Raw genomic sequence first — 53,428 nt, forward strand, 5'->3', positions numbered from 1 at the left:
ACGACGACCCGGCGGTCTCCATCCGCGGCGCCAAGAACGCGCCACGGCCGGGCGGCGACGACACCGCCGGCCCGCCGTAGGGGGTGGGAATGGTGTAGCGGCCCCGGGGGGTCGGATCGGTCCGTTGGCCCAGGTTCGCCCCCGGCGGCGGGCCGGCGCTGCCGATCGAACCGCCCCACTGACCTAACATCTGAGCCGATCCCTAGGAGATGACCGTGATCGTGACCACCGAGAAGAACCCGAAGGCCAAGGCGCACGCCGAACTGGAGCCGGACGCCGAAACACCGGAAGCAACCGAAGACGCCGACGAGGTGCGCGGCGAAGAATCCGGCGAGGCAGCCGATGAAGACGAGGGCGGCGACGTCGGTGCGCTGCTAAAAGGCAAGCGTCCCAAGAACGAGGGCCCTAGGCGCCCGTGGAAGCGCTATCTGCGCCGCTGCGTGTTGCCGGTGTTGCTCGTTGCCTCGCTTGGCGTTTCGGGTTTCCTCGGCTGGCGGCTGTGGCAAGAGCATCAGGTCAAACTGGCCGGCGAGCAGGCCCAGCAGGCGGCCATCGCCTACGCGCAAGTGCTGACGAGCATTGATTCGAACAAGGTCGACGAGAACTTCAGGCAGGTTCTCGATGGCGCGACGGGCGAGTTCAAGGACATGTACACCCAGTCCAGCGTCAAGCTCCGCCAGCTGCTGATCGACAACAAGGCGACCGCGCACGGCGTGGTGGTGGACTCGGCGATTCAGTCCGAGTCGGCGAACAAGGTTGTCGTGCTGGTCTTCATCGACCAGACCGTCACCAACACCGCCGCACCCGACCCGCGCATCGACCGCAGCAGGATCAAGATGACCATGGAAAAGGTCGACGACCGCTGGCGGGCGAGCAAGGTTCAGCTGCTGTGATCCGACGGATCTTGGCGGCAGTCGTATTGGCCGCGGCCACAACGATTCCCACCGCGGCTACGGCGCACGCGTCGGCGCCGTCATTCTGCGGTGAGCTCGGCGGTGACTGGGACGGCCAGTACTGCCACACCTCTGTCACGTCGGAGCGCAAGGCCGTCCGGGACATCAAGGTCGCGGTGCCCGACGACCTGGTCGACAATCCGACCACGGGCCCGGTGATCCGCGACTACCTGCGCACCCTGGTCAACAATTGGAAGACGGCCAACGGCGCCATGGCCGCCGACAGCTACGGCGAGGAGAACTTCGAGGTATTCCGGCACGGCAATCTGCTCAGCGCCGTGTTCCACGAGGACTACCACGCTGACGGGCCAAAGCCCAACAACGCCTACCGGACCTTCACGTTCGACATGGCAAGTGGCCGACGCATGCAGCTGGCGGATCTGACGACATCAAATCCGCTGACGGCCATTCCCCCACTGGCCCAACCGTTTATCCAAACCGCGCTCGATCAGGCGCCGCCGCCACACGACCCGGGAACCTACCCGTTCACCGTCGACCGCTGGACTCCCGACAAGGTCTACTCCGGGGCCTACAAGGCGTGGGCGGTCACTCCGGACGAGTTGATCCTGTACATGCCGGACTACCCGGTGGCGCACGACGAGCCCCTCAACTTCACGCCCGGCGTGATGCAGTGGTTCATGGACGGCGGCACGGTGCAAGCACACATCCCGTTGTCCGCGTTGAGTTCGGTGCTGCGCATCTAGCATCTGCGCCTGTGCGGCTGGCTCAGTTGGCCTTTCGACGACGCAGGTCGATCGATATCACGTCGGCAACGTGCTCGCTGTGCGCCACCTGACCGTCCCCGGTGGACGCGCGGCTGCTGCGGGCCGTGAAGCGGACGCTTGCCGCCAGATCGCCGTAATCCCAGGCTAAATCGCTGACTTCGCGCTTCGTGCGGTCGAGCGCAGTACCCAGCGCTCCGACGATGCGCCGCACGTGCAGGACCGTAGCGTTCACGGCTTCCACCGCGATATCGACGATGCGGTTCAGCTCTCGCTCCAGCATGAACATCCCCCTACTCAGTCCTCCGGGTTGTAGCCGAGGTTCGGGGCGAGCCAACGCTCGGCTTCCCGCAGGGTCCAGCCCTTGCGCTTCGCGTAGTCGGCGACCTGGTCCTGGGCCATCCGACCGATCACGAAGTACTGCGACTGCGGATGCGAGAAATACCAGCCGCTGACGGCGGCACCGGGCCACATCGCCATCGACTCCGTCAGCTCGATGCCGGTCCGCTCCTTGACGTCCAGCAACTCCCACAGTGTCGCCTTCTCGGTGTGCTCCGGGCAGGCCGGGTAGCCCGGGGCTGGGCGGATCCCCACGTACTTCTCGCCGATGAGCGCATCGTTGTCCAGCTGCTCGTCCGGCTGGAATCCCCAGAACTCCTTGCGGACCCGTTGGTGCATCCGTTCGGCGAAAGCCTCTGCCAGCCGGTCCGCGAGCGACTCCAGCAGGATCGCGCTGTAATCGTCGACGGCCGCCTTGAACTCCGCGATCTTCTCCTGGCTGCCGAGCCCCGCGGTGACGGCGAACGCGCCGACGTAGTCAGCCAGACCGGTGTCCTTGGGCGCGACGTAGTCGCCCAGCGACCGGTTCGGGATGCCGTCCCGATGCTCACCCTGCTGGCGCAGGTTGTGCAACGTCGTCAGCACCTCGGTGCGGGTCTCGTCGGTGTACACCTCGATGTCGTCCCCAACCGCGTTGGCCGGGAAGAACCCGATCACCCCGTTGGCGGTCAGCCACTTCTCCTTGATCAGGGTGTCGAGCATCTCCTGGGCGTCGTCGTACAGCTTGCGGGCAGCCTCGCCCGAGACGGGGTTGTTGAGGATGTCCGGGAATCTGCCCTTCATCTCCCAGGCGTTGAAGAACGGCTGCCAGTCGATGTACTCACGCAACTCGGCGATGTCATAGTCCTGGAATTCCCGGACGCCTAGACCCTGGGCGGGCACCGGCGGCGTGTAGCCGTCCCATTCGATGGGCGTCCGGTTCGCGCGCGCCTTCTCCAGCGTCAGCATTGGCCGCTCGTTCTTCTGGGAGTGCCGTTCGCGCAGGTCGGCGTAATCCTTCGCGGTGGCCTCCAGCAGGGCTGGACGCTGCTTGTCGTCGAGCAGCGCGGCGGCGACCGGCACCGAGCGGGAGGCGTCCTTGACCCAGACCACCGGGCCACTGCGACGCGGCGCCACCTTCACGGCCGTATGGGCGCGCGAGGTGGTCGCACCACCGATCAGCAGCGGGATTTCCAGGCCCTGGCGTTCCATCTCTACGGCGAAGTTGACCATCTCGTCCAGCGATGGGGTGATCAGTCCGGACAGTCCGATGATGTCGGCGTCGTGCTCCTTCGCCGCGGCCAGGATCTTCTCGGCGGGCACCATCACACCGAGGTCGATCACTTCGAAGTTGTTGCACTGCAACACAACCCCGACGATGTTCTTGCCGATGTCGTGCACGTCGCCCTTCACGGTCGCCATCACGATGGTGCCGTTGGTGTCCTTCGCCGCCGCGGTGCCGTTCTGCTCTTTCTCCTTCTCGATGAACGGCAGCAGGTACGCGACGGCCTTCTTCATCACCCGCGCCGACTTCACGACCTGGGGCAGGAACATCTTGCCCGAGCCGAACAGGTCACCGACGACGTTCATGCCGTCCATCAGCGGGCCCTCGATCACCTCGATCGGGCGGCCACCCGCCGCCGCGATCTCGGCCCGTAGTTCCTCGGTGTCGTCATCGACGTGCGCGTCGATCCCTTTGACCAGGGAGTGCGTGATCCGCTCGCGGACGGGCAGGCTCCGCCACTCGGCAGTCGCGGGGTCCTCGCCCTTCTCCTTGCTGTTGAACCGTTCCGCGATCTCCAGCAGCCGTTCGGCCGCATCCGCGCGACGGTTCAACACCACGTCCTCGATGCGATCCCGTAGCTCGGGGTCGATCGAGTCGTACGGCACCAGCGCACCGGCGTTGACGATGCCCATGTCCAGGCCCGCCTTGATGGCGTGGAACAAGAACACCGAATGGATCGCCTCGCGCACGGGGTTGTTGCCCCGGAACGAGAACGACACGTTCGAGATGCCTCCGGAGATGTGCACCCCCGGAAGGTTCTCCTTGATCCAGGCGCAGGCTTCGATGAAGTCGATCCCGTAGGTCGCGTGCTCCTCGATACCGGTGGCCAGCGCGAAGCAGTTCGGGTCGAAGATGATGTCCTCGGGTGGGAAGCCGACCTCTTCGGTCAGGATCCGGTAGGCGCGACCGCAGATCTCCTTGCGCCGCTCCAGGTTGTCGGCCTGCCCCTGTTCGTCGAAGGCCATCACGACGACGGCGGCGCCGTACTTGCGGCACAGCCGCGCCTCGCGGACGAACTTCTCCTCGCCCTCCTTCATGGAGATCGAGTTGACGATCGGCTTGCCCTGCACGTTCTTCAGGCCGGCCTCGATGACCTCCCACTTGGAGGAGTCGATCATCACCGGAACGCGGCTGATGTCCGGCTCGGCCGCGATCAGCTTGGTGAACCGGTCCATCGCGGCGACGCCATCGATCATGCCCTCGTCCATGTTGATGTCGATGACCTGCGCACCGACCTCGACCTGCTGCAGGGCGACCGACAGCGCGCTGTCGTAGTCCTCGGCCTTGATCAGGTTGCGGAACCGGGCGGAGCCGGTGATGTTGGTGCGCTCACCGATGTTCACGAACAGGGAATCGTCGGTGATGTTCAGCGGCTCGAGGCCCGAAAGGCGCGTGGCCACCTCGATCTCCGGCAGCTCGCGCGGCGGTTTGCCCTCGACGACCTTGGCGATCTCGGCGATGTGCGGCGGCGCCGTCCCGCAGCACCCGCCGACGAGATTGACTAGGCCCGCCTCCGCGAAGTCGGCGATGTAGCCGGCTTGGCGCTCCGGGGACTCGTCGTACTCGCCGAACGCGTTGGGCAGGCCGGCGTTCGGATAGCAGGAGACGAAGGTGTCCGCGATCCGCGCCACCTCGGCGATGTAGGGCCTCATCTCCGGCGCGCCCAGCGCGCAGTTGAGGCCGACCGCGAGCGGCTTCGCGTGCCTGATCGAGTTCCAGAAAGCCTCGGTGACCTGACCGGACAACGTCCGGCCGGAAGCATCGGTGATGGTGCCCGAAATGATCACCGGCCAGCGGCGTCCGCGCTCCTCGAAAAGCGTCTCGACGGCGAACACCGCGGCCTTGGCGTTCAGCGAGTCGAAGATCGTCTCGATGATCAAGAGGTCGACACCGCCGTCGACCAGGCCGTTCGCGGCTTCGAGGTAGGCGGCGACCAGCAGGTCGTAGGAGACGTTGCGGGCGCCCGGGTCGTTGACGTCCGGCGAGATCGACGCGGTCCGCGTCGTCGGCCCGATGGCGCCGGCGACGTAACGGGGCTTCTCCGGGGTGCTGTATTCGTCGGCGGCCTTGCGGGCCAGGGCGGCGCCGGCGTAGTTGAGCTCGTAGGCCAGGTCCTGCATGCCGTAGTCGGAGAGCGAGATCGCGTTCGCGTTGAACGTGTTGGTTTCCAGGATGTCGGCGCCCGCCTCGAGGTACTCGCGGTGGATCCCCTCGATGATCTGCGGCTGCGTCAGGTTGAGCAGGTCATTGTTGCCCTGAAGGGCGGTCGGCCACTCCGTGAACCGGTCGCCGCGGTAACCGGCCTCGTCCGGCCGGTCCCGCTGGATCGCCGTGCCCATCGCGCCGTCGATCACCATGATTCGCCGGCGCAGGGCGGCCGTCAGTTCTTCGGCGCAGTCGGGGCGGATGTTCGGCACGAAGGTCTCCGACGCCGGGGCGCTTTTGGGGGCGTTCACGTACGTTCCTTCCGTAGCGGAAGGCGTCCTTGACTCTGCCGAGCGTGGCGGATACCGGCATGGCCGGCGAACCGTTGCAACGCCTCTCGACCAGAAAAGTCTACGTCGTCACCCGACGACTGGACGCCCTGCTCGACCCGACCCGCTCGGCGATCGCGCTGCCCGTGAGCGCCGACTCGCGGATCTTGTCGGCAATGTCGTAGTTACCAAGGTTAACCAGATTGCGGCCGAACGTATTTCGTCTCGACCGCGCCGACGCCGGTTGTTGCGGTCGCCGATGCCCAGGTCAGCGGCCCGCGATTGAGTGCCCATCGCCCCGTCACCGGCCATCACACGCGGTGCCAAAGCGTCGAGGATGTCGGTGTCGTAGTCGTGGTCGCTCACGGCAGTCACCCCACAAGGATAGTCGTCCTATGCAAAAGGCCCAGAGGTTGACAGGTCCCTGACAGGCAAGGCCGATGGTCACGCCGAACATCGGGGCGCAAGGCCGTACGCTGATTCTGTGACCCCGCCCCAGGGCCGGCCCTATGGAGGAGCCGCACTGCCCGAACTGCACAACACCATCGTCGTGGCGGCGTTTGAGGGCTGGAACGACGCCGGCGACGCGGCCAGCGACGCGCTCGAGCACCTCGAGGCCATCTGGGAAGCCGACCCGATCCTGGAGATCGACGACGAGGCATATTACGACTACCAGGTGAATCGCCCGGTCATCCGGCAGGTCGACGGGGTCACCCGGGAGCTGGTGTGGCCGGCGATGCGTATTTCGCACTGCCGGCCGCCGGGCAGCGACCGCGACGTCGTGTTGATGCACGGGGTGGAACCCAACATGCGCTGGCGCACCTTCTGCGCCGAACTGGTCGCCATCGCCGACAAGCTCAACGTGGACACCGTGGTGATCCTGGGCGCCCTGCTCGCCGACACGCCGCACACCCGGCCGGTCCCGGTCTCGGGCGCGGCCTACTCCCCCGAGTCGGCGAAACGCTTCGGGCTCGAGGAGAGCCGCTACGAGGGCCCGACCGGCATCGCCGGGGTGTTCCAGGACGCCTGCGTGGCCGCCGGGATCCCCGCCGTGACGTTCTGGGCGGCGGTGCCGCACTACGTGTCGCAGCCGCCGAACCCGAAGGCGACGGTGGCGCTGCTGCGCCGCGTCGAGGACGTGCTCGACATCGAGGTTCCGCTGGCCGACCTGCCGACGGAGGCCGAGGAGTGGGAGCAGGCCATCACCGAGATGGCCGCCGAGGACGAGGATTTGGCCGAATACGTGTCGTCGCTGGAGCAGCGCGGCGACGCCGAGGTCGACATGAACGAGGCCCTGGGCAAGATCGACGGCGACGCGCTGGCCGCCGAGTTCGAGCGGTATCTGCGGCGCCGTCGTCCCGGCTTCGGCCGCTAACCCTGCTTCTTGCCCAAGCCCTGGTTGTAGGCGCTGGTGGACCGGCCGAGCGCCGCGACTTGGGCGTCCAGCTGGGGCAGTAGCTCCGCGGTGGGCTTGTGCAGGGGCAGTTCCCCGACCGGGGTGGACAGTACCGGCTTGATCCAGCGGAACAGGGCGACCCAACCCGGGCAGTAGACGCGGTTGCGGCGGCGTTCGATGCCCTTGACGAACGCGTCCGCGCACTTGTCGACGGTGGTGGTCTTGTTCAGCGGCCAGGGGAAGCTGGCGAGCAGCTTGCCGAAGGCGGGCAGGTCGGCCTCGGTGTCGCGGACCAGGGCGGTGTCGATCCACGACATGTGCGACGAGCCGACGTCGACGCCGCGGTGGGCGACCTCCAGCCGCAGCGCGTTGGCGAGGATCTCGACGCCGGCCTTCGACGCGTTGTAGGGAACCAGGCCCGGGCAGGCGGCGTATGCGGCCAGCGACGAGACGATCAACACGTAGCCGCGGCGCTCGATCACCGCCGGCAGCGTGGCCCGCACGGTGTTGAAAACGCCGAGCACATTGATGTCCATCACCCGCTTGAACGCCTCCGGGTCGACTCGCAACACCGACCCGTAGCTGGCGATGCCCGCGTTGGCCACGACGACGTCGATGCCGCCGAACCGCTCGACGGCCTGCGCGGCGACGGCCTGCATCGCCGGCAGGTCTCGCACATCGGCGACCGCCGTCAGCACGCGGTCGTCGCCGAGTTCGGCGGCCAGCGCTTTCAGCTCGGTGTCGTTGAGATCGGTGAGCACCAACCTGGCGCCCTTGTTACGCAGCCGGCGGGCGACCTCGGCCCCGATGCCCCGGGCCCCGCCGGTGATCAAAACAACTTTGTCCTGCAGTGACGTCATGGCGGCAAACGTACCCTTTACAGTTCCACCCCGAGCAGCGCATCGATCGCGGTCGCCACCAGCTTCGGCGCTTCGGCGTCGTGGCCGCCGTACTCGAGCGCGTCGGTGGTCCAACCATCAAGCGCGGCAAGCGCTTTGGGCGTGTTCAGGTCGTCGGCGAGGTATCGGCGCACCCGCGCGATCACGTCGGCGGCGTCGGGACCGGCGGGCAACCCCGTCGCGGTGCGCCAGCGCCCGAGCCGGGCGATGGCCTCGTCGAGCACCTGCTGGCTCCAGAACCGGTCCGCGCGGTAGTGCCCGGCCAGCAGGCCCAGCCGGATGGCCGCCGGCTCGATGCCCTGGGCCCGCAAGGTCGACACCAGCACCAGGTTGCCCCGGCTCTTCGACATCTTGTGCCCGTCCCAGCCGATCATGCCCGCGTGCACGTAGTGACGGGCGAATCGCCGCTCGCCCCTTACACATTCGGCATGTGCGGCGGTGAATTCGTGGTGCGGGAAGATCAGGTCGCTGCCCCCGCCCTGGATGTCCAGGCCGCTGCCGATGCGGCTGAGCGCGATCGCCGCGCATTCGACATGCCAGCCGGGCCGCCCGTCGCCGAACGGTGACGGCCAGCTCGGCTCTCCCGGCCGCGCGGCGCGCCACAGCAGCGCGTCCAGCTCGTCGCTCTTGCCGGGCCGGTGCGGGTCGCCGCCGCGCTGTTCGAAGAGTCGCAGCATGGTTTCGCGGTCGTAGCCCGACTCGTAGCCGAACTGCGGGGTGGCGTCCGCCCGGTAGTAGACGTCCGGGTAGTCGCCGTCGACGACGTACGCCGCCCCTGAGGCCAGCATCTTCTCGACGAGCTCGACCACCTCGGGGATCGCCTGGGTGGCCGCGACATAATCGCGCGGCGGCAGGACCCGCAGCGCCGCCATGTCCTCCCGGAAGCGCACGACCTCACGATCGCCGAGCTCACGCCAGTCGACACCGTCGCGCTGGGCGCGCTCGAACAGTGGATCGTCGACGTCGGTGACGTTCTGCACGTAATGCACGGCGTGGCCGAGATCCAGCCACTGCCGGTAGACCAGATCGAAGGTGAGATAGGTGGCCGCGTGTCCGAGATGAGTGGAGTCGTACGGGGTGATGCCGCAGACGTACATGGTCGCGGTCGATCCGGCCGCCACCGGCCGCACCTGGCGATCGGAGGTGTCATACAGCCGGAGCTCCGGTCCACGTCCCGGCAATACCGGAACCGGTGGAAACTCCCACGACTGCATGCCAACGACTCTAAACGCGGTGACCTAGCGCCATGCGTCGCGGATGGCAGCGAGCAGGATCGGTGCCACCTCGGCGCGGCACATCACGAAGTCGGGCAGGTAGGGGTCGAACTGGTTGTAGCGCATCGGCGAGCCGTCCAGGCGTGACGCGTGCATGCCGGCGGCCATCACAACGCCGGCCGGCGCCGCCGAGTCCCACTCCCACTGCCCGCCCGCGTGCAGGTAGGCGTCGACGTCGCCGTCGATGATGGCCATCGCCTTGGCGCCCGCCGAACCAATGGCCACCGGCTGTATCGCCAACGATTGGCGCATGCGGTGCAGCACGAAGGGCGGCCGGGTGGCGCTCACGGCAATGCGAAACGTGTGCGGTACGCCGACGCGCGCGGCGCCGGCGGTCACGGTGTCGGTGCGGTACACCGTGTTCCCGCGGGCCGGCAACGACACCGCCGCGTCGGTGATCTCCCGCTGGCCGTTGGTGGGGTCGCCGGTGGGACGCTGCCACAGCGCGATGTGCACCGCCCAGTCGTCGCGGCCCGGCGTGGAGTACTCCCGGGTGCCATCCAGCGGGTCGATGATCCACACCCGGTCGCACTTGAGCCGGCGCCGGTCGTCGTAGGCCTCCTCGCTGAGCACCGCGTCGTCGGGGCGCTCGGCGCGCAACCGGCGCAGGATGAGCTCGTTGGCCAATGCGTCGCCGGCGTCGCCCAACGCCCACGGGTGGCCGAAGCCGATCTCGTCGCGCACATTGAGCAGCAACTCCCCCGCGTCCGCGGCGAGTTCGGCGGCCAGTGCGGCATCGGTCAACTCATCCGGGCCCTGGCTCACCGGCTCAGTATTCCCGACGCCCGAGTGCCGCTCAGAAGGCCGGCCACGGAATGGGCCGGTGCCGGTTGGGGCCCGGCATCACCGGATCGTCCAGCAGCGCGTGCGCGCGCCTGCGCAGCGCCGCGATCTCCGCCCGCGTGATGTGCTCGGCCAATTCATCGCCCAGCGAGCCCGTCAGGGCCTCGGTGAGTCCGGCCACCGGCTCCAGCATCTTCTCGTCGACCGGCTTGTTGGCCCAGCCCCACAGCACCGTGCGCAGCTTGTTCTCGACATGCAGGCACACACCGTGGTCGACGCCGTAGACGTGGCCCTCGACGTCGCGCAGCACATGGCCACCTTTGCGGTCGGCGTTGTTGACCAGCACGTCGAAGACCGCCATCCGCCGCAGCCGGATGTCGTCGGCGTGCATCAAGACCACCTCGTCGCCGGCGTAGTCGTAGGCCCGCAGCACCGGCAGGTAACCGGGCTGAGGTTGGTTGGCGGGAAACAGGTCGACCAGGTCGGGTCCGGGCCGCGGGGCGGAATCGGCGGCGTCGCCCGGTTGGTCCACCCAAAGCTGCAGCATGCCCGGACCGGCAGGCCCGTGACGAATCACCGTGTAGGGCACGATGTTCCACCCCAAACACGTCGACACCAGGTAGGCGGCGACTTCGCGACCCGCCAGCGTTCCGTCGGGAAAGTCCCACAGTGGCGCCTCGCCCGAGACCGGCTTGTAGACGCAGTGCACGGTCGATTCGCCGAGCGTGGACTCACACAGGAAGGTGGCGTTGCTGGCTGAGCGGATACGTCCGATGACCGTCAGCTCGCCGTTGCGCAACACCTCACGGTCGTCAGGCCTCAAGTTCATCGTCAGGCCCGAGCAGCGCGCTGCGCCTATAGCCGTTGGCGCGCGCGCAGATATGGCCCTCCGGATCCAACGGTTCGTCGCACAGCGGACACGGCGGGCGTCCCGCTGAGATGACGCGATTGGAGCGCGTGGCGAACTGCCGCGCCGACTCCGGCGTCAAGAACACCCGCACCGCGTCGGGACCCTCTTCGGTGTCGTCTAGCACCACCGACGCGTCGAATTCGGCGTCGGTGACGGCCAGCAATTCGACCACCACGGTCTGGGCCTCCGAATCCCAGCCCAGGCCCATGGTTCCGACCCGGAACTCGGCGTCGACGGGGGTGATCAGCGGGTTGAGATCCTCGACCTCGGCGGGCTCCGGGGGGACCGGCGTGCCGAACCTGCGATTCACCTCGAGCAGCAGCGCACCGATGCGCTCGGCCAGCACCGCCACCTGCTGCTTCTCCAACACCACCGACACCACCCGGGCATCGTGCACCGCCTGTATGTAGAACGTGCGGTTTCCGGGCTGACCAACGGTCCCGGCCACGAAGCGGTCGGGTGTACGGAAGACGTGAATTGCGCGGGCCATGGCACCTCCAAAATACCGGCTGTTGCCTTCGCCGTGCGATTCGATTGCCCCGCTTGCCCTCTTTTAAGCGGAATTAGTCTGTCGAGCCGCCGACCACCGCGTCGCCGGACGGCATGGCCGGGGCCGGCTCTCCCGTCGGCGCCGGCTGGGACTCACCGTCCGTCTTCGCCTTCGCCTCATCCTGGGGCTCGTCCTTGGGCGGTGGCCCGGCCCGCAGCGCCGCAGCCAACTTCGCACCGGTGTGGTTGACGTGCAACACAAATGGGCGCAATTCGGTGTACCGGATCACACTCACCGACGCCGGGTCGGCGGTGACCCGCTGGAACGCGTCCAGGTGCATGCCGTAGGCGTCGGCGACCACCGCCTTGATGACATCACCGTGGGTGCAGGCCACCCATAGGGCGTCGCCGCCGTGCTCGGCAGCCAGCCGTCGATCGTGCTCCCGGACGGCGGCCACGGCGCGCGCCTGCACCTCCGCCAGCCCCTCGCCACCGGGAAACATCGCCGCACTCGGGTGGGCCTGCACGACCCGCCACAGCGGCTCGCCGGCCAGCTCGGCGATCTTGCGGCCGGTCCAGTCCCCGTAGTCCACTTCGGCGAGCCGGTCTTCGATGAGCGGCTCGAGGCACAGCGCTTCGGCGAGCGGTTCGACGGTGCGCCGGCAGCGCAGCAGTGGCGAACTGATCAGCCCGCGGATGGCCAGGTCGCCGATCCTGTCGATCAGTCCGGCGGCCTGGTCGCGCCCCTTGTCGTCGAGGTCGACACCCTCGGAGCGTCCGGCGAGGACGCCGGCGGTGTTCGAGGTGGAGCGGCCGTGGCGCAACAGGATGACCGTCATACCGCGGTATCCCACTGACATGTCGCCCAAAGCACGATCACGACCGTACCCGGTGCGGGTGCGGGTTCTTGACTAGCGCGAGACCGGCACCGCGTGCGCCACCGAGTCACGGACGGCGGCGATGAGGCTGCGCTCGTCGGAGACGTCGATGTCGACCAGGCTGCGGATCGCCCTCGCGACCACTTCATCCGCCTGGGGAACGGGCCCGGCAAGGCGCGGCCGGTAAATTTCGACGACGAGCGATCGGTGCTCGATGTGGAACGCAAAACTGCGCCCATCACCGACTTGTCCATATCCGCTGGCGAAAATGCCTGTCGACAAATCTTCGACAGCAAACTCTTTCTCCGCGATATGCCGGTCAACGGTGACGGCCATGGCCCGACCATACCCCGCCCGCGAGACTTGATGTAGGCGACATGGCCATATTGGATGCGAAGGCGTTCCTTAATGTCCCCAGTCCACCGTTGTTACGCGAGGGAAAGAATTGCTGTCAACGCACGTGCGTCGCCGAGCGGCAGCTCGCCGAGGTTTGCTTGGCGTCGCGCTTTTGCTGGGCGCCGCCGCGGGATGTTCGTCGAATACATTCAAATCGGCTCCGCCCACCATCGAGCCGGCCGCGCCGGCCGTGTCGCCGCCGGTGTCGCAGAACCCGGCCGGCGTGGTCCGCGCGCTGGTCGCCCACGCCACGGCCGCGGTGTTCGACCGTGGCACCCACCACCTCGCGGTGCTGGCGCCCGCCGCCGCCCCGCCGGGTCCTGCCACCGTCACGGTCTTCGGTGACCCGCAGGCCGCACCGCGCGTCATCGACCTGCCGGGGCCGGCGACCTCGCTGACCGACGACGGCCACGGCACGCTCTTCCTGGCCGCCCGGGGCGGCTATGTCGTGGTCGACCTGACCACCGGCCGTACAAGGCAGGTGAACGTCACCGACGCCGGGCAGGCCGACTTCACCGCGGTCGCCCAGCGCGCCGACGGCAAACTGGTGTTGGGCAGCGCCGACGGGGCTGTCTATATCCTTGCCTCCCCGACACCGGGCAGCGTCGACACCGCGACCGTCGGCAGCCGGACCAAGATCTTCGCCCGCGTCGACGCGCTTGCCGCGCAAGGGAATACGACGGCGGTCCTGGACCGGGGGCAAACCTCGGTGACGACGATCGGCGCCGACGGCCAAGCCCGCCAGGCGCTGCGCGCGGGCGAGGGCGCAACCACCATGGCCGCGGACCCGTGGGGCCGGGTTCTGGTCGCCGACACCCGGGGCGGCCAGCTGTTGGTGTACGGCGTCGACCCGCTGATCTTGCGGCAGGCCTATCCGGTGCCCCAGGCGCCGTACGGCCTGGCCGGATCCCGCGAGTTGAGCTGGGTAACCCAGACCGCTTCCAATATGGTGGTTGGTTACGATCTGTCCACCGGAATTCCCGTCGAAAAGGTGCGTTACCCGACCGTGCAGCAACCGAACTCACTGGCCTTCGACGAAGCGTCAGACACCTTGTACGTGGTGTCGGGGTCCGGTGCGGGGGTTCAGGTCATCGAACACGCGGCGGGTAAGCGTTGACCGCGCCGCGCCGAAGTCAGTTGCCCCCGGGCTGGGACACCGAGCTGTCCGACGAATACGAGTGGGTGCCGCTGCGCCTGCCGCCCGAGGTGACCCGCCTCAGCGCGTCGATCCGGTTGTCCATCGAGGCCGAATTCCGGGGCTGGGAGCTGACCCGGGTGCGGCTTTACAACGACGGCAGCCGACGAGTGTTGTTGCGCCGCAAGAAGTCTCGGCTGAACAACCGGCGGCCTGACCAACCGGAACTGTGACGGTGACCCAACCGCGCGAAGGCGGTTTGTACCGCCTGGTGCGACGGCTGTTCTTCCTGGTTCCGCCCGAGCGCATCCACACGCTGGTCTTCGGGGTGCTGCGCGGCGCCACCGCCGTCGCCGTGGCGCGGCGGCTGTTGCACCGAATGCTCGGCCCCACCGATCCGGTGCTGGCGAGCACGGTGCTCGGGGTGCGCTTCCCGGGGCCGCTCGGGCTGGCGGCCGGCTTCGACAAGGACGGCAAGGGGTTAATGACCTGGGGCGCGCTGGGGTTCGGCTACGCCGAGGTCGGCACGGTCACCGCGAACGCACAGCCCGGCAACCCGCCCCCGCGCATGTTCCGGCTGCCCGCCGACCGCGCCCTGCTGAACCGGATGGGCTTCAACAACCTCGGCGCCGGCGCGCTGGCGATCCAGCTTGCGCGTCACCGGCCCGACATTCCGATCGGGGTCAACATCGGCAAGACGAAGTCCACACCGGCCGCCGAAGCCGTCGACGACTACCGGGCCAGCGCCCGCCTGGTCGGGCCGCTGGCGTCCTACCTGGTGGTCAACGTCAGCTCGCCGAACACGCCCGGACTGCGCGACCTGCAGGCCGTCGAGTCGCTGCGGCCCATCCTGTCGGCCGTCCTCGCCGAGACCTCGAAGCCGGTGCTGGTCAAGATCGCGCCCGATCTTTCCGACGCCGACCTCGACGACGTCGCCGACCTGGCCGTCGAGCTGGGCGTGGCCGGGATCGTCGCCACCAACACCACCGTGTCGCGTGCGGGCCTTCGGACGCCGGGGGTCGACGCGCTGGGACCCGGCGGCATTTCCGGGCCGCCGGTGGCACGCCGCGCCGCCGAGGTGTTGCGGCGGCTCTACGGGCGGGTCGGCGACCGGCTGGTGCTGATCAGCGTCGGCGGCATCGAGACGGCCGACGACGCGTGGGAGCGCATCACCGCGGGCGCGTCGCTGCTGCAGGGCTATACCGGCTTCATCTACGGAGGAGGCTTGTGGCCCAAGCACATTCACGACGGCATCGCCCGCCGGCTGCGCGAGGGCGGGTTCGATTCGATCAGCGATGCCGTTGGCTCGGCTGCGCCGAGGTCCGGTGGCCCGGCGGGCTAAGCGACCGCACACCGACGGCCGGCCGGGGTAGGACGAGCGGCTACTTCTGTTCGTAGATGCCGTGAATAACGGCGCGCGCGATCGCGTGCTGGAACAGGTTGAAGCCGAGGTACGCCGGGCTGGCGTCCTCGCCGAGGTCCAGCTTGTCGACGTCCACGGCGTGCACCGCGATGTAGTAGCGGTGCGGCCCGTGCCCGGGCGGCGGCGCGGCACCGATGTAGCGGCGCATCCCGGCGTCGTTGACGAGAGTCAGGGCGTCACCGGGCAGGTCGCTGCCGTCCCCCGCGCCCGCGGGCAGTTCGGTGACGTCGGCCGGCAGGTTGGCCACCGCCCAGTGCCAGAATCCCGAGGCCGTCGGGGCATCGGGGTCGTAGACGGTGACGGCGAAGCTACGGGTCTCGCCTGGGAACCCCGACCAGCTCAACTGCGGGCTGACATCTTCTCCGCCCGCGCCCATGATCCCGCTGACCTGTGGCTTGGCCAGCGACTGGCCGTCGGTGATCGAGTCCGACGTCAGGGTGAACGTCGGCAGCTGCGGCAGCGCGGCGTACGGGTCGGGCGCGGTGCTCATGAGCGATCCTCTCGTTACGTGTCGTGTCTTTCAGCAGTGTGTCAGGAAGTGTGCCAGCACCTCGGTGCCGAACCTCAGCGCGTCAACGGGTACCCGCTCGTCGACACCATGGAACAACGCGGTGAAATCGAGGTCTGGCGGCAACCGCAGCGGGCTGAAACCGAAACAACGAATACCCAAGCGCGCGAACGATTTTGCGTCGGTGCCACCGGAGAGCATGTAGGGCACCGTGCGGCCGTCCGGGTCGAGGGCCAGCACGGCCGCGTTCATGGCGTCCACCAGGTCGCCGTCGAAGCTCGTCTCATACGACGAGAAGTTCTTGATCCATTCCCGTGTGACGTCCGGGCCGAGCAGTTCGTCGACCTCGGCCTCGAACGCCTCCTTGCGGCCCGGCAGGATTCGGCAATCCACCACCGCTTCCGCGACGGCCGGGACGACGTTCGCCTTGTACCCCGCCTTGAGCATCGTCGGGTTCGCGGTGTCGTGCAGCACGGCCTTGAGCATGCGGGCCATCGGGCCGAGCTTTTCGACCGCCCCCGCCAGGTCGCCCGACTCGACGTCGAACGTCAGCCCGGTCTCCTCGCTGACCGCCGCCAGGAACTGGGCGACGGTGTCGGTCACCACGAGGGGAAACTGGTGCCGGCCCAACCGGGCGACCGCCTCGGCGACGGCGGTGACGGCGTTGCGGTCATGCACCATCGATCCGTGTCCGGCCGGCCCGCGGGCGGTCAGCCGCATCCAGGACAAGCCCTTCTCGGCGGTCTCGATCAAATAGAGCCGGCGTTCGCCGCCGTCGCGGCGGGGCACGGTCAACGAGAAGCCGCCCACTTCTCCGATCGCCTCCGTGACGCCTTCGAACAGGTCGGGCCGGTTGTCGACCAGCCATTGCGCCCCGAAGGTGCCGCCGTGTTCCTCGTCGGCGAGGAAGGCGAACACCAGGTCCCGCGGCGGCACGATCCCCGCCTGCTTCAACCGCCGGCCCACCACGATCATCATGCCGACCATGTCCTTCATGTCGACCGCGCCGCGGCCCCATACGAAGCCTTCCTTGACCGCACCCGAAAACGGGTGCACGCTCCACTCGGCCGGCTCGGCCGGCACCACGTCGAGGTGCCCATGGATCAGCAGCGCGCCGCGCGAACTGTCGGCGCCCGCGAGGCGGGCGATCACGTTGCCGCGGCCCGGGGCCCCCGACTCCACATATTGGGGCGCGTAGCCGACCTGGGCCAGCTGCTCGGCGACCCACTGCGCGCACTCGGCCTCGCCCCGCGTGGTCTCCGGTTCGCCGGTGTTGGTGGTGTCGAACCGGATCAGCCTGCTGACGACCTCGACGACGTCGTCACTTGGGCCGGTCGGGAACTCGGTCTGGGCGGTCACAACCACCTTTCCTACCATTGCCGGGGCCGCCGGGCGCGGTGCTCAGCGGCCCGGCTGGGTTGGGAGCGCGTGAGACAATCCGATAGCCTTAGCTGCCAACTCTCGTTGGTCTTGTCCGAGTGGCGGAATGGCAGACGCGCTAGCTTGAGGTGCTAGTGCCCTACTAATGGGCGTGGGGGTTCAAGTCCCCCCTCGGACACGCATGGCGCAGGGCCGCTTCTCGCGTCGGAGCTCGGGAGCGCCGGCCGTGTTGATAGAGTTATTGCTATCGGGGTCGAGAAAAGGCCTCTTCTCTGCACGTTCGACGCATGGCCAGTACGAACGATCTTCTCCCCCAACCCAGTACGCCTAGAGCCGGCGTAACGTCAGCAAGATCAACTTTCCGCGTTGACAGGTCAACCGCATGCATGATGGTGCCCACATAGGCGTCGAGATCGACCTCGACGCTTTGTGGGCGGCCGTGCCGTGCCCCACGCTGGTCATCGACCGCGAGGGAATCGTGCGGGCGCTGAGCGGGTCGGCGCAGTCCCTGCTGCCGGGCGCGACGCAGGGCGGCCAGATCAACGAGTCCGTCGACTGGCTGTCGCGCGCACACCACCGCCTCGTCCAAGTTGAACCCGGCGCGGTCGATCGAAACGCCTCCGTCGTCTCGGGAAGCGTGGGGGGTCGAAAATTCGACGCGCACGCAGCGGTGCTGCCCAGCGGCGAGGTGGCGTGGTCGCTGGTCGAGGACACCGGCCAGTTGTTACGGGAGGCGCAAGAAGCGCTGGCGCGCGAGCAGGAACGCACGGCGATCCTGCTCGAGGCGTCTTCGGTGTTGACCGCGTCGCTCAACGTCGACCGCTGCCGGGAAGCGACGGTGCAGATGGCCGCCCGGCACCTGGCGGACGCGGCGGTGCTGGTGGCTCCCGCGGGCCACGGCCGGCGGCTGCCGGTCTTCTACAGCAGTGCGGCGGGGCCCGTGGAGCAGTGCAGTGTCGGCGCCGACCCGGCGACGGTGGCGGGTTTGAGCGAGGCGCTGCACGGATTCCCGCCGGTATCCTCGGGCTGGATCGATCCCGTGACGGTCCCGGATTGGCTTGTGCCGCAACACTTCTCGGGTCCAGTGGGATCCGTGATGATCCTGACGCTGCCCGGGCACGGGGTTTCGGCGGGGGCTTTGGTGTTGCTTCGGCGCATCGATCGCCCGGGGTACAGCGCGGACGAAGAACTCTTCGCCGGCCTGTTTGCCGCGCGCGCCGGGGCGGCGTTGTCCGCCGCACGCCTCTATGCCGAACAGGCCGCCATCACCCGCACCCTGATGCGTGACCTGTTGCCTCCCCCGCTGCACGGCCTGCACGGCATCGAATTCGCTGGCGGCTACCGGGCTTCGAAGGATTACGAGGTGGTCGGCGGCGACTTCTACGACTTCCATCCCGCGGCGCGGCCCGAGGACGAGACGCTGGTGGTGCTGGGCGACGTGTGCGGCAAGGGGCTGGAAGCCGCGGTGATGACCGGCAAGATCCGCAACACGCTGCAGGCCCTGACGCCGCTGGCGCAGGACCACGAGGGTGTGCTCACGCTGCTCAACCGCGCCATGTTGTCGTCGGATCACACCCGGTTCGCCACGTTGGTCCTGGCCTCGGTCGCCTACCGGGACGGTCAGGTGGTGCTGCGGTTGACCTGCGCCGGGCATCCGCCGCCGTTGATCGTGCGCGACAACGGGCAGGTGGAAGAGGCCGACACCAAGGGCACGCTGGTCGGCGCGCTGGAGCGCATCACCGTGCAGTCGTTCGAGACTTCGCTGGCGCCGGGCGAGACGTGCGTGCTGTACACCGACGGCATCACCGAGGCCCGCGGTGGTCCGCTCGGCGATGACTTCTTCGGCGAGGAGCGCCTGGCCGCCGCACTGACCGGATGCGCGGGCATGCCGGCCGAAGCCGTCGTCGAACGCGTCCTGATGCTGGCCGCGCAGTGGGTGGGGCAACGCGTGCACGACGACATCGCGGTCGTCGCCATCACCGCCCCGCAGCGCACCCACCTCAGCGCCGTCGACGGCCACACCCGCGGCAGGTACGTGGCATGAGGTCCTACGACACCGATATGGCCGCCCCCGCTACCGGTGCCGGCGACGAACTCGTGATCCGCGAGCGGCTCTGGGGGGCCCTCGCCAACCGCGACGAGTACGCGGCGGCAGCCACCGTGTTCGCCGCGATGGATGCGGGCATGACGCCCGAGGACGTGCTGCTGGAGGTGATCGCTCCCATCCAGCACAAGGTGGGCACCGAATGGGCCGCCAACCGCATCAGCGTCGCGCAGGAGCACGCGGCCACGGCCATCAACGACCGCGTCATCGCCGCGCTGGCTCACCACCCCGCCGGCAAAGTACCCGCCCACGGCGGCCGGGTCACTCTCGCGTGCGTGGACGGCGAATGGCACGCTTTGCCCGCCCGGCTGCTGGCAGAGGTGCTGCGACTGCGCGGCTGGCACGTCGACTTCCTCGGGGCGCAGGTCCCGACCCCGCACCTGATCGCCCACCTGCACCAGCACGGACCGGACGTCGTGGCGCTCTCCTGCTCGATCCCCACCCGGCTGCCCAACGCGCACGCCGCGATCATCGCGTGCCAGTCCGCCGGTTTCCCCGTCCTGGCCGGCGGGGCCGCCTTCGGCCGCGACGGCCGTTTCGCCAGGCAGCTGGGGGCCGACGCGTGGGCGCCCGACGCGCGGACCGCCGACGAACGCCTGCGCCGCGAATTCCCCGCCGTTCGGCGCACTTTCAGCCGACAGCCGGTCGATGACCTGCCACATCTGGCCGACCAGGAGTACACCATGGTGAGCCGGAGCGCGGGTCAGCTTGTCAAGTCCACCGTCGCCGATTTGGAGGACCGCTTTCCCGCCATGCGCGCCTACTCCACACCGCAGCGCCAGCACACCGTCGAGGACGTCGCGCACATCGTCGACTTCCTCACCGTCGGCCTGTACACCGACGACGACGCGTTGTTCGCCGACTTCGTCACCTGGACCGCCGACATTCTCGCCGCCCGGGGCGTTCCCGCGGCATCGCTTCACCCCGCGTTGGATTTGCTGGACGCGCAACTCAAGGAGTTCCCACGCAGCCAGCGCCTGCTGCGGGTAGCAAACGATGCCCTCGCCACCGTCGCCGGCCCGGGAGCGTCACGATGAACCTGTTCCTGAGCGTCGCCACGACGGAAAGATCGGCGTGCGTACAGGTCTCCGGCGACCTGGTCTACGAAACCGTCGACGCCATGGTCGACGCCGCCGGTCAACTACTCGGCCGCCACCCCGCCCTGGCAAACCTGCATCTCGACCTCTCCGGACTGGCCTTCTGCGATTCCGCGGGCCTGTCCGCCCTCCTCCTCGTGCATCGCCACAGCTGTCAGGCGGGTGTGCGCCTGCACCTTGACCACCGGCCGCGATTCCTCGATCGCATCCTGGACGTGACCGGTACGTTCGAGCATCTCGTGACAGCGCCGGCCTCGAATGCGAGCCAGAACGCCCCGGGAGAAACCGGGGTTCGCTGACCGGCGCGGCCGCCACGAAAGCCCGTAGGGTGGAATGCGACCGATGACACCCAATGGATTCCTCCGGCGCACTGCGACGCGCACGTTCCGTGACCGTCGCGAGGCCGGTCACGCGCTGGCCGAGCAGCTGATGTCCTACCGCGACAGGGATGACGTGCTGGTCTTCGGGTTGGCCCGCGGCGGCGTCCCGGTGGCGTGGGAGATCGCCGCGGCGCTGCACGCCCCCCTGGATGTGTTCCTGGTCCGCAAGCTCGGGGTGCCGCGCTGGTCGGAGCTCGCGATGGGCGCGGTGGCCAGCGGCGGCGGCCTGGTGATGAACGACGACGTCGTTTCCAGCTTGCGCATCACCGACGAAGAAGTACGCGACGTGATCGAGAGCGAGACAACGGAACTCGCCCGCCGCGAGAACGCGTATCGGGGCGGGCGTCCGGTGTCCGACCCCCGCGGCAAGGTGGTGATCCTGGTGGACGACGGGATCGCCACCGGCGCCAGCATGCTGGCCGCCGTCCGAGCGGTGCGAGCCGGCAGGGCCGGCTCGACGCCCAAAAAGATAATTGTCGCGGTTCCGGTAGGACCGCCGTCGACCTGCCGCGAGCTCGGGCTCGAGGCCGACGAGGTGGTATGCGTGACGATGCCGCCCGGATTCGAAGCCGTCGGCCAGGTGTACGGCGATTTTCACCAGGTCAGCGACGACGAGGTGCGCGAGACGCTCGCCACACCCACCGGCTGAGTGCTACTTGGCGGCCTCGTCGCCGCGGCCCTCGGCCGACACCGCGGACTGTTCGGTCGCCTCCGCGTCAGCTCCGCCCGGTTCGTGCGGCGCGTCCTCGGGGTAGTCGACCGGCTCGTCGCCGGCCTCGGCCTCCTGCTGGGCCGCGCCGCCCGCGTCGCGCCGCTGCCGCTCCTGCAACGCGTCGATGATCAACAGCACCACGCCGAGCACGCTCGCGCCGATGCACACCCAGGCCACCAACTCATTGCTCGTGACCACGGCGAACACCAATGCGACGAGCCCGACCAGGGCCAGTACCAGCGCAATGATCAGCATCGGTCATCCTCCAAGCGGCGAGCGGGACAGCCAGTTCGTGTGCAGGTCCAGTGTGCCAACCGCGCAGCTTGGCGAGTGTCCGGCACGCCTGTGAGGCTAGTTGTTACCCCGATTGAATTGGTCGAATCCGCCTGCTTCGGCGCTGGAGTCGACGGGCGCCGCCGATCCGCGCTGGCCGAGCTCCTCCAGCTGCGATTCCAGGTAGGTCTTGAGCCGGGTCCGGTACTCGCGTTCGAAGGTGCGCAGCTGCTCGAGCCGGCCTTCCAGGACGGTGCGCTGCTGGTTGATCGTGCCCATGATCTCGGAGTGCTTGCGTTCGGCGTCGGCCTGCAGGGCGTCGGCCTTCTCCTGGGCCTGGCGCAGCTGGGTTTCGGAGCGGGTTTGCGCATCGGCGAGCATCGCGTCGGCGTGCTGCCGGGCGTCGGCGACCGTGGTCTCGGCGGTTTGGCGCGCCTCGGTGAGAATCTGGTCGGCGTTGGCACGGGCGTCGGCCAGCATCTTGTCCGACTCGGCCTTGGCCGTGCTGGTCAGGCGGTCGGCGGTGTCCTGCGCCAGGCTCAAGACCCGCGCGGCCTTCATGGCCTGTTCCTCGTTGCTCGCCGCGGAAGCCGCGGGGGCGGCGGGGGCGGCGACCGGCGCCGCCTTCGGGGCGGGCTCCGGCTCGGGGACGGGGATCGCCTGGGTGGGCGCGGCCGCGGGAGCGGCGCTGGCGCCACCGCCGGCAGCGAGCTCCTGGTCCAGCTCCTCGATCCGCTGACGCAGATCGCTGTTCTCTTCGATGAGCCGCGTCAGCTCGGCCTCCACCAGATCGAGGAAGGCGTCGACCTCGTCTTCGTTGTAGCCCCGCTTGCCGATCGGTGGCTTACTGAACGCCACATTGTGGACGTCGGCTGGTGTAAGCGGCATTGTTTCGTCCCCTCAAGTTCCTGTCTAACGTTCTGGAAAGTGTAGAACGCAGTGGTAGCCGTCGTGCAACTGCCGTCCATCCTGTCACACCAGGCGCGACCGTTGCTGTTTAGGCCAATAAATAAGAACCAATTTCAAACGCTCAGGGCAATAAAATCCGAAACCTAAGAATTTTTAAATCGCAGGCACCAAACCGACGCTAAAACGTGGCCGAACCGTCTCCAGGCTGGAAGGGGGCCGGCCCGAGGGCCCGTCCGGCCTACGCCGCGGCGCCGAAGGCCAGCTGCATGCCGATGAACGCGACCAGCAGCAGCACCATGATGGACAAGTCGAAACGGACCGCCCCGATGGTGAGCTGTGGGATCAGCCGCCGCAGCAACTTCACCGGCGGATCCGTGATCGACATGATGATCTCGAGGATCACCACCGTGATCCCGGTGGGATGCCAGTCACGGCTGAACGAGCGAATGAACTCGACGACGACCCGGGCGATGAGCAGCAGCCAGAAGATGAACAGCGCAAACCCAAGGATCTGAAAGAACAGCACCAACTGAAGAGCCCCGACCTTACCGATGAGATGTCAAGCGCCGCGGGCTTTCGCGGCGCCTGCCAGCGTACCGACTCCCCGCCTCGGGCCACATCTCAGCCGGTCCGGCCGTCGAAGCGGCGCCGAACCCGGCGCCGCTGAACCGCGGGTTATTGGTAAGCGTAGAAACCGGTTTCGGCGATCCGGCGACGCTCCTCGGGGGACACGTCCACGTCCGCGGGCGAGAGCAAGAACACCTTGGTCGCCACCTTGTCGAAGGAGCCGCGCAACGCGAAGGCCAAGCCGGCCGCAAAGTCGACCAGCCGCTTCGCGTCGGCGTTGTCCATGGATACCAGGTCCATGATGACCGGGGTGCCGTCGCGGAACCGCTCGCCGATGGTGCGGGCCTCGCTGTAGTCCTTGGGCCGCAGCGTGGTGATCTTCGAGAGCGGGTGGCCCTCTTCGAACATCATCGCCATCCGGCGCGGGTCCATCGCCAGCGCGCCGCGGGTGGAGTTGCGCAACCAGGACCCGAAGCGCGGCCTGCCCATCTCGGGCCGCTCGAAGTCGCGGGGGTGGACGGCGCCGTAGCGTGGCTCCTCCGCGTAGCCGCCGCGGTAACCGGTCGGCGGCGCGTAGTCGGCGGGCTCGCGCGGGTCGTCGTAGTCGCGCCCCTCGTAGCGGCCTTCCATGCGTCCGTAGCCGTCGTCGAAACGCGGCCGCGGAAAGCCGCGGGAGGGTGCGTGGTCGTCGTAATACTCGTCGTCGTAGTCGTCCATCGGGGCCATACCGAAATAGGCCTTGACTTTGTGCAGTGTGCTCATTGCGTTGACCCCTTCTAGCCCCTGATGCTTGGTGTCAGTGATGAAGATGTGACTACAGTGACTTAATACGGTGACGGTAGCGGCCGGGGACCCAATAGCGCGGTACCGACACGCACACACGTCGATCCGTGTTTGACGGCAATTTCGAAATCGTCGGACATGCCGGCGGACAGGCCGACGGCGTTCGGATGGGATTCCAGGACGCGCAGGTGCTCGGTCCGCAGCCGTTCGAAGGCCTCGTCCGGACTCGAACCCAGCGGCGGAATGCCCATCAGACCTGCCAGTTCCAGGCACTTCGCGTCCTCGGCCTGCGCGCACAATCGGTCGACCGCTCCCGGCGCCGAGATGTCGACGCCGCCCCGCGTCTCGTCGCCGTCGAGGCTGACCTGAACGTAGACCCGCATCGGATCGGAGCGGCGGCCCTCGGCCAGGGCCGCCGAAACGCCCCGGTCGAGCGCGCTGACGAGGTGGGAGCTGTCCACCGAGTGGGCGGTGTGCGCCCAGCGGGCAACCGACCGGGCTTTGTTTCGCTGAATGTGGCCCACCATGTGCCAGCGCAGGGGAGGCACGTCCGCCCGTGACGAAGCCGCCAAAAGTTTCGTGACTTCGCTCACTTTTGCCGACGCTTCCTGGTCCCGCGATTCGCCGACGGCCCGGCAACCCAATCGCGACAAAGTCACGACATCGGTTGCTGGAAAGAATTTGGTAATCGGCAGGAGTTCGATTTCCCCGACATTGCGACCCGCGGCTTCCGCTGCCGCCGCAAGGCGCGAACGCACCGCCGCTAATGCGTGGGTCAATTCCGTTTCCCGGTCGCTGTGACCCTCCGGCGCCCCCATCGCAGTCACTCCATCCACACCAGCGAGGCGAGCCGCCCGGTTGGGGCGTCCCGGCGGTGACTGAACAACGTCGGGTCGGCCACGGTGCAGCGCGGATCGATGTCGATGGCCGTGACGCCCAATTGCTTTAGCTGGCCAGCGATTCCGGCCCGAAGGTCGAGCCCGGGAGTGCCCGCCGCGGTCGTGGTGCGGCTGCCGGGCAACGCGACCTCCACCTCGTCGGCCATGGCCGCGGGCACCTCGTAGTTGCGCCCGCTGACCGCCGGACCCAGCAGGGCCGAGATGTCCTCGACATGCGCGCCCAGCCTCAGCATCGTCTCAACGGTGCGGGCCACCACCCCGAGCTGCGCGCCGACGCGGCCCGCATGCACCGCCGCGGCCACCCCGGCGCGTACGTCGCCCAACAGCACCGGCACACAGTCGGCCGTCACCACGGCCAGCGCCAGTCGCGGGGTGCTGGTCACCAACGCGTCGGTGCCGTCGACGGCATCCCGGGGTCCGTCGACCACCTCGACCCGATCACCGTGGACCTGGTTCATCCACACCACGCGGTCGGGGCCCAGGCCGATGGCGGCGGCCAGTCGGTTCCGGTTGGCGGCGACGGCAGCCGGATCGTCACCGACGTGGTCGCCGAGGTTGAAGGTGTCGAACGGTGGTCCCGAGACACCGCCCGCGCGGCTGGTGGTCACCCGCCGGATGCGCACGCTCACCTTTTCAGTATCCGGAGTGCACCGCCTGCCAGCGGGCAGCGCCATCCGGCGCCTATCTTTCGTGGCCGGTTTGTCGCGCACTGGCAAGCGAATCGAGACTCTCAGCGGCGCATGAACGGCGGCACGTCGACGTCGTCGTCGTCACCGCCGATATTCAGCGTGGCGCCGTTGGTGTGGACCGGCACGCTGACGGCGTCGACGGGTTCGAACAGCGTCGAGGTGAGCTTGCCGGCCTTCGCCGACTCGATCCGGTGCGCCCCGCCCTTCTCCGCGGCAGTGCCTCCCACCACGGGCTTGCGGCCGGCGCCTGCGGCGTCGAAACCCGCCGCGATGACCGTGACGCGCACCTCGTCACCCAACGAATCGTCGATGACCGTGCCGAAGATGATGTTGGCGTCCTGATGGGCGGCGTCCTGCACCAGCGAGGCCGCCTCGTTGATCTCGAACAGGCCCAGGTCACTGCCGCCGGCGATCGACATCAGCACGCCGTGGGCGCCCTCCATCGAGGCTTCCAGCAGCGGTGAGTTGATCGCGATCTCGGCCGCCTTGAGCGAGCGTCCTTCGCCGCGCGCGGAGCCGATGCCCATCAGCGCGGTGCCCGCGCCGGACATGATGCCCTTGACGTCGGCGAAGTCGACGTTGATCAGGCCGGGGGTGGTGATCAGGTCGGTGATGCCCTGCACGCCGTTGAGCAGCACCTCGTCCGCGCTGCGGAACGCGTCCATCAAGGACACGGCGGCGTCGCCCATCTGCAGCAGCCGGTCGTTGGGGATCACGATGAGGGTGTCGCAGCTCTCGCGCAACGCGGAGATGCCACTCTCGGCCTGGTTGCCGCGCCGCTTGCCCTCGAACGAGAACGGCCGGGTGACCACGCCGACGGTCAAGGCGCCCAGCTTGCGCGCGATGCTGGCCACGACCGGCGCGCCGCCGGTGCCCGTCCCGCCGCCCTCGCCGGCGGTGACGAACACCATGTCCGCGCCGCGCAGCAGCTCCTCGATCTCGTCCTTGGCGTCCTCGGCGGCCTTGCGGCCGACCTCCGGGTCCGCGCCGGCGCCCAGCCCGCGGGTGGAGTCGCGGCCCACGTCGAGCTTGACGTCGGCATCGCTCATCAACAGCGCCTGCGCGTCGGTGTTGATCGCGATGAACTCCACGCCCTTGAGGCCCTGCTCGATCATTCGGTTCACGGCGTTGACGCCGCCGCCACCGATACCCACGACCTTGATCACGGCCAGGTAGTTATGCGGGGGGGTCATCATTCGTTTTCCTCCCTGGTGGGCTCAGTTCTGCGCGACGGGTTTCCTCCCGAGCGTCCGCGGTCCTCCCTGGCAAACCCTCAACCTCAACCATAGAGTTAGAGTTATGTCAAGTAGTTCCGCGCAACCAGAACGGTATGGGTATGGCGCGCCCTAACCCCGCAGGCGCGCCGACGCGCCGCCCGCAAATTTTTTCTGTTACGGCGGTCACAGCCGGCGTCGTTACTTCACCGTGGGAAGGTCGGGGCTCGAGACGTCGTAGGTCCGCCCGGGCTGCGTCAGCAGCGCGGCCAGCTTCTCGGCCTTCTCGTCGGTGCGATCGGTCGTCCCCCAGATGACGGTGCGGCCGTCGCCCAGCGTCAGCGTGATCGAGGCCACCGAGGGGGCCGCGACCCGGCCCACCTGACCTGCCACCTCGGGCCGCAGCGCGGTCAGCACCTGCAGCGCGGCCTTGGTCGCCGGGTCGTTCGGGCCCGGGTCGGCGACATCGAGATACGGCAGCGCCGGCGGCGGCGGACCGGTCGCGAAATCGACGCCGTCACGGTCGAAGAGGTGCGGGCCGTCGGGAAAGTCCTTCACCGCCACCGGAACTCGCTCGACGATGGTGATGCGCAGCGCCGACGGATACTGCCGCTGCACCCGCGCGCTGGCCACCCGCCGGATCGCCGCCACCCGGTCGGCTACCTGGTTGGTGTTGATCTGCAGCAGCGGCGTCCCCGGGCGCACCCGCGCCGCGTCCAGCACCTCTTCCCGGGTCACCACCCCGGTGCCGACCACGACGATGTTGCGGGCCGACATCGCGGGCGTGAAGTAGAGGATGAGCGCGAGCCCGATCCCGAGGACGACCAGCAAGACCGTGACCAACAGCATCTTCAAGCCACGGACCACGCCCCGCGCGACGGGTTTGGGCTCGTCGGCCGTGCGGCCGGTGACCCGGCGTTTGGCCTCCCGGCGGGCCTCTTCGATGGCGGTGGCACGCTCCTGCGCGGCCCGCCGTTCGGCCCTTTCGCGGCGGGCCCGCCGGCGTGGCCCCTCGAATTCGTCCGGAGTGACCGGGGTTTCGGCCCCGGGCCCCCCGACGAACAGCGGTTCGGTGACGTCGTCCCCGGCGGGCTCGCCCACGTGCAGATTGCCCGCGTCTTCGGCCGACCGCTCCGCGGCCCGCATCGACGCCGGTCGGTCGGCGTCGTTCGGCTGGGTCATCGCAACACTCCCGGGCGGCCGGGCGCGCTGCGGTTGTCCCGCGCCCGCAGCGCGGTCACGATCTCCGGCCCGAGCAAGGTCACGTCGCCCGCACCCATGGTGACGATGACGTCGCCCGGCCCGGCCGCCGCGGCCACCTGCTCGGCCACGGCCGAGAAGTTGGGCAGGTAGCGCACCGGCGCGCTGACGTGCTCGGCGACGCTGGCGCCGCTGACGCCGGCGAGCGGTTGCTCGCGCGCGCCGTAGACGTCGAGGACGAACACCTCGTCGGCCGCATCGAGCGCGCGCCCGAACTCCGCGGCGAATTCCTTTGTGCGCGAATACAAATGGGGCTGGAAAACCACCAGGCTGCGACCACCGCCGCTCTGCTCGAGGACCGTGCGGACCGCCGCCAGGGTGGCGCTGATCTCGGTGGGATGGTGGGCGTAGTCGTCGAAGACGCGCACCGAACCGGCGTTGCCCACGAGTTCGAACCGGCGGCGCACCCCCTCGAAACCGGCCAGCCCGTCGAGCACCGAGTCGACCGGTGCGCCGATCTCGATCGCCGCCAGTAGCGCGCCCAACGCGTTGAGCGCCATGTGCCGTCCGGGCACCGAAAGCCGCATCACCCGGGGGTACTTCTCGCCAGCCAGCTGGACGTGCGCGACCGCCTCGGTGCCCTGCTGCTCCCAGGACAACAGGGTGGCGGCGTGGTCCTTCTCCGGCGCGGATCCGTAGCGCAGCACCCGAATTCCCAGCTCGGCGGTGCGCTCCGCCAGCGCGGCCGCGCCCGGGTCGTCGACGCACACCACCAGCGCTCCCCCCGGCGCGAGCCGCTCCACGAAGGCGTCGAACACGCCGACGTAGGCGTCGGCGCTCCCGTAGAAGTCCAGGTGATCGGCCTCGATGTTGGTGACCACCGCGACGTTGGGCGTGTACTCGAGCAGCGAGCCGTCGCTTTCGTCGGCCTCGGCCACGAAGCAATCGCCGCTGCCGTGATGGGCGTTGGTGCCGGCCTCCCCCATCTCGCCGCCGACCGCGAACGACGGGTCACGTCCGCAGTGCTGCAGCGCCACGATCAACATCGACGTCGTCGTGGTCTTGCCGTGCGTGCCGGTGACCATCAGCGTCGTGCGCCCGTCCATCAACCGGGCCAGCACCGCGGGCCGCAGGATCACCGGGATGCCGCGCCGTCGGGCTTCGACGAGCTCGGGGTTGGTCTTCGGGATGGCGGCGTGGGTGGTGATGACCGCGGTGGGGCCGCCCGGCAGCAGGTCGAGCGATGACGCGTCGTGGCCGATGCGGATCGACGCGCCCCGGGCCCGCAACGCGTGCACCCCGCGCGACTCCTTGGCGTCCGACCCGGATACCAGCGCGCCGCGGTCCAGCAGGATGCGGGCGATGCCCGACATGCCGGCTCCGCCGATGCCCACCATGTGCACCCGCTGCAGCTCGGGCGGCAGCTGCTCGGCGTTCACCGTCGCCCTCCCGCCGCTGCCTTCCTGGCGATATCCAGCGCCGCCTGTGCCACTTGGCGCGCCGCGTCGGGGTGCCCCACGCGCGCGGCGGCCGCCGTCATCGCGGCCAACCGCGGCGGGTCGTTGAGCAGCCCGGCCACCTCGCGGGCGACCAGCTCCGGCGTCAAGGCGGCGTCGGCGACCACCATGCCGCCCCCGGCGTTGACCACGGGCAGCGCATTGAGCCGCTGCTCGCCGTTGCCGATCGGCAGGGGCACATAGATGGCCGGCAATCCGACCGCCGAGACCTCGGCGACGGTCATCGCGCCCGAACGGCAGATCGCCAGGTCGGCGGCGGCGTAGGCCAGGTCCATCCGGTCGAGATAGGGCACCGCCACGTACGGCGGGTCACCCGGTTGGCTCTGCCGCAGCTCGAGGGTGTTTTTCGGTCCGTGCGCGTGCAGCACCGAGACGCCCGCGGCGGCCAGGTCGGCGGCGGCGGCGGACACGGCCCGGTTCAGCGACACGGCACCCTGCGAGCCGCCGAACACCAGCAACACCCGCGCGTCGTCGGCGAAGCCGAAGTGCCTGCGCGCCTCGGCGCGCAGGGCGGCGCGGTCCAGCGAGGTGATGGCCTCCCGCACCGGTATGCCGACCACCTCGGCGCGCGGCAGGCCGCAATCGGGCACCGCGGAGAGCACCCGGTCGGCACGGCGGGCGCCGACCCGGTTGGCCAGCCCGGCGCTGGCGTTGGCCTCGTGGATCAACACCGGGACCCGGCGCCTGCGGCCGAGGCCGCGGGGAATCCCGCGGGCGGCGAGGTACGCCGGTAGCGCCACGTATCCGCCGAACCCGATGATGACGTCGGCGTCGACCTCGTCGAGCACGGCCCGGACCTCCCGGACCGCGCGCCATACCCGCGGGGGCAGCCGGGCCAGGTCGCCGGTGGGCTTGCGCGGCAACGGCACCGGCGTGATCAGCTCGAGGTGGTAACCGCGCTCGGGCACCAGCCGGGTCTCCAGCCCGCGGTGGGTGCCCAGCGCGGTGATGCGCACCTGCGGGTCGAGCGCGCTCAGCGCGTCGGCGACCGCCATCGCGGGCTCCACATGGCCGGCGGTGCCACCGCCGGCCAGCACGACCGACAGCGGCTTGGAAGGCTTAAGAGCCGACAACGCGGCACCGGCGGGCTGGGGGGTTGCCCCCAGCCCGCCGGCCGGCTTGCTGACCGTGTCGTTCACCCGTAACGCTGACCTTCCAATGCGCGAGCGCGCCGTGCTTGACGCTGGCCGGCGTATCGCTGGCCAGATCCATGATGCACCGCCCTGCGGGCCGGCCGGGCGGCTGTACGGGAGAAGGCCGGCCGCAGCGGTTCCTGGGCCTTGACGGAGGCCTTGCGGGAACGCTTGGGGGCGGGCGCCTGGGCGGCCTTTCGGGTGCCGTTGCGCGAAGGGGCGCCCTTGGCCGGTTGCTTGCCGCCGCGCTTACGGTCGCGGAACGACTCCAGCCGGGTCGGCGCGTACGGCTGGGGCAGCGGCAGTCGCAGGAACCGGTTCACCTTGTCGTCGCGGCCGGCGCGCAGGGCCGCCACCGCCTCGGGCTCGTGACGGGCCGCGTTGGCCATGATCCCGATCATGAAAAGCGTTGCCGCCGTGGAGGTTCCGCCCGCGGAGATGAGGGGCAGCTGAATCCCGGTCACCGGCAGGATCCCGATCACGTAACCGATGTTGATGAACGCCTGGCCCAGCACCCACATCGTCGTGGTGGCGGTCAGCAGCCGCAGAAACGGGTCGGCCGAGCGGCGGGCGATGCGCATCCCGGTGTAGGCGAACAACCCGAACAGGACCAGCAGGCCGAACGCGCCGACGAAGCCCAATTCCTCGCCGATGATCGCGAAGATGAAGTCGTTGTGGGCGTTGGGCAGGTAGTTCCACTTGGCCACGCCCTGGCCCAGGCCGTCGCCGAAGATGCCGCCGTGCGCCAGGGCGAACTTCGCCTGGCGGGCCTGGTAGCCGGTGTCCATGGGGTCGTTCTCGGGGTTCATCCAGGACTTCACCCGGTCCGAGCGGTAACCCGCGGACATGGCCAGGATCGCGCCGGCCATGAAGACCGCCAGCAGCGAGGTGGCGAAGACGCGCAGCGGCAGGCCGGCGTACCACAGCAGCGCCAGCAGGATGATGCCCAGCGACACCGTCTGCCCCAGGTCGGGCTGGGCCACGATCAGCGCCAGCGCGATGACCGCGGCCGGCACCAGCGGGATGAGCATCTCGCGCAGCGACGCCCGCTCCCCCCGGCGGGCCGCCAGCAGATGGGCACCCCAGATCGCGAAGGCGATCTTGGCCAGCTCGGACGGCTGCATGGAGAAGCCGGCGATGACGAACCACTTCCGCGACCCGTTGGCCAGGTTTCCGATGCCCGGCACCAGCACGAGCACCAACAGGATGACGGTGACGACGTAGCCGGTGAAGGCGACGCGGCGGATGAACCGCACCGACATGCGCATCGAGGCGTAGCAGGCGACCAGGCCGATCACCGTCCACAACACCTGCTTGCCGAAGATCACCCACGCCGACCCGTCGGCGTCGTAGGACCGCACACCCGACGCCGAGAGCACCATGATCAGACCGAGCGTGGTCAGCAGCCCGGTCACCGCGATGATGAGGTGGAAAGAGGTCATGGGCCGGCTCAGCCAGGCCCCGAACCGGTTGCGCTCTCCGGTTTTGGCCTGCGCTTTTGCAGCCGGCTTGGCCTCGGACGTGCCGGCCGTGTCCACGGGGCCGGTCGCCTCGTCGGCGTCGGCCTCTCCCGGCTCGGCCGCGGCGGCGTCGGCGGTCGCTTCGGTTGCCTTGCCCCGGCGCCTCAGCCGGGCCAGCGGATTACCCACGCCCGCCTACCGGGTGGCCGCGCGGACGGCGGCGGCGAAGGCGTCGCCACGGTCGGCATACCCGCTGAACTGGTCGAACGACGCGCCGGCCGGGGCCAGCAACACCGTGTCGCCGGGCCGGGCCAGGTCGCGGGCCGCGGCCACCGCCGCGGTCATGACGGAAGTGCCGAGGCCGCCGCCCGAATGTTTCACTTCTGTCACATTTGCACCAGTGGCCACAGCCGTCGCATTCATATCAGCATCCTCGCCTGTCACAACCTGGACGACGGGGACATCCGGCGCGTGTCGCGATAACGCCTCCGCAACCTCTTCGCGATCTCGGCCGATGAGCACCGCGCCCACCAGCCGGGGGGCCATCCTGGCGACCTCCGCGTCCACCGATGCGCCCTTGAGCAAACCGCCCGCTACCCACACCACGCGCGGGTACGCCAGCACGGACGCCTCGGCGGCGTGCGGGTTGGTGGCCTTCGAGTCGTCGACGTAGGTGATCCCGTCGGCGACCGCGACCACCTCGGCCCGGTGCCGGCCCACCCGGAACGACGCGATCGCCTCGGCGATCGCGTCGGCCGGCACACCGACGCTGCGCGCCAGCGCCGCCGCGGCAAGCGCATCGAGGATGCCGACGGGCCCCGGGACCGGGATCGTCTCGACGGGCAGCAGCGCGAGGTCGTCGGCGAAGGCGCGGTCGATGAGTTGGCCGTCGCGCACGCCCAATTCGCCCGCCGCCGGCTCGCCGAGCCGGAAGCCGACGCGCACCGGGGCCGCGGCGGTGTCCAGCAACGCGGCCGCCCGGGCGTCGTCGAGCCCCACGACCGCCACCCGGCCGTCGAGCACCCGCGCCTTGGCCGCCGTGTACTCGGCCATGGTGGAGTGCCAATCCAGGTGGTCTTCGGCGATGTTGAGGACGACACCCGCCTCGGGCCGTACCGAGGGCGCCCACTGCAGCTGGAAGCTGGACAGCTCGACGGCCAGCAGGTCGGCGGGCGCGTCCAGGACATCGAGGACGGGATCGCCGATATTGCCGCACAACAGGCTGCTGCGGCCCGCGGCGGTCAACATCGCGTGCAGCATCGACGTCGTGGTGGTCTTGCCGTTCGTGCCGGTCACCACCAGCCAGCGCCGCGGCGGCCCGTACTGGCCCGCCGCGTCGAGCCGCCAGGCCAATTCCACGTCGCCCCAGACCGGCACTCCGGCCGCCGCCGCGGCGACCAGCAGCGGTGTGTCCGGCCGAAATCCCGGGCTGGTGACCACCAGGGCGTACTCCGCAACGCGTTGGGTGGCCACCGACGTGGTCGCGGTCGCCACGCCGGTCTCCGCGTAGCGGCGCAACGTGGCCGGGTCGTCGTCGCACAGGGTGGGCGCCGCGCCGAACCGGGCCAGGGCCGCCAGCACCGCCTTGCCGGTGACGCCGCCGCCGGCCACCAGCACGGGTGCGCCCGGCGCCAAGGGCTCGAGCCCGGGCACGTCAGGCACCGATCGCGCCCAGCCACTCACCGTAGAAGAGGGCCACGCCCAGGCCACAGGTGATCGCCGTGAGCAGCCAGAAGCGGATGATCACCGTGGTTTCGGCCCAGCCGGCCAACTCGAAATGGTGGTGGAAGGGTGCCATCCGGAACACCCGGCGCCCGGTGGTGCGAAACGCCAGGATTTGCAGCACCACCGAGGTGACCTCGGCGACGAACAGCGACCCCAGCACGACGGCGAGGATCTCGGTGCGGCTGGTCACCGAAAGGCCCGCGATGATGCCGCCCAGGGCAAGCGACCCGGTGTCGCCCATGAAAATCTTTGCGGGAGCGGCGTTCCACCACAAGAAGCCGATGCAGGCGCCCGCGGTGGCGGCCGCGACGAGCGCCAGGTCCAGCGGGTCGCGCACGTTGTAGCAGCCCAGCCCCGGCGCGGTGACGCAGGCGTTGCGGTACTGCCAGAAGGTGATCAACACGTAGGCGGCGGTGACCATCGCCATGCAGCCGGCCGCCAGCCCGTCCAGGCCGTCGGTGAAATTGACCGCGTTGGACCAGGCGCTGACGACGACCACGCAGAACAACACGAACAGCCCCGGAGCCAAAGTGACCGTGGCGATTTCGCGCACGTAGGACAGGTCCGAGCTGGCCGGTGTCAACCCGCTGCCATTGCGGAACCGCAACACCAGCACGCCGAACAGCACCGCGGCGGCGACCTGCCCGATGGTTTTCGTCGTCTTGTTCAACCCGAGGTTGCGCGACCGGCGAACCTTGATCAGGTCGTCGAGGAAGCCGACGCCACCGAGCACGGTCGCCAGGCCCAGCACCAGCAGGCCCGACGCGGAAACGCCCTCGCCGTCGAACGCCAGCCCGGCCAGGTGCGTCCCGAGGTATCCCGCCCAGATGCCGGCCAGGATCGCCACCCCGCCCATCGACGGCGTGCCGCGCTTGGCGTGATGGCTGGGCGGGCCGTCCTCGCGGGTGTGATGGCCGAAGCCTTGCCGGGTGAACAACCGAATCAGCGCGGGGGTCAACAGGATTGACACGGCGAGCGCGACGGCCACGGCGATCAGGATCTGCCTCACGCGCCCGTCCCGCCCTCGGTCACGAGCGCGTCCGCCAGCGCGCCCAGGCCGGCCGCGTTGGAGGCCTTGACCAGGATCACGTCGCCGGGCCGGACTTCGGCGCGCAGCAACGCGAGCGCGGCGTCGGCGTCGGCCACGTTGACGGCCCCCCGATCACCGGAAGCTCCCCACGAGCCCTCCATGACCGCTCCGTGGTGCATGGCGCTCATCGACCTCCCACTTCCCACGACGACAAGTCGAGACACATCTAAGCGCACCGCCAGCCGGCCGATGCGATCGTGTTCGGCCACCGCGTCGTCGCCGAGCTCGGCCATTTCGCCGAGCACCGCCCAGCTCCTGCGCTTTTCGTCGGCGCCGTGGGCGATCCAGGCCAGCGCCTGCAGCCCGGCGCGCATCGAGTCGGGGTTGGCGTTGTAGGCGTCGTCGATCACCGTGACCCCGTCCGCGCGGGTGGTCACGTGCATCCGGTGCCGCGACACCGGCCCGGCTTGCGACAGCGCGGCGGCGACCTGCTCGACGGTGGCGCCGCATTGCAGCGCGACGGCGGCGGCGCACAGCGCGTTGGCGACCTGGTGGTCGCCGTACACGCCCAGCCGCACCTCGACCGCGCTGTCCATCGCGTGCAGGGTAAAGCGGGGCCTGGCCAGTTCGTCCAGCGACACTCCGTCGGCCCAGACGTCGCTGGGACCGGAATCGGTGCGGCTGGACCGGCCGACCCGCACCACCCGCGCCTCGGTGACGTCGGCCATCGCCGCCACGATCGGGTCGTCGGCGTTGAGGACGACCACTCCGGACGACGGAACGGCTTGGGGCAGTTCGGATTTGGTGCGCGCGATGGCTTCCCGGGAGCCGAACTCGCCCAAGTGGGCGGTGCCGACGTTGAGCACCACCCCGATCGTCGGCGGGGCGATCTCCGCCAGCGCGGCGATATTGCCGGGATGGCGGGCCGACATCTCGAGGACCAGGTAGTCGGTGTCCCGCGTCGCGCGCAACACGGTCCAGGGATGTCCGAGCTCGTTGTTGAACGACCCGGGCGGGGCGATTACCTCGCCCAGCGGCTCGAGCACGGCTTTGACGAGGTCTTTGGTCGACGTCTTCCCCGACGAACCCGTGATGCCGACGATGGTCAGGCCGCCGGCGACCAGCTCCGCGGCCACCGCCTTGGCCAACTTGGCCAGCGCGGCCAGCACCGCCGCGCCCGAGCCGTCGGTGTCGTGTTCGAGCACCCCGGCCAGGCCGCCATCGGCGCGGGCGGCCGCCGCCGGAGGCACCACGATGGCCGGCACCCCCACCGGCCGGGCGGCCAGCACGGCCACCGCGCCGGCCGCCACCGCCGCGCCCGCGTAGTCGTGCCCGTCGGCGTGGGCCCCCGGCAGCGCGAGGAACAGCCCGCCGGGACCGACGGCGCGCGAGTCGAATTCGACGGTGCCGGTGACGCGGAGCCCCGCGGCGGCCTGCGGCGAGATGTCGGCCAGCGTTCCGCCCACGATGTCGGCGACCTGCGCGACGGTCAGGTCGATCATTGCCGCGCCTTCAGCGCCCGGGCCAGCTCCACCCGATCGTCGAAGGGACGGACCTCCCCCGCCGCGCGCTGGCCGGTTTCGTGGCCTTTGCCCGCCACCAGGACCACGTCGCCCGGCCCGGCCCAGGCCACCGCGTGTTCGATCGCCGCGCGCCGGTCGCCGATCTCGACCACCTCGGCCGCACCGCGGCTCTCGGCCACCCCGGCCAGGATCTCGCGGCGAATGGCGGCGGGGTCCTCGCCGCGCGGGTTGTCGTCGGTGACGACGACCAGGTCGGCCAGCTCGGCCGCGGTCGCGCCCATCGGCGCCCGCTTGCCCGGGTCGCGCTCGCCGCCGGCGCCGAACACCACCGCCAGCCGGCGCCCCGGTCGCGCCAGGGTGGTCAGCACCGCCCGCAGCGCGCCCGGCTTGTGGGCGTAGTCGACCAGCGCGAGGAAATCCTGGCCGCAGTCGATGTCTTCCATGCGACCGGGCACCCGGGTTTCCAGCAGCCCCGGCGCCGCCTGCTCCGGTGACACGCCCACCGCATCCAAAATCGCCAGCGCGACAAGGCAATTGGCGATGTTGTAATGCCCCGGCAGCCGAATGCCCACCCGATGGCGCACGCCGGCGGGATCGATCGCGGTGAACTGCTGCCCTCCGGCACCCAGCGGGATCACGTCCATGGCGCGCCAGTGCGCGGGCTGGTCGCCGGTGCTGACGGTGATCGCGTCACCGGCGCGGGCGGCCATGGCGCGCCCGGCGTCGTCGTCGACGCAGACCACGACCCGGCGGGCCCGCAGCGGCGACGCCGGATCGAACAGCCTCGCCTTGGCCTCGAAGTAGTCCGCCATGGTGGGGTGAAAGTCGAGGTGGTCGCGGGACAGGTTGGTGAAAGCGCCCACCGCGAACCCGGTGCCGTCCACCCGGCCCAGCGCCAGCGCGTGGCTGGACACCTCCATGACGACGGTGTCGACGCCGCGCTCGGCCATCGCCGCGAACATGGCCTGCAGCGCGGGGGCCTCCGGGGTGGTCAGCGCGCTCGGAACGTCGGCGCCGTCGATGCGGATGCCGACGGTGCCGATCAGCCCGGCCGTGCGCGCGGCCGCGCGCAACCCGGATTCGACCAGATACGTCGTGGTGGTCTTGCCGGAGGTTCCGGTGATCCCGACCACCGTCGTCCGCTCCGACGGGTGCCCGTACACCGTGGCGGCCAGGGCGCCGAGCACGCTGCGGGGCGCCGGGTGCACGAGCGTCGGGACGGCCGATGCCGACGCACCCATCTCCGCGACCCCGGCGGCGTCGGTCAGGACCGCGACGGCGCCCTTCTCGATCGCCTCGGCCGCGTAGCGCGCCCCGTGCGTCGAGGCGCCCGGCAGCGCGGCGAACAGGTCGCCGGGCCGCACGTCCTGGCCGCGCAGCGTCACCCCGGTGACGGCCACGTCGGGCACCGCCGCGCCGCGGTCGGCGAGCACCGCCCCGACCTGGGCCGCCAGCGCGGGCAGGGGCGTGCCAGCGCCGGCGCTGGGGCGCAAATCAGTGGGCACGGCACACCTCCCGTCCACGCGCGTGGTCCTCATGATCGGCCATGACACCCTACCGAGGAGCGGCGGGCGCGCGGTCTCCCCGCGCCCACGCGGGCGTCACCGGGCCTTACGCGATTCGAGCAGCGGCAGAAAGATGGTGTCGACGATGTCCACGATGGTGTGGTCGGACAGGGGTTGCAGCGTCATCATGATCTCGTAGCGAAACAACTCCACGGGCACCCGCGCGATCCGTTCCGTGACCTGTTCCGGCTGGATCTCGCCACGGTCGATGGCCCGCTGGAGAACCTGTTCCAACACCGCGTCGCGGTCGCCGAGTACGAACGCCCTGAGGTCGGCCAGGCTGCGGCCGGTCTGCTCGTAGAAGCCGCCCAGCCGGGTCATCAACGCCACCGCCAACCCCACCCTGAGCTTGTTGGCCTGCCGAAGCAGTTCGATGACGTCGCCGCGCAGGCTGCCCGTGTCGGGTACGACGACGACATCCTTTCGCACCTCGTGCGCCAGCGCGGCGAGCACGAGCTCCTGCTTGTTGGGCCAGCGCCGGTACAGCACCGCGCGACTCGTGCCCGCCCGCACGGCCACGGCATCCATCGTCATGTCGTCATAACCGCGTTCGGTCAGCTCGGTCCACGCGGCGTCCAGCAACGCTTCCTCCAACGCGGGGCCGCGGCGACGACGGTTCGGACCGGTCGCATTAAGAGACATTGCGTTTCCTATCAGCCGGACCTATGGTCATAGGATACGGCATGTATCTTATTTGAAGGAGGGGAACCAGATGCGGATTCTCGTTTCCGGCGCCGGAATCGCGGGCCTGAGCGTGGCCATCGACCTGGGCGCCGACGGCCACGACGTCACCATCGTCGAGCGCGCCAACCATCTGCGGGTCAACGGATCCCCCATCGACATTCGCGGCGACGACGCCATTCGCATCGCCGACAAGATGGGGGTGCTCGGACAAATTCTCGACCGCCGGGTCGACATGAGCGAGCGCGTGCAATTCGTCGACGCGGACGGCGCCGTCGTGGCCGAACCGCCACTCGATGAGATCAACGACTCGTCCGACGACATCGAGATTCCCCGCGAAGACCTCACCAACATCCTCTACAACCGCCTGGGGCCGGCGACGGAGGTGCGATTCGAAGAATCGATCGCCGAACTCGAAGCCGACGACCGCGGTGTGGACGTCCGGTTCGCCTCGGGCACCCGTGAGCGCTACGAACTGGTCGTCGGCGCCGACGGGATGCACTCGGCCGTGCGCCGCCTGACGTTCGGGCCCGAACAGCAGTTTCTGCGCCACCTCGGCTTCTACGTCGCCCTGGCCGCCCTGCCGAATTACACGCCCAACGGCCGCATCAACCCGATGTACAACTTCCCGGGTCACCTGATCGGCATCGCCGCCTACAACGACAAAGCGTTGGCGGTCTTCATGTTTCGATCGGACTGGATCGAATACGATTACCACGACCTGGACGCCCAGAAGCGAATCCTCACCGACGCCTTCGCCGGACACACCGAATGGCGAATCCCCCAACTCCTCGATGCGGCGGTCGCGGACCCGGACCTGTACTTCGATTCCGTCAGCCAGATTCACCTGCCCGCCTGGCACCGCGGCCGCGTGGTGCTCGTCGGCGACGCCGCGCACTGCACCTCCAACCTGACCGGCCGCGGCACCAGCCTGGCTCTGACCGGCGCATGGTTTCTCGCCCAAGCTCTGCGCGACCACCCCGACGACATTCCCCCCGCGTTGCAGCAATACGACCGCGAGCAGCGAGAGCACGCGACCAGGATTCAGGCAATGGCGGCGCCCGGAGGCGACCGCCTGGTTCCGGCGACCCAACAACAGATCGACGCCCGCAACCGCGCTTTCAGGGCTCAGGGCTAAACACGGGCGCTCGACGTCCACGCCGCCGTGGGTCGGCCCGCTCCACTATCGAGTGATCGTGACGGGAGAGCCCGTCGACGACACCGTGATCGATGCCCTCGTCGACTGCGTCCTGCACCGAAGGTAGCGGCCCGTTGCGCTCAGGTGGCCTGCAGCGTCAGCGGCGGACCGGGGTCGGGCGACAGCGGGACGTTCTCGCGCTGCATCAGCCAGCCGGCGATGTTGTGGAACAGCGGGGCCGCCGAATGGCCCGGCGTACCGTCCGCGTTGCGATCCGGGTTGTCCATCATGATGCCGATGACGTAGCGCGGGTTGTCGACGGTGGCCATGCCGGCGAAAGTGATCCAGTAGACGTTGTCGTAGTAGCAGCCGCAGGCCGGGTTGATCTGCTGCGCGGTACCCGTCTTGCCGGCCATCTGGTAGCCCGTCACCGCGGCGGCGGGCCCGGTGCCCTGCTGGTAACCCATCGGGTCGCGTTGCACGACGGCGCGCAGCATGTTGCGGACGGTCTGGGCCGTCTGCGCCGAGACCACCCGCACGCCTTCGGGACGCGGTTCTTCGGTCCGGGTGCCGTCGGGCGCGATGGTGGCCTTGACGATCCGCGGCGGTATCCGAACCCCGTCGTTGGCGATCGTCTGATACATGCCGGCCATCTGCAACAGCGTCATCGAAAGGCCTTGCCCGATCGGCAGGTTCGAGAAGGTGCTGCCCGACCACTGGTCGATCGGCGGCACCAGCCCGGCGCTCTCGCCGGGCAGGCCCACGTTGGTGCGTTGCCCGAGACCGAATTTGCGGACCATGTCGTAGAAACGTTCCGGGCCGACGCGCTGGGCGAGCATCAAAGTGCCGACGTTGGAGGACTTTCCGAACACGCCGGTGGTGGTGTAGGGCATCACGCCGTGGTCCCACGCGTCGTGGATGGGCACCCCGCCCATCTGGATCGACCCGGGCACCTGCAGCACCTCGTCGGGATTGGACAGGCCGTACTCGATCACCGACGACGCGGTGATGACCTTGTTCACCGAGCCCGGCTCGAACGGCGAGGACACCGCCAGGTTGCCCAGCTGCTTGTCCCCCTGGCGCCCGATGTCCTGTGACGGATCAAAGGTGTTGTCGTTGGCCATGGCCAGCACTTCGCCGGTCTTCGAGTCCAGCACGACCGCCGAGACATTGTGTGCGCCAGAGAGATTCTTGGCCTGCTGGACCTGCTGCTGGACGTAGAACTGGATGTCGTCGTCGAGGGTCAGCTGCACCATCGAACCGTTGACCGCCCGGTGCCGGTTGCGGTAACTGCCGGGGATGACGACGCCGTCGGATCCCCGGTCATACGTGACCGAGCCGTCGGTTCCGGACAGCACCGAGTCCAGGGACTCCTCCAGGCCCAGCAGCCCGTGCCCGTCCCAGTCGATGCCGCCGACGATGTTGGCCGCCAACGACCCGCCCGGATACTGGCGCAGATCCTGTCGCTCCGAACCGACCTCGGGATACTTGTCGGAGATCGCGCTGGCGACGGCCGGATCGACGGCGCGCGCCAGATAAACGAAGTTCTCGTCGCTTTGCAGCTTCTTCAGCACGGTCGCGGAGTCCGGCTTGTTGCCCAGCCGGGTGGAGACCTCCTTGGCGATATCCCGCAGGCGCTGCTGAGGATCGGGGGCCACCGAGTTCTTGTTCTTGGCCTCTTCCAGTTGCTTGCGAATCCTCTTGGGCTGGAACGTCAGTGCGCGCGATTCGGTGGTGAACGCCAGCTGATCCTTATTGCGGTCAACGATGCTGCCGCGCACCGCCTTCTCGACGTCGGTGACCTTGAGCTGGCCCGCCGCCTGGGCGCGCAGCGCCGGCGCGTTGGTCACCTGCAGGACGAACAACTGGACCGCGGCCACCACGATCAAGGCCCCGATGGCCGCATTCCCGGCCCGATGCCGGAAGACGAACGACGCGCCGCGGGTGCCCGCCTGCACGAGCCGGGTGCGCCGCTCCCGCGCCGAGTGCCCGGCCGCCACCGCGTCAGTCCGGTCGCCCGGACGGGGATTCTTGGCGTCCTTGGCCGCCTTGGCTTTCCGGAACCGCTTCGGCTCCCGGACGTCGTCGGCCTGCTGCTTCGCACGCCGCTTCGGCTGGCGAACCCCCTTGGTTTCCTGCGCCTGGCGGGGTCCGCGCGTCGGCTGCGACCGGCGGTTGCGTGAGGAGTCGCCGCGGCTCACCGGGGCGCACCTGGCGTCGCGGGCTGCGGCCCGAGCACCGGAGCGGCGGGGACGACGGGAGCCACCGGAGCGACGGGCGTAACCCCCCGCTGCACCGGCACCGGCACCTCCGCGGGTAGCGGCGCGGGCAGCTGCCCGGGCGGCGGAATGGGCAAGCCGCCCAACGGGATCGACACCTCGGCGGGTGCCGGAGCGAGCGCGGGCCCCGCCGGTGCGGGCAACCCCGGCACCGGCACACCCGGCGCCGGCAGCACAGCCGGGACCTGCCCGGTGGCCGGCGCAACCGGCGCTCCCGGCGCGGCCGGCAGCACAGGCCCGGCCTGTCCCAGGTGCTGGCCGCCCAGCGTCGACGAGCCGTCCGGGGCGCGCAGCAGCGCCTCGGGCCCGGATCTCGCCGGCGCGGGCGCCCCGGGGTCGGGCTGCAACCGGACCGGGACCTCCGCGGCGGGCGCCGGCGGCGCGGGCGGCTGCGGCGGGCCTTGATCGGGGAGCTTGCTGTTCAACGGCGGCGGCGGCACACCGTCAGCCGGCTTGGGCGTGCCGACCACCACCCAGTTGCCGGACGGATCCTGGACCAGATGCGCGGTGTCTCGCGTCGGGATCATGCCCTGTTTGCGGGCCGCCTCCGCCAGTGCCGGGGCGGATTCCGCCTCGCGCACATCGCGTTCCAGCGCCTCCTTCTGCTGTTGCAGCAGCCGGGTCTTCTCGCGGGCGTGGCTCAACTTGTAGGAGCGCTCGGCGGAGTCCGTGGACAACCACAGCGTGAGGCCCAGCCCCAGGCCCAGCGCACCGATGACCAAGACGACAAACGGAACCTTGCTCGCCAGGGTGCGGGGCCGCAGGTCGATCGCGGCCAGCCGGGCCGCCAAGCGTTCGCTCAGCCGAGGACGAACGACCTTGGGCGCTTTGGCTTTCCGCGCCTTGGCACGGGCTTTGGCCTGGCTCGTGCTCTTGGGCCGCGCCGGCCGCTCGACCGGCCGGGCGACCGGGCTGGTCTGCGGTCCGGACTTCGGCGCGCGGGTCTCGCGGGTGGGCGCGGAGGCGCGTCCGGGCCGGGGGCGGCGCGCCGGACCGGGATCGGCCGCCGAACGCCTGCTCCGCCGGGCGGAACCGTCGCGCCCCCCGCGGCGATTCGGCGTCTCGCGCTTTGCTTTCATGCGTCGCCCTTTCCGGTTGACTGCTTGACCCGTTGCACAGCTCGCAGTCGGACTGCGGCGCTGCGCGGATTGCGTTCTACCTCTTCGGCGTCGGCACGCTCGGCGCCGTGAGTCAGCGACCGGAATCGCGGCTCGTGGCCGGGAAGCTCGACCGGCAGATCCACCGGAGTGCGGGAGGCGACCGCGTCGGCGAACAACCGTTTGACGATCCGGTCTTCCAGCGATTGGTAGGCCAGCACCACCATGCGTCCGCCGACGGTGAGCGCGTCCAACCCGGCCGGGATTGCGTTGCGCAGCGAGTTCAGTTCGTCGTTGACGGCGATCCGCAGGGCCTGAAAGGTCCGTTTGGCCGGATGCCCGCCGGTGCGCCGGGCCGGGGCCGGGATCGCTTGGTAGAGCAGGGCTACCAATTCTGCGGTCGACGTGAAGGGGGCGCGGGAGCGCCTGCGCACGATCTGTGCCGCGATCCGGCGCGCGAATCGTTCTTCGCCGTAGCGGTGCAGGATGTCCGCCAGCGCCGCTTCGTCGTACGTGTTGACGATGTCGGCCGCCGTCAACGGCGACTCGGGATCCATCCGCATGTCCAGCGGCGCGTCCTGGGCGTAGGCAAAGCCGCGCTCGGCGCGGTCGAGCTGCATGGATGACACACCCAGGTCGAACAGCATCCCGTCGACCGATCCGGCTGTGGCGTAACCGGATTCGGCCAGCGCGCCGGCGAGGCCGTCGTAGCGGTTGTGCACCAGCGTAATCCGGTCGGTGAACCGCGCCAGCCGGGCCCGGGCGATGTCCAGGGCGCTGGGATCGCGGTCGAGGCCGATCAACCGCAGGCCCGGCAGGTCGGTGAGGAACCGTTCGGCGTGGCCGCCCGCGCCGAGGGTGGCGTCGAGAAGGAGCGCGCCCGAACCGTCGGCGTCGTGACGGGTCAGCGCGGGAGTGAGCAGTTCGACGCAGCGGTGCAGCAGGACGGGCACATGTCCGAAGTCCGGTGAATCGTCAACCACCGCAACACCTCCCCGGTTCGGGCGAGATGCCCCTGCATCGAGGTCCCTGTCCGAAGGCACGAACCTGGCGTTGGGGAAGTACGCCAGGGCCGGTTCGGGCAGAGGCCACGTTGCACGGGCATGCGCCTCAGATGATGTCGCCGAGTGCTTCATCGCTGGCCGCGGAGAAGTTCTCTTCGTGGGTCTGCTGGTAGTCCTGCCAGGCTTGCGCGTCCCAGATCTCGAGGTAATCGACCGCTCCGATCACCACGCAGTCCTTGGACAGGTTCGCGTAGCGACGGTGGTCGGCCGAGAGCGTGATGCGCCCCTGCGCGTCGGGATGCTGCTCGTCGGTGCCTGCGGCGAGGTTGCGCAGGAAGGCCCGGGCGTCGGGGTTGCTCCGCGAGGCCTTGCTCGCCCGGCGTGCGAGCTGCTCGAATTCGCCCCGCGGGTAGACGGCGAGGCTGTGGTCCTGGCTCTTGGTGACCATCAACCCCCCTGCCAGCGCGTCACGGAATTTGGCGGGCAACGTCAGCCGCCCCTTGTCGTCGAGTTTGGGCGTGTAGGTGCCGAGAAACACCAGCTCACCTCCCCCTCGAGGATCACCAGGTTGCCGTTCCGGCGCAGTGTGAGGTTCACGCCCTGCGCGTCGGAGTTCATGTTGGCCAGCTGCGGCAGCTCGGCGAAGGTCAGGTCTGAGAACACCGCCTGCGATCCCACATAACCGTCGCTGTCGTAGTTCGACACCGCCACCTTCTGGCTGAACGGCAGGTTGTTGCTGTCGAGTTGGGGCCCGGTGTCCTTGGGCGTCTTGGGTTTCGCGGCGGCGACGATCTCGCCGGACACCAGGTCATCGGGTGAGATCGTGAGCGACGCCCTGACCCGCAGGCACCCGGTGGCCAGCGGCACCAGCATGAGCAGCATCGCGATGGCGACTAACCGGCGCCGCCGAGCGGTGAATCCACGGGTTCGGGGCGGGGCATGGCTGGCGCGCACCAGGTCATCGTGCCAGATCGGGCGCGCCCCTTTGACGCGTTCGCCCGGGAGCGCCGTCGAGCCTGCGGTCACAGCGGCAGCTTGCGGCCCAGGATCGCGAATGCCCGTGGGTCGCCTGCGAAGTGGTAGCCGCGGATGAGGTCGGTGAAGCCCAGCCGCCGGTACAGCCGCCAGGCCCGATTGGGCTCACCGTTGGTCTCCGGCGTGGACAGCAGGACATTCTCTTCGGCCCGGCCGGCCAGGAGCCGCCGGGCCAGCGCCTCGCCGAGGCCGCGCCCCTGCGCGCGGGGATGAATGTGCAGCTCGGTCAACTCGAAATAGCTGTTCATCAGGCCGGCGATCTGCTGAGGCGGCAGGCCGCCGCGTTGCAGGCCGACGACGACCTGCTGCTGCCACCACTGCCCGGGGGCCCCGGGATAGCCGTAGGCCACACCGAGCAACGGCGCCTTGCTCAGTTCGGCCGCCGGCGGTATCGGGCCGTCCGCGTCGCCGCCCAGCTCGGCATCCACGACGCCCACCCCTTGCCACCCTGGCCGGCGGATGTGCTCGAGCCACATCGCCGCGCGCTGGTTTTCGGTGCCCCGCGGGTAGCGCATCGCGTCGACGTACACCTTCAGGGCGTCACCGAGGCGGCGCTCCATATCGGTGGGTGGCAGATCGATGAGGAATATCGCCAACTTGCGGTGTCCTCCTCGTCCTGTGCTCCGGCGCTTCACGCTCGCGTCTCCGCGCGGCCCGCGCCGTCATCGCCATTATCGGACCCGGGCGAGGTCGTCTGGCGAGCGGTCGCGGCAACGAACCCACGAGGGACACCGGGTGGGGAAGCCGGTTGTAGCGCACGGCCGTTCCGATTCCTATCGGTGCCAAGCCCCGGCCAGGATAGAATCGCCACCGAACCAGTGGTAAGGCGCAGATTGACCTCGTATCATTCAATTAGTTGCCCTCGCAACGGGCATCCGCGTGCTATCGATAGTTACGCGTCAAACTGTCGGCAAGGAGGGACGAATGCCACTCTCCGATCATGAGCAGCGGATGCTCGATCAGATCGAGAGCGCTCTCTACGCCGAAGATCCCAAATTCGCGTCGAGCGTCCGCGGCGGAGGGTTCCGTGCACCCACCGCGCGCCGCCGCCTGCAGGGCGCGGCGTTGTTCGTCATCGGCCTGGCGATGCTGGTTTCCGGCGTGGCCTTCAAGGCCACCATGATCGGAAACTTCCCGATTCTCAGTGTCTTCGGATTCATCGTGATGTTCGGCGGCGTGGTATTCGCCATCACCGGTCCGCGGTTGTCCGGCCGGCCCAACCACCCCGGATCGGCGACCGGGTCGCTCCGTCAGCGCCGTAACAAGGGCGGTGGCGGCTCTTTCACCAGTCGGATGGAAGACCGGTTCCGCCGCCGCTTCGACGACTAGCGGCCGCGGCGCCGCATAAGGGGTAGCCATCGGCTGCCCCTTTTCTTTTGCCCATTTCCGCCGCCCGCACCGGGCCGCGGCGCCATGGTCACAGACACATCCGAACCGGCCGGTGATCGACGGGCCGTCGATGCCGTTTCGAGGCCGGATCGAGTCCTAACCGAGCTTCGGCGACAAGAAACCCCGCCCCCAACTCGGACCCCTCGTCCACCGGCTCCTCACCGCTGCCGACCCGGTGCGCGCCGACGCCCCCGCCGCTGGGCGCGCCGACACCCTCCACGATGAGCGCCAGCTGTGGGTCGAACGCCAGCGAGGCATTCCCGGCTGCGACCGCTGTGACGAGGAGGGCTACCTGCCCGACGACGAACGCTGCTGGCACGGCAAGGAGCCGCTGCAACCCTCGGAAGGAGTCCGATGACCACGCCTATCCCGGTCGCCGAGGTTATCGCCCAGCGCACCTACGGCGGACGCCGGACCGTGCGCATCTTGTGCCCGTACTGCGGCAGGACGCATCTGCATCCGCAGCCGGCGGACCCGGCCGCCCCGCAGACCGCGCGCTGCGATCGCGGCATATACACGATTGGGGGGAGGGCATGAGCCGAATCTGCGTGACGTGTTTGGGCGCCCCGGCGGTGCCCGGCACCCTCCGGTGCAGCGAGTGCACGCCGGGGCCGCGGCCAGACCCCCAATTGCGTCACGGCGTGACACAGTTTCCGCCGCAACTGGCCAATGCGTTGGCCGGTTCCCCCTCGCGTTCGCCGCGGAGCGCCGCACAGGTCCGCGCCGACCGAAACACCCGCCAAAACCGAAGGGAGACACCTAATGACCACTGACAACGATGACCCGTCAATGTTCACGCAGGGCTACGCCGATGCCTGCGGCTGGCTGCCCAAGGCCACACCAGACGAACTCGTCGAACTCGCCGCCGCCGAACACAGGAAGCACAGCGCCGTCCTCATCTACCCCGATCACACACTGGCCGACCACTGGGGGCACAGCGGGCCGGTCGGCCTGGGAACGCCACCCGTCGGTGACGTCGACAGGTGGGACGACAACGGCTACGGGGAAGGCTTCTACACGGCACTTCGCGATCACCGGCCGGACATCTTCGAGCGAGTCACCCGATGACCGCCCCACCGTTGACCTGCCGGGCCTGTAGCCACCGTTTCGGGAAACGCAGCGCCGTCGTCGTGATGTTCGTCGATTTCCTGCTGTGCCAGCCGTGCTCGGCGTCGCGCCAAGCCCACAGCGAGGTGTTCCCGGGATGCGCAGTGCCCAACTGCCTGCCGATCAACCATTCCGGCGCGCGCTGCTCCATCGGCGTCGCCCGCAGAAGCCTTCTCATCAACCGCCCCTGAAAGGACACCAGAACCCATGTGCGACTGCCAATCCGTCCCGCTGAGCATCTTGGCGCTCGAGCTGCCGGTCACCGCGGCCGAGCTCGAACGTCGACTCACCGGCGTCGTGCTGATCGACGAACTCGGTCGGCCGGCGATCGACAAACCGACCGCCGCCGCCCTTATTACCGAGCATCGACAACGCGTCGTCGAACAGGCCGAACGCGAACGGCAACGCCGCGACCAGCACAAAGCCGAGCTGGCCAAGCTGCCCGACGTGCGAGATCGAGTGCGCAGGATCAAGGCCCAGCAACAAGCCCTCGTGCGCGCTGGTGTCCTCGATGCCGACGCTGACCCGCTGCTGGTCTGCGCTGTCGGCGAGTACACCAACCTCGACCGTGCCGCCGCCCACCGCGACCAGCTGCTCGCCCAGGAACGCGCCAAGCCCGGCGAGGCGGTCATCGCCGGTCACACGATGCTGCGTCCACCTTCCCGCCGGGAAGTGCGGGCACGCGAGAAGGGACAACAGCCATGACCAGCAGCGCCCGCGCCGCCATGGTTCCCGCCGCAGTGCGTGACCAGATCGACCGGGCGGCCCGCCGCCGCGACGAGATGATCACGGCCGCGGCCGTCGACGCAGCACTCGCGCGCCTCGCGCAACGCCGCCGCGAAACCCAGCACCGCGCGTCCGCCGCCCCGCCCGACCAGCTCGAGTACTTCGAGCGAAGCGGCGTCATCGTCGGCGTTCGGTGACTGAGATGCCCCCGCCCCCCAAACGCCGGCGCCTCGGGACCACCGCATCCGGGCGAGGCTGGAAGCACATGCAAGAACGCGCCAAATGGGCACCCCGAGTCGCCACCGGCAGCATCACCTGTTGGCGTTGCGGCAAGCTCATCGCGGCGAACGCGAAATGGCACATGGGGCACTCGGACCGCCCGGGCGCCCTGGCTCGCGGCGAATACATGGGTCCTGAGCATCAGGCGTGTTCGACGCGGGCGGGTCGGCTTAAGCAAGTCGCGGCCACCCGCCGACCACCAGCACCCGCCCTGGTAGCGCTGTTCGGTGTCACCACCGCCCCCACGCCAGCCAAAACCCTAGGCCCACCCCGCGCTGGACGGCGCTGCGAAATCTGCAACCGTCGATACACCGCGAGCCGCGCCGAGCAACGCACCTGCTCACGCGCCTGCGGCGTACAACTCAAGCGCCGCAACCGCGCCCAAGCCAAGGCACTGCAACGCATCAACGGAGCCGAAAGCCTTGAGGACACTTGTAATTGGAGCGATGATGCGTTACTGAAATGCCAAGTGCCGCAATGGAAGTGCCCTGTTTTTCAAGGTGCTTCGGCTTGCGGCCAGGGCGTCAGGCTGATATATCTACCGCAAATTTCCAGAACATTGAGACTTTCAGCAATGACGAAATCGCTTGAGATTAGCGCAGATTAACCTGCGATCGGTCACGGTAGGCCCCCGTGCTTCCACTGCTGGATCGCATCGTTAATTCCGTCGTGGCAACCCGCCGTAAAGTCGTGCGGCTTCTCGTCGACCGGCGGCTTGCCGCAGGCGAGGTTGACCTCGCTCTTGCCCTCCGGCGTCAACAGGTAATGAACACCTTCGTTTCCGGACAGGTTCTGCATGGTCTGCACGAACGAGGTGCCGTACCGATAGCCATCGACATACGAGACGCTGTTCCGGTCGACCGAGCTACCTGAACCCGACCACAGGATGATGGCGGTCACGGTCACCGCCAACGCGACGGCCGCGACCGCGAGCAAGATGACGATGACCGCTTTCCGGACATCGTTCTCGCCCGGGCGTCGGGGCGGTGGATACTGCGCCTGCGCGGGCGCGGGCTGTGCCGGATTCCAACCGCCGCGCCGGTATTGCGGCCCGTACGGCCCCGGCCCGGGCTGAGCCGGATTCCAACCGCCGCGCGGGTATTGCGGCCCGTACGGCGCCGGGTATGGGGGGATCACTTGCACCCCCTAAAGGGGCAGGACTTCAGCTGGCGGGTTAACGATATTTCCCCGTCAGAGGACGTACCAAGGGTCTTTGGTCGCGTGCTTTGCGAGGATTTCGCGGCGCAGCAGGGGTCGAACGTCGATAAGGAATTGCCAGCCGTATTCGGCGGAGTAGACCGCCGCAATGGGGTCTCCGACGTCGAAGTTGTCGGTCACGAACGCGATAACGTCGACCAGGTCGGCGGCGCCGGCCGGGTCGCGGCCCGTGAGCTCGAGGAACGCCGCGCACGCATCGGTTAGCTGGTCGGGGCGCAGGTCGGGCCGTTCGGCCACCCATGCCTCGTCGGTCGCAGTCCCGTCGTCGAGCATGGCCAGGCCGTGAATCGCCTCGGCGTCGGGGGTGACGAGGATGCCGCCGCGGCCGGCGAGTACCCGCATCTGCCGGCGGTCAAGTCCACCGCATTTCGCGGGGTCTAATGAGTTAGGACCAAGGACGCGTTACTACCGGAGACCGGGATTTGTGGGTCTTCAGCCGCGTTGGGAACTGCGAAAGTGACTGCTGTGTTTGATTCATTGCGGATCACTTGCGGTCCACCGGCGCGGCGAAGCATCACCAGCCCGCCGGTCATCATGCGTCGATGTTCGACTAGGTCAACAGCGGCTTGGCGGAGAATGTCACTTATGCTCACGCCTTGCAGCTCGGCAAGTTGGCGGATTTCCTTGAGCAGTTGCGCCTCCAAGCGAACCGAAACCATCTGCTTTATCGAGCGTCCTGGAACCTCATATCCGCCCTCCTCTACCTCGGCGGTATTGGCTAGGGCGGCCTCGCGGCGTCGTTTCTCGTCGTCGCGGCGTCGTTTCTCGTCTTCGCGGCGCTTGTCAGGCATTGCGGCCCCTCCAGGTCTGGTGGGTGATCTTCTCCCACTGGCTCTTCTCTGCAGGTTTACATGGCCATCCTGTCACAGGCCGAAGCCAGTCGCCGCGTCTCCAAGATCTGTCGAACAGCAGGGTCCATAGCTTATTTCGTGCAGCATTAGGACCGGCGATGACGAAATCCGCATAGCACGGGCTCAGCTTGATCTCGGCCGGATGTTCACGTAGTACCTCTTCGACTACTACCTCATCCACGCCGTGATTGAGGCAGTGGGCGTAATTACTGTCCTCGTCCTCGAGGTCGTCCCAGTCAATTGCCTCCCACTCGTAGGGGTCGAACGCCACCTGCCTTCACCTCTCATATTGGGCCGCACGCAAACTAGGTGTCCTCCGCCCGGGGGTTGCCCGGCTCCGCCGGGGGGTTGCCCGGCGGCGGCGTCGGCAGCCCGATCACCTGCACAGCGCGGAATCGCCAGCGTTTGATTTCCGTGCCATCCACACTCAAAACGGCGGCATAGTCACCGGCTCGTTGAAATAAAAAGTTGGTGACCTGCGGAGCGATTTGGATATCGGTGAAGTCGCCAGTTCGCATGTCAGGTGAGGTGCCGGTCCGAAATTCCCCTTCAAATCGGTTTGGAGTGGTCTGGCCATCGGCGTCCTCAAAGGTGATGGCGACCGTATGAGTCTGATGGTGTGCCCGCCAGGGAATGTGGATGACTGCACATATCGAGAAACTGTGGACGGCCGGGTACGACGGAAAGGCGAGGCGGTTCCAAAAGCCGCCGTTGAGATATACCTTGCCGTTCTCCACCGCGGCGTGGTCGGCAGTGAAAAACGCCTCAGCGTAGATGTCCGTGGGCATCGGCTGCTCTGTCATACATACAGGATAGCTTGTGTCATACGCTGCGCAAGTTCTTATAGCGCCTGGTTTCGGGGTGACCGCGCCGGCGATACCCTGGGGCGGCCAGATCAGGGGGCTGGTCAGGAGTAAGAACATGAGCACCGAGCGAGATTTGTTGGCCGCCGACATCGCGGCATGCCGGCGCTGCCCCGGGCTCAACATCCCCGACGTCACCGGGTCGGCGCCCGGCTTTGGCTCTGAAAACTCGCCGGTCGCGCTCGTAGGGCAATCGCTCTGTAAGGCATGCATGGAGTACCCGCCCGAGCCGTTCCGCGGCGGCTCCGAGTGGCTGATCACGCGGGCCCTCGAACGCGCCGGCAAAGTCAAATCCGACCTGTTTGTTACGAACGTGGTGCATTGTCATCCTCCCGAGGACCGCGCCTCCCAGGTCCACGAAAAAGCTAACTGCGCAAGGTTTTTGCGCCGCGAGTTAGCTCTGGTGCGACCGCTGCTCATGGTCGGGCTCGGCGACGACGCCCACGACGCCCTCCGCAAGGAATGCCCGCGCGCGTTGATCATCGAATGGCGCCGATACGCTCCCCGGCCGGCGATACCCGCCCACGGCCCGGTGGTGCTGTGCCTGCCGCACCCGTCACACGTGAAGTTCTGGCCGAAGGACGAGCGAAAGGAATGGATCGACATCTTTGCGGTCGCGGTACGGCGAGGATTCTCCAACCGATAAAGCTAATCGAGTAGGTCGGCGGCCACGACGACGACTGATCCGCCGACGGCGGACGGTCGGTTTGACTATAGGGCCTGAGCAGGGCTTTTACTTTCGCTACAGGTGACGATTTCCATTTCACTACAGCCGTTGCGCGCGGGGCGCACGATCTCAAACCTGTGAACTGGGGCCTCTGGGGCCTAAAGAGGTGAAGGGCCATTTGGTTCTTCATCCCAGAAAGGAGGCCAAACCATGTGGACCTGCCCCGATTGCAACCACACCCAGCGGCATGACCCCGGAGTACGCGACGAGAACGCCAAGGTGAAGCGCTGCACGCACTGCCCGCGGTGCCGATTCTTCGAGTCGCTTCAGTCGCCATTCCCGCCGGGCTTCGGCAGCCAGCGGTAATCCTGTACGTGAGTCGGCCTGCCACCCTGTTGACTTCGGCGTGGCGGGCCGGCCTCAAGGTGATCACATCGTGCAACGGCCTGGGTCGTTCTTGTCTAGGTACACGATCCCGTTGTAGTCCTCACGGTTCGCGGCGGGCTTGGCGACGATGATCGGTCGATCACCAATGGACAACGCCTCAGTCAGACCAGACGAGTCGAGGATGTAAAGGATCTGTGCCTCCAGCCAACGGCAGGTGGTCACGGCGTAGGACAGATCGTCGCGGTCGACTCGGAATTCGACGGGCGCATTGTCCGGCCTGCCGATCTTGCTCTTAAAGATTGTGAGTGCGTCCCCAGCTGCTTGGAGTGTTGCCGCGTGAGACAGCTTGTTGCGCAGCCGCGCCATATCCATGTATGCCTGGTTGAAGTTTTCGAGTTCGGCGTCCGACCCGACATCTTGAGAAATCGCCCGCACTAATTTCGCCCGCTCATCGTCCTTGATGCGCGAGACTGCCAACTTCCAGACGAAGGCGGCCGCATCGGGGATCCGCTTCTCGAAATACGTTCTGGCGAGGAGCTCGTCGATGCATGTCTGGACGTGGGTGAACGAGCCTAGAAACTTCAGCACAAGGTCACGAATGTCTTGATTGGGGTCCCCAAGGAAGACGGTCATGCCGCTGAGGCTATCGGCCGCTCACCAGGCGCCTCCGCTACCTCGACTTTGTTGTTACTCCGTGTCGAACT

Annotated in this window: 57 protein-coding genes, 1 tRNA gene and 3 pseudogenes; 20 read left to right on the top strand and 41 right to left on the bottom strand. The window is 68.8% G+C overall.

The features are described 5' to 3' along the window. From A5711_RS28025 to A5711_RS11935, 3 genes and pseudogenes are all read left to right on the top strand, one after another. A pseudogene (locus tag A5711_RS28025) lies at nt 1-182 on the top strand (MCE family protein); the annotation flags it as partial. A gap of 27 nt (nt 183-209) precedes the next feature. Continuing rightward, on the top strand, nt 210-893 hold the full coding sequence (locus A5711_RS11930; protein WP_067946665.1) for a tetratricopeptide repeat protein: 684 nt from the start codon (nt 210-212) through the stop codon (nt 891-893). Continuing rightward, the gene (locus A5711_RS11935) at nt 890-1,657 is read left to right on the top strand and encodes a mannan-binding family protein (RefSeq protein WP_067946668.1); all 768 of its coding nucleotides are present in this window, start codon (nt 890-892) and stop codon (nt 1,655-1,657) included. Before A5711_RS11930 ends, A5711_RS11935 begins: the two co-directional genes overlap by 4 nt. A 22-nt stretch (nt 1,658-1,679) precedes the next feature. On the opposite strand, the gene A5711_RS11940 is transcribed toward A5711_RS11935, so the two are convergent. Continuing rightward, nucleotides 1,680-1,964 carry a hypothetical protein gene (locus A5711_RS11940; RefSeq protein WP_067946670.1) on the bottom strand — a complete coding sequence of 95 codons (285 nt, stop codon included), beginning with the start codon at nt 1,962-1,964 and terminating at the stop codon, nt 1,680-1,682. Nucleotides 1,965-1,972: 8 nt separating this feature from the next. Next, nucleotides 1,973-5,635 carry a methionine synthase gene (gene metH / locus A5711_RS11945; RefSeq protein ID WP_369829931.1) on the bottom strand — a complete coding sequence of 1,221 codons (3,663 nt, stop codon included), beginning with the start codon at nt 5,633-5,635 and terminating at the stop codon, nt 1,973-1,975. Nucleotides 5,636-5,778: 143 nt separating this feature from the next. Between metH and A5711_RS26820 the strand changes: the two genes are divergently transcribed. Both A5711_RS26820 and A5711_RS11950 read left to right on the top strand, forming a co-directional pair. Continuing rightward, nucleotides 5,779-5,937, top strand: coding sequence for a hypothetical protein (locus A5711_RS26820; RefSeq protein ID WP_156744885.1), 159 nt, complete (start codon nt 5,779-5,781; stop codon nt 5,935-5,937). A gap of 299 nt (nt 5,938-6,236) precedes the next feature. Beyond that, nucleotides 6,237-7,127 carry a PAC2 family protein gene (locus A5711_RS11950; protein WP_067946675.1) on the top strand — a complete coding sequence of 297 codons (891 nt, stop codon included), beginning with the start codon at nt 6,237-6,239 and terminating at the stop codon, nt 7,125-7,127. On the opposite strand, the gene A5711_RS11955 is transcribed toward A5711_RS11950, so the two are convergent. From A5711_RS11955 to A5711_RS11985, 7 genes are all read right to left on the bottom strand, one after another. Then, nucleotides 7,124-8,008 carry an SDR family oxidoreductase gene (locus tag A5711_RS11955; RefSeq protein ID WP_067946677.1) on the bottom strand — a complete coding sequence of 295 codons (885 nt, stop codon included), beginning with the start codon at nt 8,006-8,008 and terminating at the stop codon, nt 7,124-7,126. The two genes, A5711_RS11950 and A5711_RS11955, sit on opposite strands and share 4 nt — an antisense overlap. Before the next feature lie 17 nt (nt 8,009-8,025). Continuing rightward, nucleotides 8,026-9,261 (bottom strand): cysteine--1-D-myo-inosityl 2-amino-2-deoxy-alpha-D-glucopyranoside ligase, encoded by a 1,236-nt coding sequence (gene mshC / locus A5711_RS11960; protein ID WP_067946679.1) that lies wholly within the window; start codon nt 9,259-9,261, stop codon nt 8,026-8,028. 24 nt (nt 9,262-9,285) lie between these two features. Beyond that, the gene (locus A5711_RS11965; protein WP_067946681.1) at nt 9,286-10,086 is read right to left on the bottom strand and encodes a 3'(2'),5'-bisphosphate nucleotidase CysQ; all 801 of its coding nucleotides are present in this window, start codon (nt 10,084-10,086) and stop codon (nt 9,286-9,288) included. Nucleotides 10,087-10,117: 31 nt separating this feature from the next. Then, nucleotides 10,118-10,933: an SCO1664 family protein gene (locus tag A5711_RS11970; protein ID WP_369806091.1), complete on the bottom strand. Its 816-nt coding sequence runs from the start codon at nt 10,931-10,933 to the stop codon at nt 10,118-10,120. Then, nucleotides 10,917-11,504, bottom strand: coding sequence for a DUF3090 domain-containing protein (locus A5711_RS11975; protein WP_067946686.1), 588 nt, complete (start codon nt 11,502-11,504; stop codon nt 10,917-10,919). Before A5711_RS11975 ends, A5711_RS11970 begins: the two co-directional genes overlap by 17 nt. 73 nt (nt 11,505-11,577) lie before the next feature. Next, nucleotides 11,578-12,342, bottom strand: a complete 765-nt coding sequence (locus A5711_RS11980; protein WP_067946688.1) for a histidine phosphatase family protein — start codon at nt 12,340-12,342, stop codon at nt 11,578-11,580. A 72-nt stretch (nt 12,343-12,414) separates the two neighbouring features. Beyond that, the gene (locus A5711_RS11985; RefSeq protein ID WP_067946690.1) at nt 12,415-12,717 is read right to left on the bottom strand and encodes a hypothetical protein; all 303 of its coding nucleotides are present in this window, start codon (nt 12,715-12,717) and stop codon (nt 12,415-12,417) included. Between the two features lie 124 nt (nt 12,718-12,841). On the opposite strand from A5711_RS11985, the gene A5711_RS11990 reads away from it, so the two are divergent. The 3 genes from A5711_RS11990 to A5711_RS12000 are packed head-to-tail and all read left to right on the top strand — an operon-like array spanning nt 12,842 to nt 15,254. Continuing rightward, complete coding sequence (locus A5711_RS11990) at nt 12,842-13,894, top strand: YncE family protein (protein ID WP_369829930.1); 1,053 nt, start codon at nt 12,842-12,844, stop codon at nt 13,892-13,894. Next, nucleotides 13,891-14,145 carry a DUF5703 family protein gene (locus A5711_RS11995; RefSeq protein ID WP_067946694.1) on the top strand — a complete coding sequence of 85 codons (255 nt, stop codon included), beginning with the start codon at nt 13,891-13,893 and terminating at the stop codon, nt 14,143-14,145. Before A5711_RS11990 ends, A5711_RS11995 begins: the two co-directional genes overlap by 4 nt. A 26-nt stretch (nt 14,146-14,171) precedes the next feature. Continuing rightward, entirely contained in the window at nt 14,172-15,254 is a 1,083-nt protein-coding gene (locus tag A5711_RS12000) for a quinone-dependent dihydroorotate dehydrogenase (RefSeq protein WP_197520790.1), read from the top strand. Nucleotides 15,255-15,294: 40 nt separating this feature from the next. Here A5711_RS12000 and A5711_RS12005 read toward each other — a convergent pair whose 3' ends face one another. Both A5711_RS12005 and A5711_RS12010 read right to left on the bottom strand, forming a co-directional pair. Continuing rightward, a complete protein-coding gene (locus A5711_RS12005) occupies nt 15,295-15,825 on the bottom strand; it encodes a YbhB/YbcL family Raf kinase inhibitor-like protein (RefSeq protein ID WP_067946697.1) in 531 nt (176 codons plus the stop codon). A gap of 30 nt (nt 15,826-15,855) precedes the next feature. Continuing rightward, a complete protein-coding gene (locus tag A5711_RS12010; protein ID WP_067946699.1) occupies nt 15,856-17,220 on the bottom strand; it encodes a M20/M25/M40 family metallo-hydrolase in 1,365 nt (454 codons plus the stop codon). A gap of 95 nt (nt 17,221-17,315) precedes the next feature. Here A5711_RS12010 and A5711_RS12015 point away from each other — a divergent pair. From A5711_RS12015 to A5711_RS12035, 5 genes and pseudogenes are all read left to right on the top strand, one after another. Then, nucleotides 17,316-17,401, top strand: a tRNA-Leu gene (locus A5711_RS12015). Between the two features lie 204 nt (nt 17,402-17,605). Next, the gene (locus A5711_RS12020; protein ID WP_067946701.1) at nt 17,606-19,267 is read left to right on the top strand and encodes a PP2C family protein-serine/threonine phosphatase; all 1,662 of its coding nucleotides are present in this window, start codon (nt 17,606-17,608) and stop codon (nt 19,265-19,267) included. A gap of 17 nt (nt 19,268-19,284) precedes the next feature. Further along, a complete protein-coding gene (locus A5711_RS12025) occupies nt 19,285-20,364 on the top strand; it encodes a B12-binding domain-containing protein (RefSeq protein ID WP_156744902.1) in 1,080 nt (359 codons plus the stop codon). Next, nucleotides 20,361-20,723: an STAS domain-containing protein gene (locus A5711_RS12030; RefSeq protein WP_067946705.1), complete on the top strand. Its 363-nt coding sequence runs from the start codon at nt 20,361-20,363 to the stop codon at nt 20,721-20,723. Before A5711_RS12025 ends, A5711_RS12030 begins: the two co-directional genes overlap by 4 nt. A 34-nt stretch (nt 20,724-20,757) precedes the next feature. After that, nucleotides 20,758-21,453, top strand: a pseudogene (locus A5711_RS12035) (phosphoribosyltransferase); the annotation flags it as partial. Nucleotides 21,454-21,456: 3 nt separating this feature from the next. Here A5711_RS12035 and A5711_RS12040 read toward each other — a convergent pair. From A5711_RS12040 to A5711_RS12115, 16 genes are all read right to left on the bottom strand, one after another. Then, entirely contained in the window at nt 21,457-21,771 is a 315-nt protein-coding gene (locus tag A5711_RS12040) for a hypothetical protein (RefSeq protein ID WP_067946707.1), read from the bottom strand. A 96-nt stretch (nt 21,772-21,867) separates the two neighbouring features. Further along, nucleotides 21,868-22,677, bottom strand: coding sequence for a DivIVA domain-containing protein (locus tag A5711_RS12045; RefSeq protein ID WP_067946709.1), 810 nt, complete (start codon nt 22,675-22,677; stop codon nt 21,868-21,870). Nucleotides 22,678-22,936: 259 nt separating this feature from the next. Continuing rightward, nucleotides 22,937-23,227, bottom strand: a complete 291-nt coding sequence (locus A5711_RS12050; RefSeq protein WP_007170773.1) for a YggT family protein — start codon at nt 23,225-23,227, stop codon at nt 22,937-22,939. A gap of 146 nt (nt 23,228-23,373) precedes the next feature. Continuing rightward, nucleotides 23,374-24,027 (bottom strand): cell division protein SepF, encoded by a 654-nt coding sequence (locus A5711_RS12055; RefSeq protein WP_067946711.1) that lies wholly within the window; start codon nt 24,025-24,027, stop codon nt 23,374-23,376. A gap of 62 nt (nt 24,028-24,089) precedes the next feature. Further along, the gene (locus A5711_RS12060; protein WP_156744887.1) at nt 24,090-24,866 is read right to left on the bottom strand and encodes a YggS family pyridoxal phosphate-dependent enzyme; all 777 of its coding nucleotides are present in this window, start codon (nt 24,864-24,866) and stop codon (nt 24,090-24,092) included. Nucleotides 24,867-24,871: 5 nt separating this feature from the next. Next, nucleotides 24,872-25,576: a peptidoglycan editing factor PgeF gene (gene pgeF / locus A5711_RS12065; protein ID WP_067946716.1), complete on the bottom strand. Its 705-nt coding sequence runs from the start codon at nt 25,574-25,576 to the stop codon at nt 24,872-24,874. Nucleotides 25,577-25,677: 101 nt separating this feature from the next. Then, nucleotides 25,678-26,829, bottom strand: coding sequence for a cell division protein FtsZ (gene ftsZ, locus A5711_RS12070; RefSeq protein ID WP_067946718.1), 1,152 nt, complete (start codon nt 26,827-26,829; stop codon nt 25,678-25,680). Between the two features lie 222 nt (nt 26,830-27,051). Further along, complete coding sequence (locus tag A5711_RS12075) at nt 27,052-27,996, bottom strand: cell division protein FtsQ/DivIB (RefSeq protein ID WP_067946768.1); 945 nt, start codon at nt 27,994-27,996, stop codon at nt 27,052-27,054. 32 nt (nt 27,997-28,028) lie between these two features. Continuing rightward, nucleotides 28,029-29,489 carry a UDP-N-acetylmuramate--L-alanine ligase gene (gene murC, locus A5711_RS12080; protein WP_067946720.1) on the bottom strand — a complete coding sequence of 487 codons (1,461 nt, stop codon included), beginning with the start codon at nt 29,487-29,489 and terminating at the stop codon, nt 28,029-28,031. Beyond that, complete coding sequence (murG, locus tag A5711_RS12085) at nt 29,486-30,706, bottom strand: undecaprenyldiphospho-muramoylpentapeptide beta-N-acetylglucosaminyltransferase (RefSeq protein ID WP_067946722.1); 1,221 nt, start codon at nt 30,704-30,706, stop codon at nt 29,486-29,488. Before murG ends, murC begins: the two co-directional genes overlap by 4 nt. Beyond that, nucleotides 30,703-32,349 (bottom strand): putative lipid II flippase FtsW, encoded by a 1,647-nt coding sequence (ftsW, locus tag A5711_RS12090; RefSeq protein ID WP_067946724.1) that lies wholly within the window; start codon nt 32,347-32,349, stop codon nt 30,703-30,705. Before ftsW ends, murG begins: the two co-directional genes overlap by 4 nt. Before the next feature lie 6 nt (nt 32,350-32,355). Further along, nucleotides 32,356-33,813, bottom strand: coding sequence for a UDP-N-acetylmuramoyl-L-alanine--D-glutamate ligase (murD, locus tag A5711_RS12095; RefSeq protein WP_156744905.1), 1,458 nt, complete (start codon nt 33,811-33,813; stop codon nt 32,356-32,358). Between the two features lies 1 nt (nt 33,814). Continuing rightward, complete coding sequence (gene mraY, locus A5711_RS12100) at nt 33,815-34,894, bottom strand: phospho-N-acetylmuramoyl-pentapeptide-transferase (RefSeq protein WP_067946726.1); 1,080 nt, start codon at nt 34,892-34,894, stop codon at nt 33,815-33,817. Beyond that, entirely contained in the window at nt 34,891-36,417 is a 1,527-nt protein-coding gene (murF, locus tag A5711_RS12105; protein WP_067946728.1) for a UDP-N-acetylmuramoyl-tripeptide--D-alanyl-D-alanine ligase, read from the bottom strand. Before murF ends, mraY begins: the two co-directional genes overlap by 4 nt. Continuing rightward, nucleotides 36,414-37,976 carry a UDP-N-acetylmuramoyl-L-alanyl-D-glutamate--2,6-diaminopimelate ligase gene (locus A5711_RS12110; RefSeq protein WP_067946730.1) on the bottom strand — a complete coding sequence of 521 codons (1,563 nt, stop codon included), beginning with the start codon at nt 37,974-37,976 and terminating at the stop codon, nt 36,414-36,416. Before A5711_RS12110 ends, murF begins: the two co-directional genes overlap by 4 nt. Before the next feature lie 63 nt (nt 37,977-38,039). Then, the gene (locus tag A5711_RS12115) at nt 38,040-38,645 is read right to left on the bottom strand and encodes a TetR/AcrR family transcriptional regulator (protein WP_197500953.1); all 606 of its coding nucleotides are present in this window, start codon (nt 38,643-38,645) and stop codon (nt 38,040-38,042) included. Between the two features lie 70 nt (nt 38,646-38,715). On the opposite strand from A5711_RS12115, the gene A5711_RS12120 reads away from it, so the two are divergent. After that, a complete protein-coding gene (locus A5711_RS12120) occupies nt 38,716-39,822 on the top strand; it encodes an FAD-dependent monooxygenase (protein ID WP_067946734.1) in 1,107 nt (368 codons plus the stop codon). Between the two features lie 140 nt (nt 39,823-39,962). Here A5711_RS12120 and A5711_RS12125 read toward each other — a convergent pair whose 3' ends face one another. From A5711_RS12125 to A5711_RS12150, 6 genes and pseudogenes are all read right to left on the bottom strand, one after another. Then, on the bottom strand, nt 39,963-42,023 hold the full coding sequence (locus A5711_RS12125) for a penicillin-binding protein 2 (RefSeq protein WP_067946736.1): 2,061 nt from the start codon (nt 42,021-42,023) through the stop codon (nt 39,963-39,965). Beyond that, nucleotides 42,020-43,180: a hypothetical protein gene (locus A5711_RS12130; protein WP_067946738.1), complete on the bottom strand. Its 1,161-nt coding sequence runs from the start codon at nt 43,178-43,180 to the stop codon at nt 42,020-42,022. The genes A5711_RS12125 and A5711_RS12130 overlap by 4 nt, the downstream gene beginning before the upstream one ends. Then, nucleotides 43,177-44,334, bottom strand: a complete 1,158-nt coding sequence (gene rsmH, locus A5711_RS12135; protein WP_156744890.1) for a 16S rRNA (cytosine(1402)-N(4))-methyltransferase RsmH — start codon at nt 44,332-44,334, stop codon at nt 43,177-43,179. The genes A5711_RS12130 and rsmH overlap by 4 nt, the downstream gene beginning before the upstream one ends. Next, entirely contained in the window at nt 44,309-44,740 is a 432-nt protein-coding gene (gene mraZ / locus A5711_RS12140; RefSeq protein ID WP_007170790.1) for a division/cell wall cluster transcriptional repressor MraZ, read from the bottom strand. Before mraZ ends, rsmH begins: the two co-directional genes overlap by 26 nt. Nucleotides 44,741-44,751: 11 nt before the next feature. Further along, nucleotides 44,752-45,084: pseudogene (locus tag A5711_RS12145) on the bottom strand (DUF3153 domain-containing protein); the annotation flags it as partial. A 140-nt stretch (nt 45,085-45,224) separates the two neighbouring features. Next, a complete protein-coding gene (locus A5711_RS12150; RefSeq protein WP_067946741.1) occupies nt 45,225-45,833 on the bottom strand; it encodes an N-acetyltransferase in 609 nt (202 codons plus the stop codon). 328 nt (nt 45,834-46,161) lie between these two features. Between A5711_RS12150 and A5711_RS12155 the strand changes: the two genes are divergently transcribed. Further along, entirely contained in the window at nt 46,162-46,566 is a 405-nt protein-coding gene (locus A5711_RS12155) for a DUF3040 domain-containing protein (protein ID WP_067946743.1), read from the top strand. Between the two features lie 88 nt (nt 46,567-46,654). Here A5711_RS12155 and A5711_RS26830 read toward each other — a convergent pair whose 3' ends face one another. Next, entirely contained in the window at nt 46,655-46,945 is a 291-nt protein-coding gene (locus A5711_RS26830) for a hypothetical protein (RefSeq protein ID WP_156744892.1), read from the bottom strand. A gap of 35 nt (nt 46,946-46,980) precedes the next feature. Between A5711_RS26830 and A5711_RS26835 the strand changes: the two genes are divergently transcribed. Together A5711_RS26835 and A5711_RS12165 are read left to right on the top strand one after the other, a co-directional pair. Beyond that, nucleotides 46,981-47,163 carry a hypothetical protein gene (locus A5711_RS26835; protein ID WP_156744894.1) on the top strand — a complete coding sequence of 61 codons (183 nt, stop codon included), beginning with the start codon at nt 46,981-46,983 and terminating at the stop codon, nt 47,161-47,163. A gap of 225 nt (nt 47,164-47,388) precedes the next feature. Then, nucleotides 47,389-47,694 (top strand): hypothetical protein, encoded by a 306-nt coding sequence (locus tag A5711_RS12165; RefSeq protein WP_067946748.1) that lies wholly within the window; start codon nt 47,389-47,391, stop codon nt 47,692-47,694. On the opposite strand, the gene A5711_RS12170 is transcribed toward A5711_RS12165, so the two are convergent. Beyond that, entirely contained in the window at nt 47,684-47,911 is a 228-nt protein-coding gene (locus A5711_RS12170; protein WP_156744896.1) for a hypothetical protein, read from the bottom strand. The two genes, A5711_RS12165 and A5711_RS12170, sit on opposite strands and share 11 nt — an antisense overlap. Before the next feature lie 29 nt (nt 47,912-47,940). Between A5711_RS12170 and A5711_RS12175 the strand changes: the two genes are divergently transcribed. Both A5711_RS12175 and A5711_RS12180 read left to right on the top strand, forming a co-directional pair. After that, nucleotides 47,941-48,438, top strand: coding sequence for a hypothetical protein (locus A5711_RS12175; RefSeq protein ID WP_067946752.1), 498 nt, complete (start codon nt 47,941-47,943; stop codon nt 48,436-48,438). Continuing rightward, nucleotides 48,435-48,656, top strand: coding sequence for a hypothetical protein (locus A5711_RS12180; RefSeq protein ID WP_067946754.1), 222 nt, complete (start codon nt 48,435-48,437; stop codon nt 48,654-48,656). The genes A5711_RS12175 and A5711_RS12180 overlap by 4 nt, the downstream gene beginning before the upstream one ends. Before the next feature lie 700 nt (nt 48,657-49,356). Here A5711_RS12180 and A5711_RS12185 read toward each other — a convergent pair. From A5711_RS12185 to A5711_RS12195, 5 genes are read right to left on the bottom strand one after another with little or no spacing between them, the layout of a single operon-like run. Further along, nucleotides 49,357-49,875 (bottom strand): hypothetical protein, encoded by a 519-nt coding sequence (locus tag A5711_RS12185; RefSeq protein WP_156744898.1) that lies wholly within the window; start codon nt 49,873-49,875, stop codon nt 49,357-49,359. A gap of 54 nt (nt 49,876-49,929) precedes the next feature. After that, nucleotides 49,930-50,298, bottom strand: a complete 369-nt coding sequence (locus A5711_RS12190) for a hypothetical protein (protein ID WP_067946758.1) — start codon at nt 50,296-50,298, stop codon at nt 49,930-49,932. 35 nt (nt 50,299-50,333) lie between these two features. Next, nucleotides 50,334-50,747, bottom strand: a complete 414-nt coding sequence (locus A5711_RS26305; RefSeq protein ID WP_082975719.1) for a ribbon-helix-helix domain-containing protein — start codon at nt 50,745-50,747, stop codon at nt 50,334-50,336. Further along, on the bottom strand, nt 50,740-51,078 hold the full coding sequence (locus A5711_RS26840; protein ID WP_156744900.1) for a hypothetical protein: 339 nt from the start codon (nt 51,076-51,078) through the stop codon (nt 50,740-50,742). The genes A5711_RS26305 and A5711_RS26840 overlap by 8 nt, the downstream gene beginning before the upstream one ends. A gap of 34 nt (nt 51,079-51,112) precedes the next feature. Continuing rightward, nucleotides 51,113-51,610: a hypothetical protein gene (locus tag A5711_RS12195; protein WP_067946760.1), complete on the bottom strand. Its 498-nt coding sequence runs from the start codon at nt 51,608-51,610 to the stop codon at nt 51,113-51,115. 118 nt (nt 51,611-51,728) lie between these two features. Between A5711_RS12195 and A5711_RS12200 the strand changes: the two genes are divergently transcribed. Further along, nucleotides 51,729-52,316, top strand: a complete 588-nt coding sequence (locus A5711_RS12200) for a uracil-DNA glycosylase family protein (protein ID WP_067946762.1) — start codon at nt 51,729-51,731, stop codon at nt 52,314-52,316. 450 nt (nt 52,317-52,766) lie between these two features. On the opposite strand, the gene A5711_RS12205 is transcribed toward A5711_RS12200, so the two are convergent. Continuing rightward, nucleotides 52,767-53,357: a hypothetical protein gene (locus tag A5711_RS12205; protein ID WP_067946764.1), complete on the bottom strand. Its 591-nt coding sequence runs from the start codon at nt 53,355-53,357 to the stop codon at nt 52,767-52,769. Nucleotides 53,358-53,428: the final 71 nt, after the last annotated feature.

It is taken from the genome of Mycobacterium sp. E2238 (assembly GCF_001672665.1).
In the GTDB taxonomy this organism is placed as follows: Bacteria; Actinomycetota; Actinomycetes; order Mycobacteriales; family Mycobacteriaceae; genus Mycobacterium.

Bases quoted from the DNA above. Each gene is read 5' to 3' on its own strand.
- A5711_RS11930 (WP_067946665.1), top strand. From the start codon at position 210: ATGACCGTGATCGTGACCACCGAGAAGAACCCGAAGGCCAAGGCGCAC.
- A5711_RS11940 (WP_067946670.1), bottom strand. From the start codon at position 1,964: ATGTTCATGCTGGAGCGAGAGCTGAACCGCATCGTCGATATCGCGGTG.
- metH (WP_369829931.1), bottom strand. From the start codon at position 5,635: ATGGTGATCGACGGCGCGATGGGCACGGCGATCCAGCGGGACCGGCCG.
- A5711_RS11955 (WP_067946677.1), bottom strand. From the start codon at position 8,008: ATGACGTCACTGCAGGACAAAGTTGTTTTGATCACCGGCGGGGCCCGG.
- mshC (WP_067946679.1), bottom strand. From the start codon at position 9,261: ATGCAGTCGTGGGAGTTTCCACCGGTTCCGGTATTGCCGGGACGTGGA.
- A5711_RS11970 (WP_369806091.1), bottom strand. From the start codon at position 10,933: ATGAACTTGAGGCCTGACGACCGTGAGGTGTTGCGCAACGGCGAGCTG.
- A5711_RS11975 (WP_067946686.1), bottom strand. From the start codon at position 11,504: ATGGCCCGCGCAATTCACGTCTTCCGTACACCCGACCGCTTCGTGGCC.
- A5711_RS11980 (WP_067946688.1), bottom strand. From the start codon at position 12,342: ATGACGGTCATCCTGTTGCGCCACGGCCGCTCCACCTCGAACACCGCC.
- A5711_RS11985 (WP_067946690.1), bottom strand. From the start codon at position 12,717: ATGGCCGTCACCGTTGACCGGCATATCGCGGAGAAAGAGTTTGCTGTC.
- A5711_RS12005 (WP_067946697.1), bottom strand. From the start codon at position 15,825: ATGAGCACCGCGCCCGACCCGTACGCCGCGCTGCCGCAGCTGCCGACG.
- A5711_RS12010 (WP_067946699.1), bottom strand. From the start codon at position 17,220: ATGGTAGGAAAGGTGGTTGTGACCGCCCAGACCGAGTTCCCGACCGGC.
- A5711_RS12020 (WP_067946701.1), top strand. From the start codon at position 17,606: ATGCATGATGGTGCCCACATAGGCGTCGAGATCGACCTCGACGCTTTG.
- A5711_RS12025 (WP_156744902.1), top strand. From the start codon at position 19,285: ATGGCCGCCCCCGCTACCGGTGCCGGCGACGAACTCGTGATCCGCGAG.
- A5711_RS12030 (WP_067946705.1), top strand. From the start codon at position 20,361: ATGAACCTGTTCCTGAGCGTCGCCACGACGGAAAGATCGGCGTGCGTA.
- A5711_RS12040 (WP_067946707.1), bottom strand. From the start codon at position 21,771: ATGCTGATCATTGCGCTGGTACTGGCCCTGGTCGGGCTCGTCGCATTG.
- A5711_RS12045 (WP_067946709.1), bottom strand. From the start codon at position 22,677: ATGCCGCTTACACCAGCCGACGTCCACAATGTGGCGTTCAGTAAGCCA.
- A5711_RS12055 (WP_067946711.1), bottom strand. From the start codon at position 24,027: ATGAGCACACTGCACAAAGTCAAGGCCTATTTCGGTATGGCCCCGATG.
- A5711_RS12060 (WP_156744887.1), bottom strand. From the start codon at position 24,866: ATGGGGGCGCCGGAGGGTCACAGCGACCGGGAAACGGAATTGACCCAC.
- ftsZ (WP_067946718.1), bottom strand. From the start codon at position 26,829: ATGACCCCCCCGCATAACTACCTGGCCGTGATCAAGGTCGTGGGTATC.
- A5711_RS12075 (WP_067946768.1), bottom strand. From the start codon at position 27,996: ATGCGGGCCGCGGAGCGGTCGGCCGAAGACGCGGGCAATCTGCACGTG.
- murF (WP_067946728.1), bottom strand. From the start codon at position 36,417: ATGATCGACCTGACCGTCGCGCAGGTCGCCGACATCGTGGGCGGAACG.
- A5711_RS12110 (WP_067946730.1), bottom strand. From the start codon at position 37,976: ATGAGGACCACGCGCGTGGACGGGAGGTGTGCCGTGCCCACTGATTTG.
- A5711_RS12115 (WP_197500953.1), bottom strand. From the start codon at position 38,645: ATGTCTCTTAATGCGACCGGTCCGAACCGTCGTCGCCGCGGCCCCGCG.
- A5711_RS12120 (WP_067946734.1), top strand. From the start codon at position 38,716: ATGCGGATTCTCGTTTCCGGCGCCGGAATCGCGGGCCTGAGCGTGGCC.
- A5711_RS12130 (WP_067946738.1), bottom strand. From the start codon at position 43,180: ATGAAAGCAAAGCGCGAGACGCCGAATCGCCGCGGGGGGCGCGACGGT.
- rsmH (WP_156744890.1), bottom strand. From the start codon at position 44,334: ATGAAGCACTCGGCGACATCATCTGAGGCGCATGCCCGTGCAACGTGG.
- A5711_RS12155 (WP_067946743.1), top strand. From the start codon at position 46,162: ATGCCACTCTCCGATCATGAGCAGCGGATGCTCGATCAGATCGAGAGC.
- A5711_RS26835 (WP_156744894.1), top strand. From the start codon at position 46,981: ATGACCACGCCTATCCCGGTCGCCGAGGTTATCGCCCAGCGCACCTAC.
- A5711_RS12165 (WP_067946748.1), top strand. From the start codon at position 47,389: ATGACCACTGACAACGATGACCCGTCAATGTTCACGCAGGGCTACGCC.
- A5711_RS12170 (WP_156744896.1), bottom strand. From the start codon at position 47,911: ATGAGAAGGCTTCTGCGGGCGACGCCGATGGAGCAGCGCGCGCCGGAA.
- A5711_RS12175 (WP_067946752.1), top strand. From the start codon at position 47,941: ATGTGCGACTGCCAATCCGTCCCGCTGAGCATCTTGGCGCTCGAGCTG.
- A5711_RS12180 (WP_067946754.1), top strand. From the start codon at position 48,435: ATGACCAGCAGCGCCCGCGCCGCCATGGTTCCCGCCGCAGTGCGTGAC.
- A5711_RS12190 (WP_067946758.1), bottom strand. From the start codon at position 50,298: ATGCGGGTACTCGCCGGCCGCGGCGGCATCCTCGTCACCCCCGACGCC.
- A5711_RS26305 (WP_082975719.1), bottom strand. From the start codon at position 50,747: ATGCCTGACAAGCGCCGCGAAGACGAGAAACGACGCCGCGACGACGAG.
- A5711_RS12195 (WP_067946760.1), bottom strand. From the start codon at position 51,610: ATGACAGAGCAGCCGATGCCCACGGACATCTACGCTGAGGCGTTTTTC.
- A5711_RS12200 (WP_067946762.1), top strand. From the start codon at position 51,729: ATGAGCACCGAGCGAGATTTGTTGGCCGCCGACATCGCGGCATGCCGG.
- A5711_RS12205 (WP_067946764.1), bottom strand. From the start codon at position 53,357: ATGACCGTCTTCCTTGGGGACCCCAATCAAGACATTCGTGACCTTGTG.